Consider the following 54,810-nt stretch of genomic DNA (forward strand, 5'->3'; position numbering starts at 1 on the left):
ATTGCGTCGCAACTCGTGTTGCTCCTCCACGAGCGACGAGGACACTCGCGCGCTCGGTACGCACTGATCGTTGAGACCGCCGAAGATCCCGAACTCGCTGACCTTCTTTCCGGGAGCTTGTTCTCCTACGAGAGAGCAGTCACCCTGTTCCGAGCCCTCGGCGTGCATGAACCACAGCAAGCCGCAGCAGACCTGATTGCTGTCCTCGAAGGACTCCTTTTTGACCGCCTGTACGGACGTCGGCGGCAATCCGAAACGACGACGCTCAAAGGACTCCAAGCCGAACTGGAACGCCCGATCCAGCTACTGCTCTCCAGCTTTGTATATGACGGCCAGCGCCACTCAGCGGGCACGTCACCGTCATCGCAGAAGTTCCGTTCATAATGTGCCCGGTCAAGGTTCCCCTTGCGGGGACGCTAATGCCGCATTGGAGACTTTCGCAATAGTCCTCTAGTTTGGCCGTACTCCGGTAATAGGCGTTCTGCCTAGCGTTGTTGGCGACCCCAGATAGACTCCGTTGATGAATAACCTCGAGCAGCGCAAACCCTCCATCATTTTGCGTATGGACTGGGCCATTGTCTGCTGCCTGCTGCTCGGCGCCTTGGTCGTTGTGGCGTCCTGGACTGGCTGGATATTTGTCGTTGGCTCGTACATAGTCCGTGCTTGGATGCTCAGCAGCGCATTGTTTGTGGCGGCCCTGATACTCCTGCGTCTGCGGGCCAAAGCCCGGGGTGGTTCGGGCGGTTGGCTGCGGTCCTTGGTGCTGGCCCTGCTACTCGCTGTCGTCGGGGCAGGTAGCGCCATAGGCATGGCGGTGGACATGGTTATGGATACTGAGAACTTCGTCTTGAGTCCGTATGGTCCCGACGGCTGCCGAGTGGTCGCACGAGAATCCTCTTTCCTCATGAGTGGTAGTGGAGAGGCCTACGCCGTTAATGCCTTCGGGATCGGACGGCGGGTGGGCCAGTGGAGCGTTGACGATGGGGGCCGGCCAATTGAAGCCGGCAGTTATGCGATGAAATGGGCTTCAGATGGTGGTGTTCTGCGCGTTTTCGGCGCATACAAATCAGATCTATTAGAGGGGCCACCAATCAGCTGCCACTGAACGGTAGGAGGCTCCGGTTCGATGTACCACTCTGAAAACAGCCCAATAATGGTGCGGTAGGTTTCTGATCTTCATGTCTTGAATTCATTTGCACCATACGAGCGTTGAGGCAGCAGCTCGATACGTCCCGCATACCGTTCCCCTCCGGACAGGCGAGGGCTGTGCAGACGACTGCTGAAATTTGTGCAGACGGGTACTGAGAATGACAGCAACATTAGACTCAGTTCATGCCAATTGATAAAAACGCCAGCGGGGCACAGCTTCGTGAATATCTGAACGATGCCCGCGAAGCAATCTTGTGGAAATGTGAGGGCTTGAGTGATGCCCAAGCACGTTCTCCCTTGACTCCAACAGGCACCCATGTCATGGGCCTACTGCTCCATCTGGCCGTCACCGAATCCGAATATTTCATTGAATGTCTTGGACGGGAAATTGAGGACCCCGTTATCCGGGGCATCATCGAAGCCGAGGACGCTCAGGCAGACTTTCTCCCGCCGCCAAATATGACGCTTGTCGATGCGGTAAAGATCTATCGGGAGACAACCGTCGCAGCCGATGCAGTGCTCGACGAATTGGAACTGGATTCCCCTGCCGTGGTGCCGTGGTGGATAAAGCATCGGCACACCACGGTGGAACGCCTCCTGGTGCATATGATCGCCGAGTCTCACCGTCATGCCGGACACTTGGATATCGTGCGCGAGCAGTTAGACGGCTTCATCGGTTTGCGCCCATCCGCGCCGAACATTCCCGACCTCACGCCCGATCAGTGGAAAGAGCAGCGTCTGCGGATGAAAGAGCTAGCCGACAGGGCATAGCCAAAGCATCAGCCGTCCCGGTGAAGGTTCGGCTTGCGGGCACCAGGGGGGTGACATTCAGCGTTGCGAAAAAGCCGCCATTTATCGCTGCGATCCACACCGAACGCGGGAGCGACCGTCATCCTTCAGTTCAACACGTCGATGAAGGTCATATACTCGAACTACTACCGTTGATGAAAGGCGAGCGTATGTCCGAGTGGGTGCGCATAGAGGCCAGATCAAAACGCACCGACGTGTGACTCACCGTCTGCGGACAAGGTAAGCCGAAGATCACCGGAGAACCCTGGTACATGCCCGACGGTGTCACCAGTGTCTACCCGTTCATCGAGGACTGGCGTCCTGAAGAACTTCCCTTCCCGGTATGGCTTGCTCCCTACAACGGAGGCAAGAAGTACGGTGACCTGCTGTGGACCGGTGGGAACGCGTTGAAGATTGCCTCCACTCGTTTCATCGAGGCACTTCGCGCAGCTGAGGTCACCGGTTACCGAACCTTCGAGGTCGAGGTTCGAGACCACGCCGGCTCGCCTGTCGAGGGATACACCGGCTTCGCGACCGATCCGTCCCCGGGGTCTGACATCCAGAACCTCTACGGCCAGCCATATCAGAACTATGCTTTCATCGCCACACAGCGTGTCGTCGAGGCATTGCACGATCACGGAGCTGACCAGCTGGAGATCAGCCCCTACATCCCCGACTGACGTCGAAGCCCTCGCGCAGAGAACGAATCGCGCGACCGCAACCTGGTGTCGGAACACACCAGTCTCAGGCGCCGCAGCCACAAGAGTACGAGACTATCGAATCCATTAGAGAGTTGTGCCGATCGGCGCCAAATTAGCGATGCTGGATCTTGAAAGATTTGCTGTCACAACGAATAGTTTTCGGGTCCAGTAGTCGGTTCGAAACAATTCTGGCGAAGGTTGTCCCGCTAGAGGTTCCCCTGCGGTATGGGAGGGCGGTGCTGCCGGCTTCTGAAATTGTGTGGACTGCCCTTCTGAAAAATCAGACGAGCGAAGAAGCCTTCTAACATTTGTGCACTTAGCTTCGGAAAATGACAGGTACTCATCGGCGCGGTTGAACGCGTTTATGATCAGGAAAGAAACCGTGTTCAAGGCCCCAGAGGATGGCGTTGGAGCGGTCAGTTACCCCGATGCGGCGGTAGCAACTGCGGATGAAGGTCTTGACGGTGTTGATTGACAACCGAGCCCTGTCGGCGATCTCGGCATTATTCAAACCTTGAGTAATCAGTGCCAACACCTCGGCCTCCCTTTGAGTGAGGCCTTCTTCGCGGCCTGGCCAATCGCCCAGGCTGGATTTCGCTTGGCCACTGGGTCCGGGAAAAACCTTGCCTTCTCCCCGGTGGATATCGTGGAGCGCACTGACCAGTCGGGCTGCGGGCAAGCCCTTAGATAGATATCCGCTGGCCCCGTTCGCCAGTGCCGCCTGGACCCGTGTTTCATCGAGATCCCAGGAATAGACAATGACTTTGCCAGCCAGCGGATTGCTCGCCAGTTCGTGGACGTCCGCACCGTCTCCGGGGGTCGCGGCAAAAGTATCGTAGAGCGTGAGATGAACAGGTGTATCCACATTACGGTTGAGGTCCAGTTCGACTACCTCCACCGTGTCCCCATAAGAACGAAGCATCATCTCCAGCCCTCGAAGCACAATTTCATAGTCATCCACCAGGGCGATGCGAAGGCTTTCCATTCCCCCACTGTAAGGCACTTGTGGGCAGACAAGTCCACCCCTAGGGGTGAAGAAGTCAACCCCCTCTGCGAAATAGGCTTCGGGAATGGAAGCAACCCAAACCATGAATCTCACCACGCCGGAGGACGGCGATCTCTCCCACGCGACCGTTCGGGAACTGATCGTGCAGCTGGCTTTGGTCGAAGACGAGCACAGAACGGCCACGAGCCCCTCATACATCGCAGCGCTCGCCCGACGCGAGCAAACCATCGTGGTGGCGCTGCACGGGCATGGACTCGGGTTCAAAAGCCCTGGCATTTTACATATGTCGGAGACGGCGACCACCGTTTGCTCCGCTGATGACGCGGAGGTCAAGGAGTGCAGGTGACAGCGATGCAACCGGCCCGTCCGGGTCAGGCTGAGCTTGCCCCTGCTCGATCATCGGCTGACTTGCCGTCAAGGGCCACGAAGGTGGTGGTCATCGAAGCCGGTATTGAGATTCACGGATACATGGTGGCCCGCCAGGGGAACCGCGTTCGGGTGGTGTGGGCTGTAGCTTCCGGCAGGCACCGTCACAGGGCCTTTCCTGACGAGACGGTTTTCCGTCCGGGTAACACTTGCCGCTGGGACGGATACCTCATCTCTGATGATCAGCTCGCCGCGATCCGTCAGGCAGTCCGCTGACCGTGACTAACGGGCCCGCCCTCATGTATACCCGAATTCAAAGCCCGGGACTTCGTAAAATGAATCTGGCTTCAAGCACAGAAAAGACCCGAACTTCTCCACGGTTCCGTGACTCGAATCCCGGCACTGCGTTGCAGGAGTCAGCACCCGGGCCTTCGTCTATCAGCATTTCTCACCCGCTAGGTCCCGGACAGTTAGAACCCGGAATGAGTACCGATCAGTTAGTGCTTCAGTTCATGGGTCTCGCCGACGCCCTCTCGCGCCGCTATCGCGCCCCGGGGTGTGAGGCCGAAGACCTCCAGCAGGTAGCCAGACTCGGTCTCGTTAAGGCCGCCAGCAGGTACCGCGAGGCAGGGAATCATGGGTTCGTGGCCTTTGCCGTGCCAACCATCACCGGCGAGCTGAAGCGACATCTCAGGGATCATTCCTGGGCGGTGCGGCCACCGAGGACAACCCAGGAGGCCAGGCTGAAGATCAAGCACATACGCCCCGAACTGACGCAGCGCCTGGGCCGTGACCCATCGACAGCCGACCTGAGTACGGCCGCCGGCATATCAGTGAAGGAAACGACCCTCGCCTTGCTCGCCGAGATGGCCATGGTTGCCCAGCACGTCGAACAAAATGACCCTTCATCGAGCAACGAGGGCCGAGTGCACGAGGTCGTTCTGGCGGTGGATGAGCCCGCCTACGAACGCATAGAGCAAGAGCTGACCGTGGAAGCGGCTCTCAGGGACGCTAGCACGGAAGACCGCCGGCTGCTGCATCTGCGCTTCGTCCTTGAGTTGTCACAGGGGCAGATCGCCCAAGAACTCGGTGTCAGCCAAATGCAGATTTCCCGACACCTCAGGCAGTTGCTTGGCAGGCTCGGGCGGCGGCTAACCGAGCCTCCGGTAATGTAGGCGACTACGCTGGATACAAATTATCGTGATCCCGGCCCGTGTCCTTCGTAGAGGACATTGGCCGGGCCGTGTTTCACGATTGCGATGGTGCGGGGCGCAGCTGCAGGTCGTGAGAGTTCATTGCGAACTCGTCGTTTGCTGCCGTGCCGGCCTGTCGGCTTTCCTAGGCGCGGCGGCGCACGACGGCGCCGTAAACGCCCAGGACCACCAGTGAGCCCACGATGGCAACGAGCCATGTTTGAAGGCTCCAGAAGTTCTCAAGCCCGACGCCGAAGATCGCCCCACCGATCCATCCACCAAGCAGGGCGCCCACGACTCCCAGAAGCATAGTGATCAGGATGCCACCACGTTGACGGCCGGGCAGGATGGCTTTCGCGATTGCACCGACGATGAGTCCTAGTATCAGGAACGCGATAAAACTCATGAACTAACTCCTTTTTGGTTCGCCTTCTAAGGGCGAGTGGGGGCGGGCCGAATCCGGGCCCGCCCAGATGTCCCCGCGGGGCTCAGTGTTCGGTGACGTCTTTGGCAGCATCCTTGACGTGCTCACCGGCCTGCTTGATGCCCGCCTTGGCTTGGTCGACCTGGCCCTCGGCTTCAAGATCGCGATCGTTCGTGGCTGCACCGATGTGCTCCTTGGCCTTGCCCTTGAGTTCTTCGGCCTTGTTCTCAAACTTATCTGCGACACCCATGGTTGTCTCCTTCAAGGAACGAAAGTGTATTGGGCCCAAGGACCCTCACTAAGTTCTGCTAACGGGCTACGCGGCAGGGGCGCCTCGAGCCTCAAACACTACAATTCCCCGAAATAGGATCTTCAAACATCTACGACTGAAAAACCTGCTTTTCACCGTCCACGTGACAACAGAGGCCGACCTCGAACCCAAGGGCGTCATCCCCTTTGAAAAGAGCAACCCATCGCCGAAACGAAATGAGGAGTTTGTTCTCGCAGCCCACGTTGGGGCCCGGCACGCCACGACCATCGTGAAGGACGGAAAATGCCAGGACGGCCATGAGTTGAGCCGGAGGCTGGGCATTTTCGATTTGGAGGCGCAGTATTGGGCTAGCGGCGCCGGCGAGAGCAGATACGGCAAGTCACGGATTGGTGCCTGACGGTGCCAGCAAGCTTCTGGGTAGGTGGGGCTAAGCTGTGATCATGGATCAAGCGCTGCCCACTCCTGCCGTTGAGGCAGCCAAAAAAACCGTCCTGAGGACCGCCATCGCGGTGACAGCCCTTCAAGGCTCGGTGATAACCGGCCTTGTTCTGTGGGATGCGATCAAACGCCGGTCCCGGTCTAAACGAACCGGGTTCCCCCATCCAGGCACTTTTCACAGCAGTATCGCCGAGTCAAATATCAAGCTGTACACCTACGGCGCTGACCTATATGCCGACATGCTCGAGTCGATCCGCGGTGCCAAGAAACAGATTTTTATCGAAACCTTCATCTGGAAAAACGATGAAGCCGGTCTCCAGTTCAAGGACGCACTGAACGAAGCTGCAGAGCGAGGAGTGGAGGTCTACATTATCTATGACGTCTTTGCCAACCTCGTGGTACCTGGCGCGTTTTTCAAGTTCCATCCCTCCGTCCACGTCTATCGATTCCCCATGTTTCGACCCTCCCTTCTGCTAGGCACCATCCGCTCCACAAGTTTGGATCACCGCAAGCTACTCATTGTCGACGACGAAACAGGTTTTGTGGGCGGCTACAACATTGGCTCCCTCTACGCCACCGAATGGCGCGATACCCATCTTCGGGTCACCGGGACCTCCGTATGGGATATCCGCAACGCTTTCGTCTCGGTATGGAACCGCCAATTTCCCGGCCGAAACCCGAAAATTCCCCACACGACACCCGGGACCTGGGAGTCCAGGATTCGAGCGACCAACAATATTCCGGCCAGCCTGGTCTACCCGATCCGGGGAATCTACCTCGACGCGATCGGCCGGGCCGAGAAACATATTTACATCACGATGGCCTATTTCATTCCCGACCAGCAGATCCTCAGGGCCCTACTCGAAGCCAGCGAACGCGGAGTAGATGTTCGAGTGATCCTGCCCCGCGATTCCAACCATGTCCTTTCCGACTGGCTATCGCGCGGCTTCTACAAGTCCTTGTTAGACTCTGGTGTCCGGATCCTGCTCTACCGTAATGCCATGATTCACGCGAAAACCGCCACCATCGACGGCCAATGGTCAACCATCGGCACAGCAAATATCGACCGCCTGAGTTTGACCGGCAACTACGAAACCAATCTCGAAATCCACGACGAGGCCTTCGCCACCAACATGGAGGACGTCTTCGACTTCGACAGTCGCAACAGCCACGAACTCACGCTGGAGGAATGGAGCACCCGTCCCTGGATAGCACGATTCAGTGAATCCGTCATCATCCCACTGCGCCCATTCCTCTAGCACCCAACACACCGATGTGGGACTGGGGGCTGGGGCCGGGCTTTCCGAGGATCCCGTCACCGGGTCCGCCCACTGCCAGCTCGCCCCGCTCTGGGCCGAACGCCTCGGTAAGCAGGAGATGATGGCGCGTCAGGCATCGGCCCGCGGCGGAACGGTGCCCATCGAGTTTGCGGGTGAACGCACAATATTGACGGGGCGTTGTATTCGCTTCATGGAAGGCACTGCGCTCCTTCCTGGCTGAGGCAATTCCCGGGGCCGGTTTTCCTCACTGCCGGTCAACGTCCCTGCCATCGATGCCGAGTGCTGAGCCCACATTTAATGGCAGGGATCTTGAATCTTCCGTCCCAGCCAGGGTTCCCGCTGCGGACATCCCGGTCGATCTCGTTGCCGTCAATGCTTTGAGTGATCCAACCGGCCGTTGCAGGACCGGCTTACGGGACTGTCTATGGCAGAGTGAGCGTCATGACTTTAGATGATGAGCTAGACCGAATTTTCGCCGCCAGAGACCGGAACAACATGCAGCCAACCATAGATTCGTTGCTTCCTCTCTATATGTCCAATCCCGAGAATGCACGAGTGCTATACGAGGTAGGAGGGGCGTACGACACCGATGGCCAGGAAGAAGTGGCCCGGGGATTCTATGAGCGTGCTCTCGCTGCGGGATTAGAAGGCGATCTGCTGCGCCGTTGCTATGTTCAGTACGGTTCAACGTTGCGGAACGTGGGCGAATACGAGAAGTCCCTCGAGGTCTTCGCAATGGCTCGCAACACATTTCCAGAGTCGCCTGCCCTGGGCGCTTTTGAAGCAATTACTCTCCACGCCGCAGGCCAACTAGATGCGGCCGCTGCAGCCCTGCTGGACCTGCTAGTGGACTTCGTTCGCACACCAGACATCGATAGGTACAAACCAGCGATCAGTGGGAACGCTGCCTATATCCGTTCACTGGAAAGAAACGCATCAGACGTCTCCGCCTAGTCCCGCAAGGCGTTGGCAAACGGACAGCCTCTCGCGGCTGGACCCGATCGTGCAGGACCAGATCATAGATACTCTTGCCCTATGGTCTACAACACACACCGGCGCGTAATTGCGGCTCCCGTCAACGAAGTCGGAATACTCATTGACTCGCTGGCGAGCAAGAATGATCGATTGTGGCCCAGGAGCGAATGGCCAGCAATGCGCCTAGATCGGCCGCTCAACATTGGGGCAGCAGGAGGGCATGGGCCGGTGCGTTATTTCGTGACCGCGTACGAACCCGGACGAAGGCTCGAATTTCAATTCACCGGCCCCTCAGGCTTCACCGGCCACCACTCCTTCACTGCCAGCAGCCTTTCGGAAAATTCAACGTTGCTTCGACACGAGCTTTCCCTGTCGCCAAGCGGAGTGGCGAAGCTAACTTGGCCACTATTCTTCCGACCCATGCATGATGCGCTTATCGAAGAAAGCCTGGATCTCGCAGAAAACCAGTTCAGCTCCTCAACCGGCGCTGCACACCAGCGGTCACTGTGGACGAAGATCCTTCGGGCACCGTTCTCGGCATGCATGACCCACAGGCAAAGCGCCCGGTGAAGGTTCCCGCTGCGGACATCCCGGTCGATCTCGTTGCCGTCAATGCTTTGAGTGATCCAACCGGCCGTTGCAGGACCGGCTTCTGGGACGCTCCGGCAACGTTTATGGGGAACACCCATTCGGGGCATTGGTCGATTGACTACTGCCCCGAAATTCCTCTTTGGTGTGCTGTCTAGAGTGCCAATTTGAACCCCACGTGAGATGGGGAAAAGCCGAGGCGTTCATAGAAGCGATGCGCATCTTCTCTGGCTTTGTCGCTGGTCAACTGGACCAAGGCAACATCACGCCGACGGCCCTCCTCGACGGCCCATTTCATCATCTCTGAGCCGAGTCCGTTGCCACGCAGCCGCTCGTCTACCCGGACTGCCTCCACGGTCAGTCGAGTCGCGCCTGATCGCGCGAGGCCCGGAATGACGGTCAACTGCATGGTTGCCACGACGGCATCCGTCTCGTCGAGCACAACGACCAGCAACTGCGCGGGGTCTGCGTCGATCGCCCGAAAGGCATCCAGATACGGAACGCGATGCTCAGGTGCCGCCGAATTCTCTGCTTGCCGAATAGGGTCGTTGGATAAAAGCTCGACAAGTGCGTTGAGGTCTTCTTCAACAGCCCTGCGTAGATAGAACTTCTTTTCTGACAAGGTGAAGGTTTCTAAAGTCATGGATTCATCCTTACATGTCAGCGAGAGTACTGATGGACCAGAATGTGGCGCCTACTTTCGAACGCGTCCGTAGAGCGTTCCCCCTGCTGACAAGAGCCCCGATCTCGCCGCCGTCGTTACTAAGGGCGATTCAGCAGCCCGGAGCCGGACCGCCTTACGGGCAGCCAGTCGAACGAAAGATCTCGCCACTAGTTACTTGGGTACGCCTTGGACCAGACGGGGACAAGCTGCTTGACGTCAGGGGGCCCAAGGAGCAAAGGGGTGACCTCGTCTTCGTAGTCGCTGTAGGCGGCAGTAGTCAGGAAAGCTGCGGAAGCGGCGGCATCGCGGTACAACTGGAAGGCGCACACGACGTCTGGGGCGGCGGGGTCGACGCAGTAGAAGTAGGCGTCGTGGCCGTCGTTAGCCTGAACGGCCGGGGCCATGTGCCGTTGCCAGATGGCACGAACGGCATCGCGTTGACCAGGCTTGGTCCGGTGCGTGATAAATACGGCGATCTGAGACATGGTGGCCCTTTCAAATGGATCGAAACGAAGCGTTTCGGTTCACAGCCTACACGAATCGTTTCGTTTCGTTAGACTTGTGTTGTGACCGATCCAAACCGCAAGAAGCCGACCCCTCCGTCTCGGCGTTCATCACGCACGCAGGAGGCGGTTTTGAAGGCAGCGATCGAGTTATTCGAACAATCTGGATACTCACGCATGACCATCGATGCGATCGCCGACCGGGCTGGCGCTAGTAAAGCGACCATCTACCGGTGGTGGCCGGGCAAGGGAGCAATCCTGCTGGAAGCGTTCTTGTCGGTGGTCGAAGGTGACCTTGCTTTTCCTGACAGTGGAACCCTGCGCGATGACCTTGTTACACAGGTGTCCGCTCTCGCGCACGTACTCGGACAAACCAGTCTGGGGCAAATGGCTGTCGCGCTCTTGGGCGAGGCCCAGCATGACACTCAGCTGGCGGCAGCCTTCCGGTCAGGTTGGCTTGAGCCGCGGCGGACTGTGGGGCGCGAGGTCCTCATCCGCGCCATTGAGCGTGGTGAACTGCGCGCTGATCTCGACCTCGAAGGCGTGCTCGACGGCTTGTACGGACCCGTGTACCTGCGGTTGTTGTTCGGGCACGGGTCTCTGGACAGGTCTGCTGTCGAGGCGTTGGTTGATCAGGTTCTGCAGGGAATCGCGCAGCAGGACCAGCGCTGACTTGACGTGTTCGACAGCTCACAGGCCCCCGCAAATCAGCTGGCGAGTCAGGGCCGCTGGGCGATCCTCACCGATAGCGGGTGAAATACCTGATCCCGTAAAGCGTTCCAGTTACGGCGCAGCCGTTTCGAGGTTCAGCGCCGGAACCAGGTCTGTCAGGCAGCGCAGAGTCTGCGGCTGATCGGTGGCCTCACGGTTGAGATGAATGGCCTGTAGCCCGGCGGATCGTGCCCCTTCAATGTCCACGCGGTAATTGTCACCGACATAGAGGACCTGACTTGGTGGCAGCTGCAGGCTCTCGCACGGCAGGATGAATGCTGATGCTTCCGGTTTGGCATGGCCCATTTGTTCAGAACTGAAGAATAGGTCAAGGAGAGGTTCGAGACCGATCCTGCTGATTTTCATTGCCTGTTGCTCGTGATTTCCATTGGTGACAACGCCGATCGTCATGCCGCAACCTCGCAGAGACTTCAGGGTCGGTACCGCGTCTGAAAATGCCGTCCAGGCATTCTCATAATTACGCAGATAGACAGCGAACGTTTCGTCAAGAGCGGCGGCTCCAACGGAATTTTGCTGACCTATCAGGGGAAGAAAGTGGCGGAGTCGTTCTCGGCGCTGTTCCTGAAAGTCGAGCTCACCTGATAGGAAACGGTCATAACTGGCTTGTTCAATCTCAAACCATGAATTCGAAAGCTCGGGTGTCAGTTCCACCCCAAAGTTCCCAACGAAAGCCGCCACGCCATCACGAGCGGAGGTCCGGTGATCGAACAGGGTGTTGTCCAGGTCAAATAGTATGGCTCGAATATCCACGCTCCCAGACTAACCGCCGTTGCCCTCCACCTCGGAGAGTTGGCATCTGACGCCACTCGGAGCCTGCCTGTCCCACGCAAGGTTCCACTGCGGGCAGGTAGCGGTCAGTGCAGTATTGCTTCGTTCAGGCTTCTCGGTCCTCGTCGGGGTTTCGGAAGGGTCGAAGTTGCGTGCCGGTGGAGTTCGTGGCGAATGAGTAGCGGCCCAGCATGTTGACGTGTTCCGAGACCAGAGGGGAAAGTCGCTGCATGTCTTCATCCGCAACATCGGTTCCACGGTGGCGGAGCTCGGTGAGTGCGGCGTCCAGATAGCGGGTGTTCCACAGAACGACCGCGTTCAGGACCAGACCGAGTGCTCCGAGTTGGTCTTCCTGGCCTTCCCGGTAGGACTGGCGAATCTGTCCCCTCCTGCCGTGAACAACAAGCCTGGCTAGGGCGTGCCGGGATTCCTGCAGCGTCAGCTGTGTGTGAATTTGCCGGCGGTATCCCTCATCAACATCGATGAAGTCCAGCAGATGCTCGGTCTTGGCTATCCTGCCGTACTCCGCCAACGCTCGTCCGAGCAGGGTTGGTGTCCCGCCGCCCTGGGTGACCCGCATGATTTCAGAGGCACGCACGGTCCCTGCAGTCAGGGATCCGGCAAGGCGGAGCATGTCCGGCCAGTTGGCGGTGATGAGATCCATGTTGATTCGGTTGCGGCCGGCCACCGCGTTCAGCTCCCCGTAGTCCGCTGTGGTGTCGATGCGCCAGAACCGCCGGTCCGGCAACCCTGCCAGCCGGGGCGAGAACCTGTATCCGAGCAGGGTGAAGAGCCCGAAAATCTGGTCCGAGTAGGAGGCCGTGTCGGTGGCTACCATCTCGGGACGTTGGCCCCCGTCGAGATCGAGCAGACCATCGAGAATGTGCAGTGAATCGCGGACCGTTCCCGGGACCACGACGGCACCCAGTCCGGAGACTTGGTCGTTGAGATAGTTCAGCCAGGTCAGGCCGCGGCCCTGGCCAAAGTAGCGGGGATTCGCCCCTGCGTAGACGGTGGACACCGGCACCACGAACCGCATCCCGTCTACGGACGCCAGCAGGCCGGTTTCCCAGCGCTGTGCGAGTCCAAGACCGGACTGGGCCTGGATCAGCCGGGCGTTGGCCGCGCGAAGCGTATCGGCGCGCACGTAGTTCTGATCGACGTGTGTCAGGCGTCCACGAGTCAGTGCGGGGTGGCCGTCCTTGACTACCGGTGTCAGCCCGACGTTGCACGCCTCGGCCACCAGGATGGCGGCGACGGAGACATCGAGCTGACCCATCCTCGCGGAGGCCTCCGACACGTGGCTGAATTCCGAGAGGAACCCCGTCCAGGAATGCACTTCCAGCAGCACATCGGGCAGGTCCACCCGCGGCAGCATCCCAGAGATCAATCCCCGCAGCTGTGTCAAGGACTCCGGTACCGTTTTGGCCTCCAAAGGAGAGAGATGGACCTTGCCGGCTTCGTCAATGCGTACCGCAGGATGATCGGCCAGTTGGCCTGCCGCAGCCAGATATCGGGCGTCCAAGCTGTGGCGGACACCATTGAGGTGGTCCGCGGGCTCTTCTGGCAACTGGAGTGCCCTCAATGTCTCGTTCTTGGTTGCCTGCCAGGCCGGGTCTGTCAGCAACCGCGACCTGGGATCTCCCCAGCGACGCCCTCCCACAACGAAGATGTCCCTGCGCCGTAGCGCTTTATGGACGGCATCCATCACCGCCACCGTGTAGGCCTTGCGATTGATGTCTTCCGAAGCTGTGACGAGGCGTTGCCATGCCGGCGAGAGCACGGACAGATCAACCTCGCCTGGATCCTTTTTACGGCCATCCAAAATCTCCGGCAGGGATGTCAATGCCGCCAGGGTTGGCGCCCCGCCCGCGGTGGCCCCAAAGGGTGCCGCCGCGGCCAACGCCGGCAGGAAAGACCGTACGGTGCTGAACCTGCGCAGCATCTCTGCCGCGGTGTCCCCCCTCGGTGCCTTCTGGATTCACCAATTCGTTCACCACGTCCACCGCGGCGCGTAGCTCGGGCAGGGAAACTTGATCGGCCAGCGCCGAGGCGGCCTCTGCGCTGGAAAATTCCGCATTTCCCAGAACCTCGACCAGCGTTTTAGCTGCCTTTGCTAGCTGCAGCGAGGCCCTCGACAGGCGCGGCAGGGACTTCAACCGGGCGGCAGTGGATTCCCTGGCAGCCTTGCGGAGAACGCGTTCAGTGACAATGGCATCCAGGGCATCACACAAATCATCGGCAACCTCCGAGGTCAAGGCGCGCACGGCACAAAGCAGTGTCGCACCCCGGCGCTGGCCCGATAGTCCTCGAAGCGATGAGGCCTTACCCGCCAAACCGTAGCGGGCCAGGGCATTCATCCTGCCCTCGGGGATCGTCTCCACCTCAACGGTCCCCGCGCCCAAAGCGCGCAGGTGTGCCAGTCGGTCCAGCTGCCGCAGCAACTCCGGCACCGATACCCTCGAGGGTCCGGTCCGCAGCTTTTCCCACGCAGTCAGCCTTGACCCCTCCCCAACGCGAGGCAGGCCTTCCAATTCCAGGATCAAAGCAGGTCCGGCCGCATCAACCAGCATGGAATGGAGGCGGTCATTTGATCCGGCACGGACCTCTGAAACCAGTCGGGTCAACGTGGAGACCCCGGGGAGCAGGACCTTGCGCTCACGCAGCCAGAGCACCGCCCGTTCAAACAAACGAACCGGTCCCTCAGCCGACGTCCACGCCCGGGCCGAAAGAAACAGTCTTAGCTCTTCACTCTTGGCCGGATCAGCGAATTCCACGTACCCGTACACGGCGGAAATCTCCGCAGCGTGCTCGTAACCGGTCTGTCCCCGTTGTGTGTACAGCTTGAGAACGGAAGCATCCACAATGCCTAGCTGCCCGGCCAGGGACTCCACCACCGGCCACGGGACGGCCAGCGGATCCGTCAGGAACCGCCCCACCACTCGCACTGTGATCAGCTGGACAGCGAATCCCAGACGATTGTGCTTTCCCTTGCGGCAACCAACCACCGATAAATCGGCATCGTCCAACCAACAGAAACGTTCCAGGTCCTCCGCCGATATCTCATCGGGGAATCTGCCGAACCCCACGGCCTGCTCATCACTTAGAAAATCGACCGCCATGCCACCCATTCAACAGGCAGCAGACCCCTTAGCGTGAATTTCCGTACCGATCTTCCCCGGACCCCGTATTGGCCCCTGAGGCGGTGTGCGAAAAGTATAAGACGTGCATCGAGTACAACGGCTAGCCTCAGATTTCGCCGGCGCAGCAGACCAATGACTGCGAATAGCACCACACCAAGGGCTTCGGTTAGTCCACTCGAGGCGCGAACTACAGCTCGGCGCTGTTGAGCAATGCGAGAACAGCCAAAGCCATCTCAGCAATTGATTCCGCTTCACTCGACTGTGAGGTGTCCACGATGGGGCAGCCGTTGGCGGCGGCCAGCTCCTTGTACCGAGCAATGTAGTAGCGATGTGCAGCCACAGATTCGTCCGGCTCATCACGCTGCGCCAGCCTGGCTAGCGTGGTGGGAAGATCTGCCCAGCACAAGATGGTGGGTATCCACAGGGTCCAGCGCTCATGAAAAACCCTGTCGTCCACAAGGGACGCCACCGTCAGCCAGGACCTGTCCAAAATGACGGGCCCGGAGTCTTCCGCAGACCGGACGGCTTGTTCCAGGGCTAAGGCACCAATACGGAGCACTTCTTTTGTGTCCCCCGACTGGCTGGCGCGGGTCAGGTCCTGCCCGCGGCTCCCGCCAAAGGGCCGCAGGTAGGACATGCCCAGCCGCGCAGCGACGTTCTTGGCAATGGTGGTCTTGCCGGTGCCATCGTGACCGTCGATGCCAATCGCGCCCCGAGTGGCCGGGACCGGCCTGTCCGTTACTCCCATGGATGCAACGCAACAGTGTGCGACTCGTCATCGACTTCCAGGTAGAAGTGCCGTGCCTTGCCTCCTTCAAGTACCTTCAATGCCTCGCCACGTACCTCCATTTGGCCGCTGGGCGAAACCCGGAATCCGCCGTCGACCGTCGCCGGGGCGAGCAGGACAGCGTTCCCCTTGACGGCCACTGTTACACGGGAGCCGGTCTTGGGCTTCATCCCCAGGGCCTTGCGTGCAGACACAGGCAACGTGATGACACCCCCGGGCGACACCTTGGTCCGGGTGTTCTTGATGGTCAACGTACTCATGATGGAATCTCCTTTGCGACTTGCTGGTGGCTGCTGGCTGTTGGTTCGAACAGCATGGTGTGCAGGCGGGCATAGCGTTCCAGGATCACGTCCGGATCGCCGCCGCTGCGCCATTGATCCTTGTCTAGCGCGTCGGCATCGTCGGCCGCATGGGTTCTGACCCGCATGCAGTCAGGGCTGATTTCCCCGTAGATGGTTCCGCTACTTTGGTCTATGAAGAAGCAAATATCGATCAGCTTCAGTCCGCCGGCCGTGAAAAAGTCCTCCAACCAACTAAACGTCTCCCGTGCCAGGCGCTTAGCCCGCTGGACGTCGCTGGTCCACAGCGCCGCATAGTCGTCGGGCAGCGGCTCGTCGGCAAGGCGGTTGCCCTGGCGATCCGTGAGCGGATGCCGCCAATCAAAGCAAACAAGTGGTTCGGCAAACCGGTCCCAGCGCTGCAGCGCAGCTCCGGCCACGGTGGGATGCTCCTCGGTAAAAAGGTACCGGTGGATGGGAGAACCAATGTGGTAGCGCTTGACCCGGGTTTCAAGGTTGCACACCTCCACGCGACGCTCGGCAAGCAGCGGGCCGACAGGCGATTCCACCAAGGAAAGAAAAGCCGAGGAGAGCTGGTAGGCGCCCGGTGACAATGCCATGGACCGGAAGATTTCGGCCGAGAACCGTGCCCGGATCTCCTCGGTGCCCTCGACCACTCCGTATCTGTTGTTCGTGAACGAATACAACGTGGGCAGCAGCCTCGCCAGGGCGATCTTGGGTGTCAGGAGGCGGATTTCCTTGCTGTCGCCCACCACCAGCACCGGTAGCGTGGAGAAGTCGAACTGGATCTGCTGCAGGATCTGGTCCATGAACGAATACCGTTGGTGGTTGAGGTCTACCTCCAGTGCTTCACCACTGGGCCCACTCAGCGTCACCCGATTCGGGGTGGCGGACAGCAGCTGCACCTCCAGCTTCAGGTCAAGGCATTGGTCAAGGATGAGGCTGGCCGCCGGGCTCCTGCGAAGTGTGGATGTGGGCATGGGAGATCTCCTTTTCTCAGGTCACGCTTGCGGGCGGACAACATTGAAACGCTCGTTCAGAGCCTGCAGCGCAGCACCCGTTGCGACAGCGGATTCGGCCAGCGCCCGCCCCGGGTCGCCATCCTTGGCCAGGCGCTGCATCTCAAGGGTGCGGAAGCCGCAGAGTGACTCCAGCCATTCATGGACTTCGTCCTTGGTGAGACGTTGATTCATGGCGCCAAACGTTCCCTTGGCGATGTTGGCCGGAATCTTAACAAAGTACTCAAAGAGGTTGTGGAGGTCGTCGCCGGGACTTGACTGATTCGCCAGCGCCGGGCCAATCATTCCCAGCTGCTGGCGTTGGCGCACCATGCCGAAGCTGAGGTTGCGCATCATCAAATCGGCCGTGGATTTGGCGGGCAGGCGGGTCTCGCCGTAGATGCAGAGGCCGTAGTCGGCAAGGTTGTCGCCCGAGAGGCACTGCATGCGCCACAGTTCCTCGGCCGAGTAAATGCCGACATTGAGTTCCTTGCCGGCAAAGGTGGGAGAGGTGCCATGGAGTCTGCGCAGAACGGCTTCCGGTTCTTTCACCACCAGGACCAGGTCATAGTCGGCAAAGTTCTCACTATTGACGCTGGAGCCATACACCACCACGCATTCAAGGCCCGATCCGATCAGCTCCTTCAAGTCATCGAGGAACGCGAAGCGCGGTCGAAGCTCTGCGGGGATGTTGCCCTGGGCCAGCTGAACCTCGGTGACGGAGCTGGGTCCCTCCAGCAGGTTGATGACCTCCTCGAAACAGCGGCGGATGGCCAGCAGCCTGTCCAGTTCGGCCAATTCGGAACTGTGGGCCATGGACTGCACCTCATCCATGAGGGCTTGACCCGGCAAGCCCGGAATCAGGCCCATCGTGGCGTATTTGCCTGCCTGCCACAGGCGGTCATATTTGCTTGCCAGGGTTCCGGCGCTATAGCGCGATTGGACTATGGCGGCGGACAGTAACCGACGCCAGAAACATCACCGACTCCACCCACAGCCGCTGCAGGGCAGCTTCACTACCGGTCCCCTGCGTTGGCACCAGCGCATCCCCTGCGGTCACGCCGGAGCGGACGGCTGCGTGATAAAAACGCGGGTGAAAAACCGATGACCATTGCAGTGAAAACGGTGAGATGACGCGGGGACTGTCAAAATGCTGACGTGCTGCCCAGCGGTAGATGTCAACAAGTTCGGTCCCGGAGACGTCACGGTCAACGTAGATGTACGAGACACGAAACGGAGTTCCCCGCCACGTTGCTGGCCGGTCGACGGCGATCACCTCACGGACCGCGCGTGGAACCACCCCCGCAACCCCAGCAGACATCACAGCCCCCTGCCCCAGGTGGCGTATCGTTCCCCCGCGACTCGTGGCCACCTCGCCATTGTTACCCCAAGTTTCCGTCCAGTGAAAGATGAAGTCAATTGTCCAAACGGACAATAACACTGGACGTCGTGCCGCCGCGGTTCCGGTTTTGTGACAGGCGTTTGAGCGCCGCACCTTAGGTGAGGATTAGGCGGCCGCCAGCTTCCGGCGTCGTACCGCCTTGAGCCGGTTGACCAGCAGGCCGTGGCGCGGGCTAAACAGGTAGACCAGCGTGAAGGCCGCGCCCTGAGTTAGGACCACCATGCCTCCGGAGGCGGCGTCGAGGTAGTAGCTGGCATAGAGGCCCACGACGGCGCAGACAGCGGAGATGGTGGGTGCCAGGATCAGCATCCGGCCGAAACGGTCGGTGAGCAGATAGGCCGTGGCCCCCGGAATGATCAGCATGGCCACCACCAGCACCACGCCCACCGCCTGCAGCGCCACCACCGAGGTCAGCGCCAGCAGCCCCAACAGGAACGCCCCGAGCATGCGCGGATTCAGGCCGATCGCGTGGGCGTGGGTGGGATCGAAGGCGTACAGGGTGAAGTCGCGGCGTTTGATGATCAGGATGGCCAGCGTGATGGCGCCGAGCACGAGGACTTGAATGAGGTCGGAGTGGCTCAGGCCCAGCAGGTTGCCGAAGATGATGTGGCTGAGGTCTGTCTGGCTGGGGGTGACGGAGATCAGTACCAGCCCCAAGGCAAAGAGCGTGGTGAAAACAATGCCAATGGCAGCATCCTCCTTGATCCGGCTGGTGTCCCGCACGGCCCCGATCAAGGCCACGGCCAAGAAGCCGAAGAGCACTGCACCCACGGCGAAAGGTGCGCCCACTATGTAGGCGAGGGCAACCCCGGGCAAGACGGCGTGCGAGACGGCGTCGCCCATGAGCGACCAGCCGATAAGTACGAGCCAACAGGACAAGACGGCACAGACAACGGCGGCAATCACCGTCACCGCCAGCGCCCGCTGCATGAAGACGTAGTCGAAGGGTTCCAACAGGAAATCAAAGATGGTCATGGCGTACTCTCGCTTCGGGTGGTGACATCCAGGCCAAAGGCAAGCGCCAGGTTCTCAGGCTGCAGCACGTCAAGGGGCGTGCCATGCATCAGGACCTTGTGCATGAGCAGCACTGCCTCATCGGCCAGGTTCGGCAGTGCATGAAGGTCGTGGGTGGAGACGAGGATGGTGGCGCCGGCGCCGGCCAATTCCCGCAAGAGCTCACAGATGGTCGCCTCGGAACGTTTGTCGACACCGGCGAAGGGCTCGTCCAGCAACAAGGTGGTTGCCTCCTGGGCAATGCCGCGGGCCACGAAAGCGCGCTTCTTCTGCCCGCCCGAAAGCTGGCCAATCTGACGGTGCGCGTACTTGGAGAGCTCAACACGGTCCAAGGCTTCGGCCACGGCCAGCTTGTCAGCCTTGCGCGGCTGGCGGCTCAGTCCCATATGCCCGTACCGCCCCATCATGACCACGTCTTGCACCGAGAGCGGGAACTGCCAGTCAACATCTTCGCTTTGTGGAACATAGCTGACGACGCCGGAGCGGCGCGCCTTTGCTGGTGATACACCGTCGATGGTGACAGTGCCGGCGTCGGGCTTCACCAAACCCATGATGGCCTTGAACAAGGTTGATTTGCCTGAACCGTTCATGCCCACCAGGCCGCAGATCCGCCCCTTCTCAAGGCTGAGTGTGGCCTGGTCAAGCGCCAGCACGTCCCCGTAGTGGACGGTTACGGACTTAACTTCAATGGCGATGCTCATGATGTGCCTCCTGACGGGGTTCCAGCTGGCGCGCCGGTGAGGGCGCTGGTGATGACCTTGGCGTCGTGGCGAATCAAATCCAGGTATGTGGGTACGGGGCCTTCGGGTTCGGAGAGTGAATCAACGTAGAGTGTGCCGCCAAAGCTGGCATCGGTAGCCTCCACGACCTGCTCCATGGGGGCTGCGGACACGGTTGATTCGCAGAAGACTGCGGGAACTTTGTTGTTGCGGACAAATTCAATGACGCCGGAGATCTGCTGGGGCGTGGCCTGCTGTTCGGCATTGACGGCCCAAATGTATTTTTCCGTGAGCCCGGCGTCACGGGCCAGATAGGAGAAGGCTCCTTCGCAGCTGACGAGGGCACGTTGGTTCGCTGGCAGGACCGCAAGATCTGCCACCAGATCATCCTGAACCCCTTGCAATTGTGCGTTGTAGGCGGCGCCGTTGCTGGTGTAGACCGCGGCGTTGGCCGGATCCAGTTTCGCGAAAGCGGCCACCATATTGTTCACGTAGATTTGCACGTTCGCCGGTGACATCCATGCGTGCGGGTTCGGCTTGTCCTTGTACGCATCCTCGGCGATGCTGATGGACTCCACGCCGTCGCTGACCACTGCGTGCGGTGCCTCCACGTCCTGCACAAATTGCGCAAACCAGGCTTCCAGCCCCATGCCATTGTCAAGGATCAAGTCTGCTTTGCTGGCCTTGCGAATGTCCGCCGGGGTGGGTTCGTAGCCGTGAATCTCCGCCCCGACCTTGGTAATGGATTCCACCCGCAGCTTGTCCCCGGCCACGTTCCGAGCAACGTCAGCCAAGACCGTGAAGGTGGTCAGTACTACCGGACGGTCGTCCCCTGCTGCATTGCTGGAGCTGCCGTCAGCACCGCAGGCCGTGAGTGAGAGAGCCAGCACGGCGGCACCGACCGCCAGAACACGACGGAAGGGTGATGGGAGCGCGGAAGAATATGTTGCCATGCCACGACTTTAGTTTAGGTGCGCCGAACTTTCAAATGTCGGGCGACCATAATATATGGCATTAGTTCCGGCATGGGGTGCAATCATGCCCCTAGGTGGCGAGGGGCGATCCCGGGGAGAACACCAGAGCGGCGAAGCGCTCCCCTATCACCTGGTGCGTTGCCTCATCGGGGTGCAGGGCGTCAGCGAGCGGCAGTTCGTTCTCATCTTGCGCGCCATAGAGTTCCAACCCGTCCAAATAGAAGATATTCGCATCGTCGACAGCCCGCCGGCGGACAATTCGTTCCAGCTCGTGGCGAATCACCTGGAGCGTGAGCTTCCCGGCAGCAATCTCGGCCGGGTCACCGGTTGCACAGAACCGAACATCGCCAGATGACAAGGCGTCCAGATCAAAGGCCCCCGGACCAGGCGTTATTTCATGAATGGCGCAATGCATGGCCGACACCAGCAAAAGTGGGGTGGTGGGGTGGCCGTCACGGATGGTGTCCAGGAAGCCATGAACTGCCGGCCCAAAAGCACGCAGCCGCATCACGTCAAGGTTTACCAGGTTGATACCGATTTTCACGCTGATAAGATCGGCGGGAGTATCGCGCATGGCGCGCGCAGTGAATTGATCCAGGAGTGCGCTTCCACGCAACGCCATGTTGTTCAGTTCAACACCACCCTGGCGGGCAGCAACCGCAGGCCAAATTGCCGTGGGCCGGGTGGCATTGGAGCCATGGCTGATAGAACTGCCGAAGTGCAACCACACCGGGCGCTCTGTTGCCGGTGCCGGCTCCACCGAGGCATCCGTGCGCAGCGCCACGATTTCTGTCTTCTCATTGTGCGGCAGCCACAGTTCAATGGTGTTGGTTCCGGCCGGCAGTCCGGTGAACCGGCTGGTGCAAACCGGTCCCCCATCCTGGCTGGTGGCGCCCGTAGCCATGTCGATGGTGGTGGTGATGCCGCCACTAGTGGCAGGGCCGGCCAGCACTTCACCGTTCACAACTAGTTCAATCACATCGTCTGGCTGCTCCGGCGCACCCGAGTAGGCAATTCTTGAACGGACCGTGTCCAGCTCCACCGTGCTGGCGCTGCTGCGAAAGGCCAGCCGCACACCCGACGGCTGGGATTCAGCCATCACCAACTGGGGGTCATAGTTGGCCTGGGCCAGTGCCTTGGCAGGGAGCCGATGTGGCAACGTGCCCTGACCGCTTTGTTCCAGCTCCACAGCACCTTTGAAACGGCCGAAGGTGCCGGAACCGAAGACTGATATCATGTTGGCCAGCGTGGCGTTTCAAGACCCAGAAAATCGCCAAAACCAACGACACATACATCATCCAACAACGCGATCACCAATACCTACAATCGAGCGGATATCACTCGTCAGAAGCGGAGGCACCACTGTGATGCCGGAAGAAACCTCTCGCTAGTAAGGTAAGCCCACCGAGAAGTATCAAGATGGCGCTGAAATGCGTAACCCATCCCCACACTGTCTCCATTCCAAAAATAGGCTGCATCGACTCTTGATTGCGGAGGACGATCCATGTCAAGAATACCCCCACCAGCATCGCCCCTGAGAAAATGTTGAATATCCTCCAAATGCGGTTCTGCGTACTGCCCATACTGCTTTCTCCTCTCACTAGTTTCAGTCTGACGGGCCACTTTATCAGTCCTCAGCCCGCTTGTGAGTTCGAAAAGTATTGCGTATGAAGGTTCTTCGTAAGTATGTACGGTTGGTGGGTTTGATTCGGTACGGCGGTGGCAGTCGGCGCTGACCAGATTGCACAACCGGATGTTCTGGAAGTCCCTAAACCCGCGAGCAATCCTGCGGGTGGTTTCAATCGATTTGGCACGGTGTGGCGGTAGGTGAGAGACGTCAGTGTCTCTTTGAATGGTTGTCGACCAAGAAAAATCTTCAAAAGAAACCTTCAAAATAGGTGATCCGAGTTTGGAAAGAATGCCAATCGCAATTGAAATCAACAATATTTCTCCCAGCATTATCTTCGAATCAGTTGGCAGCGAATCTTCCGCTTCCTAAATCTGTAACCTTTGTGGTCAATGGATATGCGAGTAGCGGACAACCGTCGGTGAATGACCCTGCTTGGCCCTTGTACGTCATACTGGTCGCCTGATTCACTGGCAGATGGAAGTCGCGTGGGCGGATTTTAGCTTCACCACTTCTTTTGGTGACATGACCTGCACGGGTGGCCCGTGGGGAATCCAACTGCCAATCGAACTCAGATCTCGCTACATGACGAAAACTATTCGGACGTGCAATTTGCCAGACGTCGCAGGTGCTGACAGTTATTTGCGAACTACAGGCAGCGTCCGCTGGGCGCCACCAATTCAGGTGCCCGGCGCCTAGGAAAGGAGATCCCTTGAAGTCCGGGGTCGCGCTGATACTCCCATCGAAAGGCCCGCATGAAGGCACCGAGAAGTAAAGCGACTTCAAGCCGCCGTTCCGAGGGTGCGTTGACGCGGCTCCCATGACAGGCCCTGCGCTAGGCTCAGTCCATGGATTGGTTCTGGAACGCCTTGCTCTTAGCTGGATTCGCCGGCATCGTCGTCGCCTCGTTGATCATGTTCCAAAGACATCTCACCAAACCTGGCGGGCGCACCGGGACCGGCGGTGCAGCCGGAATCGGCCTCATGGAAAGCCTATTCGCGCCGTCGAGCTATGAGGCTCGGATTGAGCTGGAACGGCAAGGTCAGCAGCAAGCTCCGGCGCCCGTACCTGGGGATCCTATGCGCGGCCTTCACGTCGCCGTGGACGACGACGGTCTGCCCTGCCGCGTCGTCATTTGCTCAAACAATCCCCGAGTCTAGGGTTTGGTCCGATTACAACTGACGCGCGGGCCCAGCCTTGCCGCGCCGGGCGGGATGAAGAAGGCCCTCACATCTTTTTATGCCCCGTCCCGGGGTTCGAACAAGCTCGTCACGGTAGTTCTGGGCACCCTCAAACACACTGTTAGGCCGGTGCTGGCGGTGCCTGGACGCCGATTAATTGCATCAACGCCGTCTCCGCCGAAGACGCACAAACATGGGTGGTAGCGGCAGAAGTCGCGGAAACCCCTTCACCGCGTTCTCCTCCCGGAAGGATGGCGAACAGATCACTGGGCGTCTGGTCGTGCGCCGCATCCTCGAGCTGAACCCCAAACCACCCATCCCGGAGCGAGCTCAGGAACCAGGAAGCGGAACATCATCGGCAGCGAGGCCGGCCCGGGATTGCCCTAACACCAGGTCAACGAAAGACAGCCACTCTCCGCTCTGCTAAGCAAATTGGCGGATGGAGGCTAAGACGCGCCCTCAACGGGGACCCTGCAGACGCCTTGGCTAGACCCCCGGGATGGAAACCGTTTCTGCTTTGGAGGGTGCTTTCTGCGGTGCCACTGAGTTCCAGTCGCTGAAAGTTATGACTCCTGGGTCCTCGCCCGCGGAGTCCTGCGGTTGCATCTGAAGCATGAACGGATCGCCCTCGGCGGCGATCCACAGGATACCCTTTTTCCCCGTGTATTTGAAGGCTTTAGCGCCGTTGAGATCGACGACGGACTTGTCAGAGATGGTGCCAAGGTCGGATTCTTTCAAGGTTTCACCGCCGAAGGACTCCAGCAGTGAGGAAATACTGTAGTTGCCGAATTTGCTGGCGTCAGTCACGGTGATCCATTTTTCACCGACCAGCGAGTCAACCACATCCGCGGTTTCCTGGCCCACGTTCTGGGTGAAGAATTCCTTGTCGGCCTTCAAATAAGTAGCGCCATTGGCGGTCAGCAGCGTGCTGGTGGCGCCCTTCTTGGTTACCTCGGCCAGTGAGTTGGATCCGTCGCGGCTACCGGACATTTTGATTTTCACGGTTGTGGTGCCGCGGGTCATTTCGCCGACTATGGCGACGGAAGTGGCACTCTTGATGGTTTGGTTGACCTTGGGGAAGAGTTCCTTGGCACTGGGAACAGTCAAGGGAGCGGCGGAGGTTGGGGCAGCCTGAGAGGTTGCGGATCCCGCATCTTGAGGGGACGTGGACGCTTCCTGAGCGCCGCCGCATCCAGCTAAGGCCACTAGCAGTCCGGCAGTCAGTGGAAGGAGGAGAGCCTTGTTTTTAGGGGTATTCATAGAAGTGTCCTGTTGTGGTGCGTCAAAGTTGCGAGTGTGGGCATCAATCGCCGAGACAGGTGCTCTGCAGCGGGTCGACGCATTTCATACTCTATCGTATTGACTAATTCGATTTTGACCATTTGTTGGTTCCCCGGGGTCCGACCGCAGGGCCGTGAAACAAGTGCACGCCGATTCGAAGGACAGTACCCGGGGCCTCCTGCCCTTCGGTAGCTTTGCCGCGAACTCTGCTTGGCTAGACACTATGGACTGGATGTGGCTACAACGTGGGCGAACCCGGGGAGCTGCTGACGTCGCACAGCTGCACAGGACCCGTCAGCTCGTCGAGTGCATGGTTGAGCTGATCGATCCGTTGCTGTGCGGCGGCTCGGAGTCTGGTGCCGATGACGGCCCAGTCCGCCGGGGAAGGCTCTGAAGGAAGACCATCCAGCAGTTCCGCAATTTCGAGCACGGACATTCCCACGCGTTGCGCTACCCGAATCACCTTGATCCGGCAGGCATCCTCTTCGCTGAAGCGGCGTTGGTTCCCGGCTGTTCGCTCACCGGTGATCAGACCATGCTTGTCGTAGAAGCGGACGGCTGACGCATTCACGTTGCTGGCATGGGCCAAGTCCGAGACTGTCATGGATCTTGTGTGCATTATTCCGTTCAACCTCTCACCTTGACTTCAACCTTTGTTCAAGTTCTAGCATCGGAACATGACCGAACGCAACCAGCTTGAAACTATCCATGAGCGCCGCGAGCCCCGTACAGGGGGTTCGGTGGCGCTAATTCTCGCGAGCATGCTCACTGTTATGGCGGGAGCCACGATCTCCCCTGCGTTGCCAAACATGGCGGACTATTTCTCCGACGTTGAGAATTCCGGTTTCCTGGTCAAGCTTGTTGTTGCCGTCACAGCACTGTCGATAGCAATTTCCGCACCCGTGCTGGGCTGGCTAAACGACCGGATCAGCCGCTCGGTTGTCCTCAAAGTGTCTGTGGTCGTTTACGCGATAGCGGGTTCGGCAGGGTTGTGGATTGACAATCTGCCAGCGCTTCTCGTCTCACGTGCAATCCTCGGCGTCGCCGTGGCTGGCGCCATGACGGCGTCAACGGCGTTGATCTCCGAATGGTTCACCGGTGAGCGACGGTCCAGGATGTTTGGCCTTCAGGCCGCTGCAAGCGGGCTCGGCGGGGCCGTGTTCCTGTCCCTGGGTGGGGCGCTGGCCGCTGTCAGCTGGAATGCGTCTTTTGCCGTCTACCTCTTGTCATTACCGGTCGCCATCCTTGTCGCCTGGAACGTCACAGACCCTCCCCCGGTGTCAAAAACCGGCGGTGATCATCAAACGGCGACGAGCCCCCAGACAACGGGACAAATATGGGGAATCGTGGTCCTCGCGTTCGTGATCCAGATTGTCTTTTATGTTGTACCGACCCAACTGCCCTTCCTCCTGGGCGAAATGGGTGGTAGTTCCTCGACCACAGGACTTGTGATCGGGTGGATGGTCCTGGTTCAGGCACTCGCCAGCTTGAGTTACCGACGGATGTCCCGACTCGGCTTCCGTACCGTCGCAATTCTCAGCATGGCGTTGATGTCCGCCGGCATGCTGACAGTCAGCACCTCCGATGGAATTGCCCAAGTCTTGGCGGGCCTAACGATCTCAGCCCTCGGCGTCGGCCTCGTCATGCCAACCCTGAATTCGTGGATATCGGTCACCACCTCGCCTGCGCACCGGGCGCGCGCCATCGGCGCGTTGGTCTCCGCCATGTTCCTGGGGCAGTTTGCCTCACCCTTCATCGCGGAATTGGTCATTCGAGGTGACGACACTGATCAGGCCTTCCTTGCCGCAGCGCTGCTGTCCCTGGTGTCGGCCATCGCCGTCCTGGCCATGTCCGCCACCACAATGCGAGATTCGGTCTCACGGACGAACGCCAAGAAATCGTGATGCCCAATGACCACCACACCAATTCGCTGACTTACCGCCACACTTCTACTCAAAGGAACCCAATGAAAATCGGAATCATCGTAGGCAGCACCCGTCCGGGACGTCGATCCATAGTGGTCGCTGAATGGATGAAATCCATTGCAGACCAGCGTCAAGGACATGAGTTCGTCCTGCTGGACTTGTTGGACTACAACCTCCCCCACCTAGACGAAACGATGCCCGCAGCCATGGGAAAACAATACGGGCACGATCACACGCGCGCATGGTCCGAATCGGTTGCCTCCTGTGACGGCTTCATCATCGTCACCCCCGAATACAACCACTCCATTCCGGGCGTCCTGAAGGATGCCCTGGACTACTTGTTTGGCGAGTGGCACAACAAGGCTGTCGGCTTCGTCGGATACGGGCTACTGGGTGGCGCCCGGGCGGTTGAACATCTAAGGAGCATAGCGGCAGAATTGATGCTCGCCGATGTCCGGGCACAGGTCGCATTATCTCTCTTCGCCGATTTCCTCGACATGGAGACACTTGCTCCTGGCGGACACCATGTCGGCACGGCGAATAAAATGCTTGACCAGCTCTTGGGCTGGAGCGGTGCCTTGGGCCTGCTCCGTGACTGCGTGACGGATGCGCCGTCGTTCGCGGAAGCTTAGAGAACGCAGGCGCCGGAGGGGTGTGTTCTAAAGCCCGACAACCGTGTCGATCTGTACCTTCGCACCCAAAGGTAGTGCCGCCACCTGAACCGTAGTACGAACCGGGAACGGCTGATGGAAGTGTTTGGCGTAGGCGGCGTTGATCACCGCGAAGTCCGTGTAGTCCGTCAGGTAGATTGTGGTCCGCAGGACGTCAGAGACCGCCAAATTGAGCTCCTCCAGCAGCGTCTTCAGGTTGCTGATCATGGCCTCACACTGTTCCGCCGCATCGTCCGAAACAAGGGCTCCATCATCGGTTCGCTGACCGATGATGCCGGCGGTATAGCCGGTATTGCCATGCCGCACGAAGTGGGAGAACGGTGCCGTTGACTGGTGCAAGCGCGGACTGAAATGGTGTTCTGACATAAATGCTCGTGCTCCTTTCGATGGAGGGTTGCGCCCACCTCTGAGTTCCGCCGGGATGCACAACTGAACGTGAACCCTGCGTACCGAGAAGCGGTTTGATGGATGCAGGCTAACGGGTCAGCGGACGATCTTGAAGTTGAAGTCGGCCGTGCCGAGCACACCCCAGAGTCGCAGCCAGACAGGCAGGAGCATCTCGGCACCGCGGGCGGTCGTGATGTCGCCGAGGTCGATCACGTCTTGGTGGCCGAAGTCCTTCAGAAGCTCGACGACGATTCCCTTGGCGCCGTCGTCGTTCCCGGAAACGAAGACAGTACTGGTCTCAGCAAGCAGGTTCGGATTGACCATGAGGGCGGCGTTGAGGGTGTTCAGGGACTTTACGACGCGGGCCGCGGGAAAGGCGCGCTGGATCTGCTCAGCGAGGGAATCGGTGCCCTTGACGAGCAGAGTCGGCGGCATGCCGTTGCCGAAATCAAGGGGGTTGGCGACATCGAGGATGACCTTGCCCTCGAGGTTTTGCGCGCCAGCATGGGCCAGAACGTCCAGGGACGCTGCGCCGTTGGTGGCGTTGACGATGAGCTCGGCACCAGCGGCGGCGTCAGCGAAGCGAGCCAGGGCGATGCCCGGGTTCCCGGCAGCCCACACGGAGAACGGCGCGGTTCCCATGGCGTCGGCCTCCGTACGGGCCAAGGTGGCCTCGGGATCGCGGGTGCCGATAGTGACGGTATGGCCCAGTTCGGCCATCCTTGCTGCGATCGTGCGCCCGACGGTGCCGGTTCCAAGGATTGCTGTCTTCATGGGCATTTCTCCTGATTCAGAGCGGCTTCAATTGACTGAACTGTCAGCGGTCATGGCATACGCGAACCACTAGTGCCGCACATCGGAGCCAACTGATCGCTCCTACAGTTTGTGACGGATTGATCCGTCTGTCCAACTACATTTAGCCAGCATTGGCCGGGACCCTCAAGACTGCTGTTTCCAGGGCCGCCCTGTTGGCGGCACGCGTGACGTCAGTCGGGGGTGCCCGGACGATTGTCCTTCACCGCGGCGGGAGTCTTCCCCTGAGGAGCTCGCCGGAGATGGCTTCGTGCATGTTCGACGGCGTCCTCAAGCGTGTCAAAGAGGTGATTCTCATGCCGCAGTGATGAGATGACACCGATTTTCGTTGCCAGATGCATGTGCTGCGGGCGGATTCCCTTGACAAGTACTGTGATTCCGCGCCGTTCCAGTCCTTGTATGAGCTCGGTGATGACTTGCGCGCCGGTCGCGTCGAGGATTTGGAGCTGTGACATGCGTAGAATCACGACGGTGACATCTTCGATCTTGCCAACACGGGCAAGAACGCGTTCGGCTACCCCGAAGAATATTGCGCCGTCGAGGCGGAACACGGCGATATGTTCGTCCCCGGGTGCTTCTGGCAGGGGAAGCTCTTCCCGATGCACACCGGCGGAGGCTGCCAGTGCCCGCAGTGAGAAGAACGCGGCGACCGCAATGCCGATACCTACCGCGTAAATCAGGTCGACGCTGACAGTGATTAGAGCAGTAACGACGAAGACTATGGCATCTGATCTGGTGGAACCGACGATCGTTTTCACAGTGGCAATCGAGATCATCCTGGCCGCCGTGACCATCAGGACACCCGATAGTGCAGCCAGCGGTATGCTGCCGACGACCCCGCTCGCAGCGTAGATAACAACGAGCAGGACCAGTGAATGAACGATTGCTGACAAGCGGGTCCGTCCCCCGGCGCGAATGTTCACGGCTGTGCGTGCGATGGCCCCGGTCGCTGGCATGCCGCCGAAGAAGCCCGAGGCCACCGAGGCGAGGCCCTGCCCGACGAGTTCACGGTCGGCGTCATAGGGGCCAGTATCTGAAATTGATGCGGCAACCCGAGCGGACAGTAGCGACTCAATGGCGGCCAGGGCAGCAATGGTCAGGGCCGGCCCCAGGAGCGTGAGCAGAATTTCCCAGTCCGCCGAAGGCAGCCGGGGCGCGGGCAAGGAGTCAGGTAGAGCACCAATGGTCTCGATGGGAAGCCGGGTAAGACCGACGCCCACAGTGACGATGATGATTGCAATGAGCGAACCGGGGATGGCCTTATGGATGCGCGGCGCGAGGACCATCACGGCGATCACCACGGCAACAACCAGCACAGGAATCCAGAGAACTGTCCCATCTACTGTTTGGAGGGCCTCGACGGCAGCGATGAACGCGTTACTGCTTGGCCCGGCAGGGACACCAAAGGCCGACGGGACCTGCTGGAGGAAAATGATCATGGCGATGCCCAACGTGAAGCCCTCGATCACGGGCCACGGAATGTACATGATGGTCCGGCCTAAGCGCAGTAGTCCAGCCGCCACCACAATAATGCCGGCCATCACACAAACCACCGCCAACACACCAAGTCCATGAGTTGCCACGACAGGTCCCAGAACCACCACCATGGCCCCTGTCGGCCCAGACACCTGGATGTTGGAACCGCCGAAGACTGCAGCAATAACGCCGGCGATGATGGCTGTAATCAACCCACTCTCGGCACCAGCACCGGAACTCACCCCGAATGCTAGGGCCAGCGGAAGCGCGACGATGCCGACGGTCACACCGGCAATCAAGTCCTGCCGCCACGTTTTGGGGACTTCGCGGTAGTCACGCCAGCTGGGCAGCAGTTTGGTCAGGGAATGGACAGAGGCAGGGACGCGTGTCATTTACATACATCTACGACGAGGTCTGGCAAGCCGGCACTCGTGGCAATCTGCTCGTGCGTGGTTTGCAAAATCTCCCCCAACAAGACGCGTGCCACGCGAAGAAGGTCCGCGACCTGCGGATAAGCCAGCCGATAGAAAACCTGACTTCCCCTCCGCTCAGCAACCACAAGGTTATGCCGCCGCAGCACCGACAAGTGCTGAGAAAGATGAGATGCCTCGAGACCGGTACTCGCCAGTAAATCGGTCACCGAGGCCTCTGCCCCCCTCGTCAGGACCTCCAACACCCTGACCCGAATCGGATGTGACAGTCCCTTAAAAAGGTTTGCTTTCACCTCGTATAGTGGCAGCTGCGCGTCCAAGTAGCGTTCCATAGCTTTGCCCTCCCATGGTTTGATGATTCCATCATATCATGATGTTGTAAGATGATGGAATCACTCATCCACTGAATGGACCACAACCCATGAAGAATGCCGTCTACTTTCTGATCGCAATAGCCCTGTTTGTCGGAGGGTTTTTGCTCTTCGGTGCCGCAACGGCCGGCCCGCAATGGCGAGACCTCATCTTTGCCGGCGGTTTGATCAGTGTGACGCTCGCGTTCGTGCTCCCGTTTGTTGTCTTCCCCAGGATGGACCCGTAGATAAGGACTCGCCGAACACGGCAAGCGGAACAGTGTGGGCACACCAGAGAATTCCGGCGCAAGAGCTTCCGGACTCAGTAACTAGGGCCGCACAAGGGGCGCTGACTGATAGGCCTCATGCAGCAGCCGGACAAAGTGGGGGTTCGAGGTCAATACTTTTTCCCCTAGCTGGGATACAGGGATGGCCGGTGACCACGAGTTCATCACTACTGCGCTGAGATTCCCCGTGTCAACTAAATGGATGTCTTGGGAACGTTGTGGCACTCCCATCTGCTCCAACCGGCGTTGTACAGTGCCCATCATCGTTCCCTTGAGCTTGTCGCCCGTGGGCCAGACTACGGATTTCCCGTCCCAGAAGGCCAGGTTCCAGATCGAGGCCTCCGTAATTCGCCCGTCGCGGTCAACGAAGGCGGCGTCGTCGAAACCGGACCGGACGGCTTGCCTGAGGTAGAAGGTCTTGGCGCCCTCGCCGACGTGCTTGATGCCAGCCATGAAACGCTCATGGTCGACAAGAGCAAGAGACAGTGGCCCCGCCGGTCCCGATGATGGTGGAGCGATCCGGATCAGCGTGTGCAGAGAAGGTGAGGGCCCGGCGTCGGAAAACTCACCCGCCGCGCTGAACACGGTGATGGTCACCGAGCAATCGACGGGGAGCCTGTCTAGTGCGGCGCGGAGATGAGAGCGGACTTCGGCTTCGACGAGGTCCACCCCGAAGAGGACGCGTGAGGCTGCCGTGAGTCGGCCAAGGTGAAGATCAAGGCCGCGGATTCCTCCGTCACGGACCTGCATGGCGGTGAAGTGCGCGAAACCGGCGAAGGCCAGCCCCGCAAGGTCATTGGGTGCGACGGGTGCGCCGTCGATGAGTGCCAGTGAGTAGTCTAGATTCATGAGACCAACGCTAAACAATGACATCAGTGTTAAGGTCAACTCAGAATTCTCGGCACTTCATATTGGGGAGCTGGCTGAGCTCACCGGGGCCAGCTCGCGATCGCTTCGCTACTACGAAGAACAAGGCCTTATCGAGGCTTCCCGGGCATCGAACGGCTACCGGCAGTACGGGCATGAAGCCGTAGCTGTCGTTGCCCAGGTGCGTCTATTGATCGCCGCCGGCCTTGACACTAAAACGATCCGCGCACTGCTTCCGTGTACGCGCGGCGAACAACCCGAGGTTGAGCTCTGCGACGAGGTGAATGCAATCCTGCTGGCCGAAGTGCAGCGGCTCGATGACCAGATCTCCCGCATCAACGGGCAACGTGAGCAACTACTAAAGCTGATCAACAGCTGACCATTGAACCCATGGCGACTGGCACAGAAGGCATACCGCGCTCCCCCACTGATGAACGCTGCGGATGTCGCCTCGAGGGCCACCTACCAGGACGGCGATGAAGGGAATTCCTTTCACCCATTGTCAGGAGCGTAGAGAAAACCACACGTTCACGAGCGCGCATTCTTTCCAGTGACGGTACGCACACGGACGAACGCCGGTCTCAACACCCTTCGGCGTTGAGACCGGCGTCGACTATGGGATCCCTGACACCGACAGATCCGCATTGACGGATGCAGTTATGCGGCGGGGCAAGTTGCCGCGGCGACTGTGGCTGCTCGGTTTGACGGCTTTGCCCGGCGCTTGTCCAGTGCGTCCGGGATGAGCGTGAGGAGGGCGGCCAGGGCGAAGAGGGCGCCGATCCAGAGCGGTGCCAGCAGCCCAAGCCCGGAGTCTACGACGATGCTGCCAAGGGAGGTTCCGACGAGGATGCCTCCGGTAACTACTGTGGGCAGCATCGACATGATCGCCGGGTGCTGGCCGGCAGCCGCAATAGTGCGGGCGGCGTGAGCGGCGTTCAGCGACACACCGCTGACGCCGATGGCGATCAACGCCAGGATCACAACGGGTAACGACGTCGGTGCCGCCCAGAATGCGAGCAGACCGGCAGCGAGCACGACGAGTCCGACGGTGAGTACCCGCGCCGGACCGCTGGACGTCAAGCGACCAACAGCCCAGTTGCCCACCACTGATGCTACGCCGTAGAGGGCGAGCAGCCACGGCACCACATTGACTTCGACGCCGGTGACACGTTCGAGGATGGTGGGGAAGAACGCGAAGCCAAGGAGCGTCCCGCCGATGGAAAGTCCGGCCGTAGCGAGAGTCAACCAGAGCCTACGATTCGCGAGGGGCCGCAGCATTTCCCGAATAGGGAGCGTTGGTGTGCCGACGATGGATGGGACGAACATGAGGATCGCGGCGGCGGCCGCCAGTACCGCGATGGTGTCAATGTGGAAGGCCCACTGCCAGGTGACGGCTTGGCCAGCGAAAGTCGCCAGCGGCAGGCCGAGGGCGGTTCCGATCGTCACGCCGGCGAAGATCGTGGCGGTTGCCCGAGGTTGGGCCTCGCCGGGAACCAGACGTGTTGCAGTGCCGAGCGCGATCGCGAAGTAGGCCGACATGATGGCTCCTGTGACCACACGCATGGCGAGCATTACCGTCCAGGGTGACAGGACGCCTATCAACTGCGCGATAGCGAAGGTCACGAGCAGCCCGGCAAGCACAATGCGGGGCCCGAAGCGGGAAAGCGGCATGCCTAACAGCCACGGCCCCACCACCTGGCCGGCGGCGAATCCCGAGATTAGAAGCGCCGCAGCACCGATGGAGACGCCGACGCCGTCGGCAATGCTTGGCAGCAGACCAGCAGCCATAAACTCACTCGTTACCATCGCGAAGATACCGCCAGCAATGAGCCAGATAGTCACCGGAACAGGCTCCCTAGGAGTTGACTTTTGGGTGGCCTCGATCCGTAGATCAGTTGTTGCAGGCATAGTTTTTCCTTCAAGTAGATAAATAGTTAGGTGGTCGCGATTAGCCCTCGGGTACGGCAACCTCGAGTAGGCCCTGCGCATTCCCTTGACCGTAAGAGGTCAGATCCGACTGTGCGGCGAAAGGCCAGAGTTGTGGCTCGGAACTGAGGCAGATTCCCGTGCTGCCGCCCCATCGCATCTGTCCATCCAGCAACGCCCTGCTCGTGGGTTCAGGGCCCGGTTCTTCCGCCGTAGGTGGCGATTTTGTAGTCTGTAGCGGCGAGGGACAGGGTCAGTTGGTGAATTTGGCGCCTGATGTTTCCTCGCTGTTCGTGGAGCATGGCGAGCCGTTCAGGTACTGTGTGCCCTCCGGCATCAACGAGGGTGACATAGTGCTGAAGATCTCTCATGGGCATACCGGAGAGGCGCATACGGCTCAGGAACACCAGTCTGCGCACGTTTTCGGGGCTGTAGCTGCGGTAACCGTTGTAGCCACGGTCGGGCTGGAGCAGTCCGGCGCGCTCGTAGTAGCGCAATGTATGCGCCGACAGGTCGAGCAACGTGGCGACCTGTCCGATAGTCATCGATACTGTGACCTCACCGGCCTCGGCTAGCCGACGGCTGACCTCGACCGACATCAGTTCTTCGCCCTCTGCCAGCGCGGTGAGTGCCTTGCTCATCAGATCGTCGGCGGACATGGTCACTGTGGGCAGCTCGGCTGGCGTCGAGGGTGGAGCTCCCCCCGGAAACCGGCTAGTGCCCGCCAAGACCGCTTGGCGATGGCCCGGCTGGATCCTCTCATGCCTCCGGTCATGATCCACGCGTTTGTCCCATGTATGTTCATGCCACCGACATTACGGGTTCGAGCGCACTCGAACGCAACCACGGCGGCCACTCAAGCACCGGACCGATTCCGGCGCCGGCACCCCTACCGCTTCCCGTTGAAGAAGTAGTGTTGCGGAGCCGGTACTGTCCACACGGGTCAGTATCACGGCCCGGCTCATCGGCTGCGGTCGATCATTGTCACAGTCAATGTTCCGCTTTTGCCGTGGTAACGGCCAACTGTTTGTAGAATCGAACGATGGTGACAAGAGCAATTGCGGTTGACGTTCAGACGTGGTGTGGTTGGGCTCTTGGCCGTGGCACCATCGTTGCCGTCGAGGCGGTTGCTGGCGGGCAGATGTCCGACCTATTCCGCTATGACTCTGATGATTTGGGATTGCTGGCCGTCAAGGTCCGGGCGGATTCCGTCGCAAGGATCGAGCGGTGCCTGCAAAGTCAGAGCTTCGCAGCGGGTGCCGGGTTTCCGTGTGCCAGACCCGTGACGGGCGCGTATTCCCTTGGCCAGGGGTGGGTGGTCAATGCCGAAACGTGGCGTCCAGACGGTGAAATGCAGACCGGTGGCGGACTGGTCTTCGCCGGACGGTCCGCTGAACTCCTGGCGAATCTGGTGGGAGTCCTTGGTTCTGAGTCCCCGAGGGGGTTCGGCTTGCCGCCACCGTGGATGCACTGGAATCCCCCGAACGGTGAGTTGTGGCCACCCAATCCAACTGTTGATGCCATGGACCACGGCACCGTGCCCGCGCGCGTACATGCCATTGCCCGTACCGTCTCGAAACGACTGGCCAATTTGACCTTGCCCGTAGTTGTTGGCCACGGTGACTGGGAGAGTCAGAACCTACGATGGGACGGCGCGGGTCCGTGGGCCGTCCATGACTGGGACAGCCTCGTCGCGCTCCCTGAAGCGGCCATTGTTGGTGCGGCCTCCGGCGCCTTTGCCAGTACCACCATCCCGACATTGGCCAGCGTCGCGGACTCCGACGAATTCATCAACTCCTACGAACAATCACGCGGGAGACTCTTTTCCAGCGATGAGCGTGAAGTTGCCTGGGCGGCGAGCCTTTGGCCCGCGCTTCACAACGCCCGCGGCGAAAGTCTTTTTCATTCCCCGCCAGTGGCCCTGAACGCCCTGACCAAACAGGCCGCCGAACGACTGCACCGCGCGGCTATCCGCTAGCGGTTCGGCCAACGGGTTGGCGAGGAAGCCGCCGACAGAGGACCCGCGACCGCTATGGCTGGCGCTGGATCTGACGCTGACATTTCCGGCCGCTGCCATGGGATCTTGTCCAACATCAACCTCAAGCATTCGAAGGTGGCAGTACTCGAGGTCGCACACTACAGATCCAGGTTAAACGAGTGGACAGGGACGACCACTCGACAAGAATCAGGGCAGCAACTGCGCCGGTCCGCGACCCGTAATCGTGTCCCGCACATTGCACCTGTGTCTCATTTGGATGGCTTGAACGACATGCAGAACACGCCCGTGTGTCGCTGCTGCCTAGTGCCCTCTCGGACGGTGACTGCACAACACATGACCAACGCCGTCTGCCTTGCAATTGCGCGTGCACCAGGGGCGGGCAGCTATGTCGCCATCGACGCGGGGCCGTGTGGGATTTTGTCTGCTCGCCCTTTGAGCGATGAGAGTCAAGGACGGGTTCCGGTGCCGAGACTTGCCAGCCGCGGGAGGGAAACCATAGGATAAGTGCATGCACATGCAAATAAGTAACCAGGATGACCCGACGTCGGCCGGAGACATTAGCGCTGTCTGGTCCCAGGTTGCTGCGTTTGCCACGGCAATGGACGCCAGCCTCGGTAAATGGCTGACGAGCACCCGTGGGATCGGACTCACCGACTACCGCGCGCTGGCGCAGCTCAGCCAAGCCTCCGCCAAGGAGTTGCGCGTCAACGAGCTGGCCCAGCGGATCGGCCTGAACCAGAGCTCAGTCACGCGTCTGGTAAGTCGCCTCGAAGAAAAGGACTTGGTCGACCGTGACACCTGCCCTGACGACGGGCGTGGAGTCTATGCGGTCATCACCGCACGCGGGGAAACGTTGTTCCGAGACCTACGCGGCACCTACAACGCGCGGGTGCGGGAGCTACTGGGCAACATGGACAAGCACTTTCCGGAGCTCGAGCCACACCAGCTCGCCGGAGCCTTGCGCAAGATCAGCGACCTCGCCTCACCCTAGGGCTCCGCGTCCTCGAAAACAGACAAAACCGTACATTATTACCTGCATGTACATACAGCAATCTCCGTGAAGGGAGATATTCAATTGAATGCCAGAGTCGAAATCCTGCCTTTTGAGTTGCCTCCAAAACCGACGGCGTGACCGCGCGTGAACCACGGTCGTGAGCCCCGCGGGCTGCGGAATCAACCAAACCTGTTATCGCGGCACCGGGTTCCCGTCGATCTGGATCAAGAACCCTTCCCCGCGATCTGCGGACCTCAAATAGGCGCGTCAACGCACCGTCCGACCCGGATACACCTACGAAAGAGAAACAATCATGAGCTGGATCTACTTGGGAATCGCCGTGGTCTTCGAAATTGCTGTTGCTCTCGCAGCGAGCAAGGCACAAGGCTTCACCCGCTTGTGGTGGACCGTCACCACACTCGCTAGCGGCGCAATCGCCACCTTCTTCCTCAGCTTAGCGCTGCTGACCTTCGAAGTCGGAGTGGGATACGCACTTTGGGTCTCGGTGGCAGGTGTCGGAATCACCATTCTGGGCGCCATGCTCTTCGGCCAGCGTTTGAGCTGGCGCCAGGGAGTCGGCATCGGAATCATCATCGCCGGTGTCGTCGGCCTCCAACTGGGGGGCGCCGCGTGAGGCACCACCTACTGCCCGCGCACCAGACCCAGCACTCTTCCTGCCACCCTTCACGAAAGAACTGAGCAATGAGCACAACACTCGTCACCAATCAGAGCAGCACCGGAGCATGGCTCGTCCTTCTCTTGGCGGGAGTATTTGAAGTCGGCTATGCACTCAGCGTCGGCGGCAGCCAGGGATTCAGCGTCCTGGGCTGGTCGGTCTCCGCCTTGGTGTTCTTCCTGCTAACCCTGTTCTGCCTCAGCGTTGCCCTCAAAAGAATTGAGGTGGGGATCGGCTACGCCGTGTGGGCTGGTATTGGCTCAGTCGGCGCCGCCATCCTGGGCCCTGTCTTCTTCGAGGAAACCCTCTCCCCGGCGCGCGCATTCTGGTTGGCCGTGATCATCGCCGGAGTGATTTGGCTGAAACTGGCTGACGGCCCGAAGTCCAACACAAACGATCAGACGGCGCTGGTCGTGGCCACGCGGCAGTGACCGAATAGCATTCCCCCGGTCCCGTCTTGGCACTGGATGCCCGCGTTGCCTTGGCGCTGGCGGGACGGTGGTCATGACCGCCCCTGGGGGCATCCCTGCGCCTTCGTGGAACTTACGTGTTGGGCTGCCAAACGCCGTCGACCGTATGTGTTGCTCCCGGACGCACCTCAACGGCGCCCCACCCGATGGATGGTGCCTGTTTGCCCCAGTCAAGGGCGGCGTCCAGATTCTCGACGTCGATCACGAACGTCCCGCCCAACGGTACCTTCGTGTCGGCGAAGGGCCCGTTCTGAACCTGCAGTACGCCGTCGAGCATGCTCAGGGTGGTGCTACTCCCGGATGGTTGGAGCACCTCGGCGCTGATCAAGACTCCGGCCCGCTGAAGTGCGTCGGCATAGTTGGTGAAGGCTCGCTGACCATCGGCCATGGCTTCGGCGCCGATCGATGCGGCGCCGCCCTCTGGGTAGTGCAGTATGAGTGTGTATCGCATGGTTCAGTCTCCTCCTTTCTCACGGCGCCGTCTAGGGACGGGGCATTTCGTCCTGATGTCGATGCACCGCTGGCCCACTATGAGGGTCCGGCGCCGGTGAAGCGTCAGGTGGTTGCACTGGCCACGATGGCGGCAAGCCCCAAGGCCAGGACTAGCGAATGACCGGCCACATTCAGCCGGAGCTGGGCGCGGTCTGTGGTTCTGCCGCGAAAAGCATGCCCTATCAGAACGAGGCCAAGTTGCCATGAGAGGGAAGCCACGGCAACTCCAAGCACAAACGCCAGAGAGGCGCTGAACGAGCCAAGCGCTCCGCCCAGGCCACCCGTCAACGCAACAAAATAGACAAGCGTTGCCGGGTTAACAGCCGTGAGGCCGGCGAAGAGGAGAAATTTGCGACTTCTGGCAGCTGACGGCGGAACGGCTTGAAGCATAGCGCCACGGCCACGTGCGAAGGTTTTGAACACGCCAATTCCGCCCAAGGCAATGAGCGCCAGCCCGCCTGCCACCATGGGGAGATTCCCCCACGAGTCGACCACAGGAGCCACGACTGCCCCCACTGCCACGGCCACTGCGCAGTAACCATCCGTCTCAAGCTCTAAGCAACGCGAGGCAACTAATTAGTACAGCAAAGTGAATTAGCTAGCTTGTTCCCTGTGGCCCTTTGCGATCCTCCTTCTCGCCCACGAAGTGGTCAATGTGGTTCTGATCATTGTTTCGGCTCTCACCGTGGTAAGACTGATTCGGGTATGGATCATGCTGCCTGTCCTGATTGCGGTGCTGGCGGTATTCCCGCTTCTACGCGCTCACAACCGCTGGGGATACTCATCGCTAGCACCGCCGACGGTTATCCCTATAGTCCATGACACGGCCACTCGAAGGATGAGGCCCCGCTTGCGTTCCGAATACGGACCGGCCGATAGTGCCTGGAACTGCTCATGTCGGGTGAATTGATTCGGGGATGTTAGGACTGACCCCAACTTGGTACTCGTTAGGCTGGCAGGCATGAATCAGATCCATAGCGTGCCGTCAGCTTTCAGCCACAGTGCTGTTCTGCACGAAGATGTTCGACCTGCGTGGTCTTCGGAGGTGGTTTCATGGCTGTTGGGGTCACCTGTGCCCGGCGACCGGCTGGATGTCTTGGATCTGGGGGCCGGCACAGGCCTAGGAACCCGGACGATCGCAACCCTAGGACACGCCGTCACCGCTGTCGATACTGCCGAAGAGATGCTGTCCGTGCTCCGGAAGGTCCGTGAGGAACTCCCGCCCGGCGTCGCGGCTCGCATCGCCGCTGCTAGCGGTTCGGCAGAGCACATCCCTCTAGGAAACGAGAGTGTCGACGCCATTGCTTGCCTCCAAGCCTGGCATTGGGTAGACCCCGAACGGGCAATCGCTGAATGTGATCGTGTACTTAGGCAAGACGGCATGATGGGACTGGCCTGGCACACCTGGGACCGTACCAGCGAGTGGGTGAAGGCCCTCACCGCCATCGTTGAGCCGGACGGTATTCTCTCCGACCAAACCCGAACCGTACCCGGAGAGTTTGGCGGACGAGGCACCTTTGAACGTAAGGATTTCGCCTTCAATTACGAACTGTCGGTCGACCAACTCGTTCGGCTTGCCAGCTCGTGGGCCTTCGTCGCGCAACGATCCGACCAACGCGGAGTCTTGGCGCAAGTCCGTAGCCTGGGGGAACAAGCAGAGTCATCTGACACAGGCCTTGTTGGATTTCCCCACATCACGGTCGGCTTCCGCCTTCAACGGCAAGGAAGAGGTGCCATGAGGTAGGCGGCGCGACTTTTGACAATGATGGCTTGGTAACGCCGAAAACGTGTCCTATAGAAGGTTCGGCTACCGGAAACGACAAATTCCGCTCGGTCATGATCTGTCGAAGTGGGATGCTAGTTCTGTGGATTTGAAAACAAACACCAATGTGCCAGTAGTTGCCATTCGTCCTTACCATCTCGCGGATGCTGCAGATACCTTGGCGATCTTCCTTGCCGCGGTGACCGAAACAGCTGCCGCCGATTACTCGTCGGAGCAGATTCAGGCGTGGGCACGGCCAGAAGCGCGCGAACTATCCACCTGGCACGCCGCGATGCACGAGCGGAACAGTTACGTGGCAACCGTCGATGGAGAGCCAGCGGGCTTCACCGACGTCGACCCGCAAGGGTATATAGACATGATGTTCGTGGCCCCACGCTACCTACGACTCGGGGTAGCACGGCAACTGCTCGGCCACGTGGAAGCCCACGCGCGCGCAGATCGCCTGACAGAGCTGACCGCCGATGTCAGTATCACGGCCCGTCCCTTCTTCGAGCGCTACGGATTCGTCGTCGAGGCAGAACAACACCCTGTGAAGGTCGGCATGCAGCTAACCAACTATGCAATGAAGAAGACTCTTTTCGGCAACTGATCCGCACCGGCAACCAGACTTCTCCCAGCGGCAGGAGGCCCGTTCAAGGTTCCCCTCATGGCGCGGGCGGTGCCCATCCGAAATAGTTGTGTATCGGATTCTCGGATCGTACAGTTCGCTAACGGCTCGCATGAAGCTTCCTGCCGGTAACAGGCGATCACTGATACTGGTCATGAGCGCTTGTGTCATGAACCTCGTCGCTCAAGCCCAGATACTCACCACGCCGGGAACACACGTTCCGTTATGGTTTCTCCTGATCGCTACGGCGCTCTTGTTTGCCTCAGCGGACTTCACCTATGCTCGCCATGGCAACGACCCTGGTCCTCCGTCAAATTGCTCACAGGGAGAAGCTCAGCCACGACGTCGTTGATCTGCCCCGAAGTCGCCAGGACACGTAGCAGTGTCCACAGCGGATCCCCTCATAAAAAGTCCCGCCGTAGGCGCCGAACGAGCCAATGCGCGATTGGGTGGGGCCGGCATGGATAGCGCGGATCCGATTCTCGAAGTCTTGGAGAACGGCATACTTCCGCGATCTTGTGCTTCACCGAGTGACGGGATACGCGCATGCGAACCACGATTCAAACTTCTTCGACGTCGAGACCGGCGAAGACTACTGGATCTCGGGTCCAAAGCGAAACCGCACCGATGGCCGATACAGCAACGAGCAGCCATCTATTGACGCTGACACACTGGACGACTATCAGGCCTTTCTCGCTGGAGGACCTTTGCCTGGCAAAGAAAATGGTTGAGCACGGCTCCTCCTTGTTCCGGCAAATGTTCCGTCTTGCGGGACGAGAGTCCTACGGGCGTCAAGAACACTGCAAGGCAGCTCAAATCAGGACCAGTGTTACAGTCTGAACCAGAACCATCCTCAATAGACGATCGTCTTTCTGTATCGGAATCGATAGGTTGGCCATGAATTCTCCTCAACAACGGAAGCTCGGGCTTTTCCAGGAATACATACTTTGGTCCTAGGCGTGACGTTGTTCGTGATTCCTGCGTGGCTTCCAACAGAGTTTCGCGACCAATGGCAGTGGATCATCGTCATCCTCCAAGGCCTGATTGCGGTGGCAATGGTGGCTTACCTCGCATGGTTCGTGCGGAAGCAGCGGGATGACTACTGGCGTGAGAGAGGCAAGGACCCCAGACATCCCGAGTTGTAGGGTTCGACCTGCATTCTGTTGAGACGTGACTCGACATATGTTCCCAGCTAGGGTTCTCATCGGACCGGCGGATTGCTACTTGGGCGGAATACTGACGGCTAGTGTGGGTGCATGAACGGCTACCGGCGTCCCACGTTCCCACGTGAAATCTACCTTGATGAGCAGGGGCCGACCGATCAACTACGGCAGTCGATGGGGCGAAGCATGGCCACCTGAAGTGGCCGCTTCCCGTGTCAGGAACCTGCAGCGATTCGCAACTGTGCAGGCGGTCGCCACCTTCGGCGGTGTTCGGATTGGGTGCCCATTAACACTGGTGAACGCGCCGAAAGCTTCTCGCGAAAGAATGTTCTAAGAGCGGGAATAGTTACGGCTCCGAGAGCGCTACTAACTAGTGGGCCGACCAGCATGTGCACATATTCGCCTTGCGGTGTCCCGGCAGTCCACCTTTTCATCGTCAGGATCAGGAACCATCCATGTCACAACCCCACACAACTGCGCCCGAACGGCTGTCAGCACGGGACCGCACCACTATTACAGTGCTGTTGGTTTCGGCGTTCGTTGTGATTTTGAACGAAACCATCATGAACGTGGCCCTGCCGCGTTTGATGCACGAGTTCGATGTCTCAGCTTCCGCCATCCAATGGTTGGCAACTGCGTTCATGCTCACCATGGCAGTGGTGATCCCGGCAACGGGTTATCTGCTCACCCGCTTCCCCATCAGGACGGTTTTCATCCTGGCCATGGGGCTGTTTTCCGCCGGAACGCTCCTGGCCGGGCTGGCACCGGGCTTTGAAGTTCTGCTGGTGGCCCGCGTCATCCAGGCTTCGGGTACGGCCATCATGATGCCGTTGTTGATGACCACCATTTTGGACCTCGTCCCTTCGCACCGCCGCGGCGCCGTGATGGGCAACGTGTCCATTGTGATCTCCGTGGCCCCGGCCATTGGCCCTACACTCTCCGGGATCATCTTGCACTCGCTGTCTTGGCGCTTCATGTTCCTGTTTGTGCTGCCCATTGCAGTCCTTGCGCTGATCCTGGGCTCACGCCTGCTGCCCACCGCATCCGAGCGAGTTGCCTCCAAGCTCTCCATCCCCTCCGTGCTTATCTCCATTCCGGCGTTCGGCGGTTTGGTGTACGGGCTCAGCGGCATTGGTTCGGTCGATGCACCCACCCAGCAGCTGGCCATTGCGGCTCTTGTTGTGTCACTGGTTTCGTTGCTTGGCTTTGTGCTTCTTCAGCTCCGTCTCCAGCGGAACGACGGCGCGTTGCTGGACATGCGTCCGTTCAGCTACCGCCAGTTCACCCTTGCGCTGGCGTTGATGGTCATGGCCATGGTTGCCCTGTTTGGTGTGATCATCCTGCTGCCCATGTACCTGCAAAACGTGCGCGGCCTGGAGGTCCTGAACACAGGACTGCTGATGCTTCCGGGCGGGCTGCTGATGGGCCTGTTGGCGCCCTTCGTGGGAAAGCTGTTCGACAAGGTTGGTGCCAGGCCGCTGCTGATTCCCGGTGGCCTGCTCCTGTCGGCCGTCCTGTTCGGCTACACCCGGCTGGATGAAAACACCCCGCTGCTCATCATCGTGGGCTTGCATCTGCTGATGTCTATTGCGCTGGCGTTCATTTTCACTCCCGCGTTCACAGCAGGGCTAAACCCTTTGCCGCATTCGCTGCACTCCCACGGTTCCGCCATGCTCTCCACCCTTCAGCAATTGGGTGGCGCAGCGGGCACAGCCTTGCTGATTGGTGTCATGACGGCCGGAACCTTGTCAGCGGCCGAGGCCGGTAATGACGCAATTGCTGCCCAATCCAGCGGCTTCAGCAGCGGCTTCATGGTGGCAGCGTTCGTTTCCCTTGGAATCGCCGTGATTGCAGCCTTCATGGCACCCGCCAAGCAAGCCAAAGCCGAAGCTGCCCTGGACAACCACGAACAGGTCAGCCAGGACGTGCACTAGCTGTTGGCGGCCCAACGTGAAGGTCTGGGTGCGTCACTGGACAGATAATGCCCTCAAGATGCTGTCTTGAAGGCATTATCTGTCCAGTGACGGTGACGCGGTGACGCGGGAGAAGTTAGGGGATGATGCCCACGCGCACGTGGCCGCCGGTGGTCGCTTCGGCGATCGCGGCGTCCAGTTCGGTCAGCCGGAAGCTGGTGCCGACCAGTTCGGCGAAGGGGTAGGCGCAGTGCCGTTGCTCCAAATAGGCGACGGCGTCGATGAGGTGCTGTGGCGTGTAGTTGTGGACACCCCGAACTGTCTTCAGGCCCCGAACCAGAGCTTCCGGGTCAAGCGGAACGCGGCCTGCGGGGTGCACGCTGCCCACCAGAACCGCGACGCCGCCGATGTCCAGGCAGTCGATGGCCTGGGCCACGGCTGCCGAGGATCCGGACGCCTCGATGGCAACCTCCAGACCGTCGTTGAGGCCCAGACGATTCCGCACAGCTTCGAGTGAATCGGGCAGCGCAGCCGGGCTCATCGGATCAACGGTTTCAACGGCACCGAATCGCCGGGCGTTGGCGCGCCGGGACGAGTCAGGGTCTGAGACGATGACGCGCGCTCCCCTGTCCGTCGCTGCAGCGGCAACGGTGAGACCCACCAAACCAGCGCCCGTGACAAGCAGGGTGGCCCCGTCCAGATCCACAATGGCAGCCGCGGCGTCGATGGCGGCTACGGCCGTTGCCGACGCACAGGACAGCGGTGCCGCAATCTCACGCGGCATGGACTCTGCCATGGGAACAATGGTGGTACCGGCTCGCAGATGAACGTGAGTGGCGAAGCCACCGCTGAGTTCCCAGCCGTGGCGCACTTGTTCGTGGCCGTACTTGGCCAGTTGACGGCACTTTTGCGGGATTCCCTTGAGGCAGCGGTCGCAGTTGCCGCAGCTAACCATGATGGACCAGATGACGCGGTCTCCGATGGCCAGCGGCTGGCCGTCGGCGCGGAGGGCGCCCTCCCCCACGGCAACGACTTTGCCCACTTGCTCGTGTCCCAGGACCAGGGGCACGGGGGCGCTGCGGCGGCCATGCACGGTGTGAAGATCGGAGCCGCAAACTGTTGCGAACTCGACCTCAATGAGGGCATCCCCCGGAGCCAAATAGACCTCAGGCACTGCCATGAGCTGGTGATTGGCGCCATGCTTGATCCACGCCATGGCCGTGGGTGGTGGCATCAGGGTCACCCGTGAGCCCTGACAGATGGGCGTTGTAGTGGGGGTCATCGGAACACCCGGCGCATCCACATGGCCAAACCTTCAACTACCAACACAGTGACCAGAATCATGATGACGATGGCCGTGACCACGCCGTACTTGGAGCCCTGGCCGGCGTTGAGCAGGTAGTAGCCAATGCCGCCGCCGCCCACGATGCCCAGGATGGTTGCGGCACGGACGTTGGTGTCCAGCAGATAGAAGGTGTGGCCAATCAAGGACCGTACGCCTTGCGGGAACGTCGCACCGGCGAAGACCTGCAGGCGTGTGGCTCCTGTTGCTGTGAGTGCGCGCTCGGGACCGGGGTCGACCTCTTCGAAGGAGTCGGCGACCAGCTTGCCCAGCAATCCCACACCGCAGATGGCCAAGGCGAGTGTTCCGGCCTGGCTGCCCATACCCGTGACAACAATCAGCACGATCGCCAGGATGACTTCGGGGATGCCGCGGATGACCACCAGGATGAAGCGGCTGCCACTGCGGATGAAACCGTTCGGCGCCACATTGCGGGCGGCCAGTGAGCCAATCACCACGGAGGCCAGCAACGTCAGGAAGGTTGCTGCCAAGGCGATCGCGACGGTCTTCCACATGGCATCCAACATGGTGGTGTATTCGTAGCTGCCGAAGCTCGGTGGCCAGAACTGCACGGCGATCGCGGGAACCTTGCCCCAGAAGGTGATGAAGTCGCGCCACTGGATATCGCTGATGACAACGCTGCCTATCACCACCAGAACTGTCGTGACCCCCCAAACTGCATTGCGTCGTCGAGCATTAGTCCACGGGCGCACCAGCGCCTGCGCCGGCCCGGCGAAACTCACGGCGCTGACCGTGGTCTCGCGCGCCGATTTCTTGCCGAAGCGGCGGACCAGGCGATCGCCCATGCCGCGGCCTGTGGGTGCGTGGCCCAGCATGACCGAGCGCACCGAGCTGGAGATGATCTCCATGAGAACGCAGAGTGCAAAGATGATGACCGCGTAACCCATGCCGAGCGAGTAGTCCATGCCCTTGAAGGCGTAGGACATTTCCCGGCCCAGGCCAATGATGCCCACGTAGCCGAGAATGACCGAGCCGCGCAGGTTGATGTCGTTGCGGTGCAGCACCGTGGCCACCCACGACGGCAGGACCTGCGGCAGGATGCCCGAGACCAACTCCTGCGTTTTGGTGCCGCCGGCGGCGCGGATGGCCAGGCGCGGACCTTCGTCCACCTGTTCGATGGCGTCGGCGAACATCTTGGAGATCATGCCGACCGAGTGGATGCCGATGGCCAAGATACCCGGCAGTGCACCAAGGGAAAACATGAGGACAAAGACCATGGCCAGGACGACGTCGGGCACGGCTCGGGTGAGCACGCCCACGAACCGGCCAACCCAGCGCCAGGCCGGGCCGGGGGTGGTGTTGGCTGCCGAGAGGATGGCCACGGGTACCGAAAGGACGGCTGCCAGGAGCGTGCCGCACAGGACAAGGCCCACTGTGAGCGCCGTCAGGTGGAGCAACTCCCCCGCCGGCGGGAACGTCACGCCGCCAACGCGGATGAAGAAACGTTCGGCGTTGTCCATGCTTTCGAGCATCTTGGGGATCGAGATGTCGATGGAGATGAGGGCCTGGGTTGCTAGTACAAGCAGGACTACTAAGGTGATCGAGGCGCTGATGCGCTCCGGTGAAAGTTTGCGTCGAGGGGCGCGGGCGGCGACTCCGCCAACCGGCCCGGGGGTAAGTGCTGCGGCGGTCATGGTGTGTCCCGCCCCGCTCCGGCACTTGCTGAGGCCCGTGCCAAGTCGCGGGCAATACGCTCGCGGTGGCCGGGTGTGTCAAGTTCCTCGGCGATGGCCCGGAACTCGCTGGTGACGGTCGCAACCTGGCCGTAGATGCCCATGGCTTCTTCGCGGGTCAGGTCTTCGGTCAACGTGTTCAGGACAACCTTGCCGTGGCGCAGGCCCACAATCCTGTCCGCCCATGAGAGGGCCAGATCAACCTGGTGCAAGCTGCACACCACCGTGAGACCCTTGCTGCGGGCGATGTCGCGGATCAAGTTCATCACCTGGTCGCTGGACTCGGGGTCAAGGGAGGCTACCGGCTCATCGGCCAGCAGGATTTCCGGTTCCTGCATGAGGGCCCGGGCAATGGCAACGCGTTGTTGCTGCCCGCCGGAGAGAGTGTCTGCACGCTGGTAAGCCAGCAGCAGCAGGCCCACAGTTTCAAGGTGTTCCAGGGCCGTGAGGCGGCGGGCCTTGCCGTAGCCAATCAAGCCCAGGCGTGGTCCGCGGACCGCCGCAAGCGAGCCGGTCAACACATTCTCCAGCACGGTGAGGGAGGGCACCAACTCAAATTGCTGGAAGATGAAGCCGACGCGGCTGCGCAAGCGGCGGAGCGAACTTCCGGTCAGGCTGGACAGTTCCTCGCCGAGGACCTGGACCTGGCCGGACGTGGGGACTTCCAAGCCGTTCAAGTGTCGCAGCAAGGTGGACTTGCCGGATCCTGAGCGGCCGAGCAAAACCACGAGCTCTCCGCGGCCTGCCTCGAAGCCGACGCCGTCGAGCGCCTTGTTCTCACCGAAGTGCTTGGTGAGAGAAGCAACTTTTACTGTCCTGTCGCGTTCAATGCCGGCAGTGGCAGATGACGGCAAGCTTTGGGGATGGCCCATGGTTTTACTCCTAGTTTCCGGTGCTTACTTTGCCTGGCACTGCGTGGCGTTGGTGGTCTTGCAGATGTCGCGGATGGTGTCGTAGTAGGCATCCGTGACGGGCTTGGTTTCGTGGAACACGCTGCGGAATGCTTCCGAATCGGCGTTCTTTATACCGGCCGCAATGATCTGGTCGATGGAGACTTCCTTCAACGTGCTGGTCAACTTCGCCTGGACGTCCTTGGGCAGAACCGAGGAAACAACAATGGGGGCACCGGGTACCTTGGTCTCGCCAATGACTGTGACCTTGTCGCTCTTGACTACTTCGCTGTCCTCGGCGAAGCCAGCTTCACACTCAACGCCTTCGGCAGTCTTCTGCACGCTGACATCGTGTTTGCCGGCGAAGACGGGTGTGATGTCCTTCTTGGGGTCAATGTCTGCCTTGAGCAGGTTGTAGCTGGGGAACAGGTAGCCGGAGGTGGAGGAAGGATCCACGAAGCAAACCTTCTTGCCCTTCATGCCGGCGATGTCCTTGATGTCGCTGCCCTTGGGGACGATTGCCTGGGAGAAGTAGCCCGGCTCGGCGCCTTTCTCGGTGACGATCGAGGATACGGGGGTGAGCTTGGCGCCCTGGTTTAATGCTGTGACGTAGGTGAAGCCTGAGAAGGAGGCGACGTCGATCTTGCCGGCGTTGGCGGCTTCGATGAGTGCGGCGTAGTCGGTTGACTCGTGGTACTCAACCTTCTTGCCGGTCTGCTTTTCGATGTAATCCATCAAGGGGGTGTAGTTGGTCTCGGTATCCACCGAGTCGGGGACAACACCAAAAACAAGAGTGTTTGCGTCAACGGCAAACTTTTCGGCCGAGGCTCCTGCGTTAGCATCGGAGTTGGCTGAGTCGGCGGGAGCCGAGCAGGAAGCCAACGATCCGGTAAGGAGCGCCATGCTCAACAAGACTGTGGAGACAGAGCGGCGTGTGAGATTCATTGTGTGATGTTGCCTTTCAAGTCTGCTTGCCGCAGGGATTTTCCCTGAGCGGACTCTTGAAGGTTACGGATCACTTGCCAACGGCTGACAAACTGGCGGATACCCATTCGTGAACATTTGTTTGAGTGGCGTTCATGTACAGACAAGTTGAAACGGCGTTGCCACATGGCACGACGCACCAACCCGCACCCCGGGACAAGGGATGCGGGGCAGGTTGTTCATACAGGTGTGCGGGTGCTGAATGGGCGCCTACTTCAATGGGTTTGAGTCTCCAGCTTCGGCCCGTGAGGCAGTCACCTCGGCTCCGACTTCCGTCTCGCGTTGCGGTGTCCCCTCGGCTTCATCGAAAGCCAGTTCTGGTGTGGGCCGTCGGAATCCTCGGGTGATCCACAGGAGATAGACGACGCCGAGCAAGGTCCATACAACGCCTACCGTCATGGCCAGCGGATCCAGATTGGCCCAGAGGTAGGCATTGATCAGGAACCCAACGCCCGGCGCCACGATCCAGCCGATCGTTGACCGATCGGACCGCAGGCCCTTGCGCCAGAGCTGGAACGCGATGACAGATAAGTTCACGAAGGCGAAGGCCGTGAACGCGCCGAAGTTAATCAGCGACGTCGCTGAGTTGAGATCCAGCATCAGTGCCGTCATGGCGATCAACGCGATGGCGAGAATGTTCAAAATTGGTGTCCCAAACCGCGGATGTATGTAGCCGAAGAATCGCTTGAACAGGATCCCGTCCCTGCCCATGGCATACAGCAAGCGGGAGGCGCTTGTCTGTGAGGCGAGACCGGAGGCCAGTACTGAGAAGACCGCTCCGACCAGGAAGATTGTTTGGAAGGCAATGCCGCCAATGAACAGGGCAATGTGCGCGGATGCGCTCTCCGTTTCCGTGGTGATGCGTTCCAGGGACGCCAAGTTCGGGACCAGGATCTGCATGACGTAGGTAACCGTGACGAAGAAAAGGGCGCCGAGTGCTGCCACCCACATGATCGCACGTGGCATGTTCTTCTCGGCGTCGACGGTCTCCTCGGAAACGGTCGTGACAGCGTCGAAGCCCAGAAAGGCTAGGGCCAGCACCGACGCGCCGCCGATCAAACTTGCCGTGTCCATATCCATCGCATAGAAGGGGGCAAGAGAGAACTGCAGGGCGTTGTCCGAGAGGATTGCCCTAATGGCGAGGCCTACGAAGACGACGGCGACGACGGCCTGAAAGACGACCATGATCATGTTGGCGGAAGCGCTGATCTTCACGCCCACAATGTTCAGCACAGTCACGAGCAGGATGAGGCCCACGATCCAAACCCAGCCCGGGACGTCGGGGAACTGGGCGGAGAGGTAGATCTTAGCCAACAGGGCATTGATCATCGGCAGGAACATGTAGTCCAGCAGCGACGCCCAACCAACAAGGAATCCCACGCCCGGATTAATAGTCTTGCGGGTGTAGGTGTACGCCGAGCCGGCCGAGGGGTAGATCCGCACCATCTTGGCATAGCTAAAGGCGGTGAAAATTACCGCGATCGTGACGATGATGTATGACGCCGGGACATGCCCGTTGGTCGCTTCGGTGACGATACCAAAGGTATCGAACACCGCAAAGGGTGACATGTAGGCAAGGCCGATGAAGACTACATGGCGCAGCTTCAGCCGGCGCTGCAGTGTTCCTGGTTGCGGTGACATCTTGTCGCCTTTCTGATGTATGTGGTCGCCGAATGGTTTACCGCGCGAAGTTAGTGGACGCAGCGGGTAACGCGGGTTGTTGTTGGGTGATGCAGTGGATTCCACCGCCACGGGCAAAAAGTGGACGGGCGTCTACGGTGACGACCCGGCGGTTCGGATAGCAGGCGCGGAGGATTTCCACCGCTGCTTGGTCCGCAACGTCGCCGAAACTGCACGCTATGACACCCCCGTTGACCACAAGGTGGTTAACGTAGCTGTAGTCGACGAATCCTTCCTCGTCCCGCAGGATTGAGGGTGCGGGAAGTTCCACGATGCGCCAAGGATTCCCGTCCGAGTCCCTGGTGCCGGAGAGGTGATCAATGATTTCCGCACAGATCGTGTAGTCCGGGTGTTCCGGGTTCGTTTGCCGGTGGACCAGCAAGACGCCGGGGGAAGGAATGGTCGCGACAATGTCGACGTGGCCGCGGGTGCCGAAGGTGTCAGAGTCGCGGGTGAGACCGCGCGGCAGCCAGATCACATTGTTGGCTCCGAGGGTCCGAGCCAGCTCTGCCTCGACGTCAGCTTTGCTCACTCCGGGGTTGCGGAACGGATCAAGCTGAACCGTCTCCGTGACCAGCACGGTGCCCCGGCCGTCCACATGGATGCCGCCGCCCTCGTTGACCAGTTTCGAAGGTACCGGCATGGCTCCGGCGCCGGCCGTCACTGCTACTCCGATCTTGGTGTCTTTATCCCACGCGGCCCAGTCCTGCTGGCCCCAGCCATTGAAGACCCAGTCGACGGCGCCGAGCCGGTTGCCGCCGTCGTCGATGACGAAGGTTGGCCCGATGTCCCGCATCCAGGCGTCGTTCAGCGGCGCCTCAACGATGTGAATATCTGCCGAGAGGTATTCCCGGGCAACCGCAGCTGCGCTCGGGTCAACCACCATCGTGACCGGCTCAAACACGGCCGCCGCGTGAGCCACCGCGGCCCACGTTGAGCGTGCCTCATGGGCTTGAGCTGCCGTCTCACCCAGCGTGTAGCCGTCAACAGGGAACGCCATCCAGATGCGTTCCTGCGATGCGGTCTCCGCCGGCATCCGCCAACTCATGCTCGCCCCTGCTGCGCAAATTGGCTCTCATGGCTGCCGTGCGGCCGCAAAATGTTCACAGATTCACTCAAACGGGCGTACGTGTCGGGACGCCGGGTGGCAAGGAAGGGAAACAGATCCAGCCAGTCTTTGCGCTGGTCAAGGTCCAGGTCTGCCACCAGGACGGCGGACTCGTTGCGCGGTGCCTGGACGAGGATCCGTCCGTACGGGTCGGAGATAAACGACGAGCCATAGAAAGTCACTGCCCCTTCGTCGCCGTAGCGGTTCGGTGCCACCATGAAGAGTCCATTGGCGATCCCGTTGCCGACGATGACCTGCTGCCACAGCGGCTGCGTGTCAAAGTCGGGATGGGCTGGTTCTGAGCCGATTGCTGTCGGGTAGACGAGCAGTTCCGCCCCGCCCAGGGAGTAGAGGCGGGCCACTTCGGGAAACCACTCATCCCAGCAGGTGGGCATCCCCAGCCGGACGCCGTCGAGGTCCTTGAGGCTGTAGACCGGGTAGGGCTCCTCGTTGTCGCCGCCGCGAAAATACTTGTCCTCGTAATATCCCTCGGTGACCGGGATGTGCAGTTTCCGGGTTCGGCCGACAAGCTCCCCGGTGGGGGAAACCAGGATGGCGGTATTGAATCCCAGCCCGTCGCCGGCATCGGCCTTTTCATAGAGCGAGACATGCACGTGGACGCCGTTCGCCTGTGCGGCTTCCGCTGCGAAGGCAAAGGTGGGTCCAGTAGCCAGATCCTCCGCGGTGGCACCGGGCGCCGACGTCGGAATGGTATCTGCCGGGTAGCGGGACAAGGTGAGCTCCGGAAGGAACACAATCGCGGCGCCGTGCCCGGCGGCGCGGGCAATTCCATCGCCCAGCTCGGCGCGCAGCGCAGCGGCGTCAGCTTGCCATCGGTGTTGCACCATGCCCACACGCAACGGGAGGCGATGGGATTCATCGACGCGGGCGAACGAGGTCGGCGGAACAAGTGCGGTTATTTCGATCATGCTGACGCTCCTGCGGGATTGGCGGAAATGAGATGTGGATCACGTAAAACGAATGGCATTCGTTTAGTATGGGGCCAATGGCGGCAGGATGCAAGGTCCCGGCTCGGGAATTGGTAGATTCAACGGTAAGAACCCGAGTGGCAACCAGCTGCCATCTACTCGGCACCTACCCAAGGAGAGCCATGGCCCGCCCGTTGACGCCGCTGTTATCCGTGGATCGAATCGCCAAGGGCGCCTTGGAACTGGTCGACCACAGCGGGGAGTTCACCATCCCCGCGTTGGCCGCAAAGCTGGGAGTCCGGCCGTCCTCGCTCTACAATCACGTTTCTGGGCGGACAGAAATCGTCGAACTCATGCGCGGATTAGCCTCCGATCACATTCGCTTGCCCCACCACGATTCCGACTGGTACGCAACCATCAGCGAGACCTGCCGGCAGTACCGCAACAGCTATGCCCGCCACCCCCGGCTCATTCCGCTGCTGACCGCGTACCCGGTCTCTCACCCCGCCACCACACGGATGTACAACCTCCTCGCTGAGGTACTCACGTTGGCTGGATTTGATCCGGCAGAAGTACTGAAAGCCATAACCACCCTGGACAGCTTCGTGCTCGGCTCGGCGCTGGACGTCGCCGCGCCGGAAGTGGTGTGGACGCCGGGCGACCAGGCCGAACCTGCCTTGGCGGCCGCCCTCGCGACGCCACCACAGGGCACGCAACAGCGGGCAGATGAAGCCTTCGAATATGGGCTGCAGATTGTCATGAACGGACTGGCCCAGCAACTGGCCGCGATTCAACAGTCTCGTTAGGCGCGTGGTGTTATGAGGTCCACAAACTTCATGATTGTCCGGACGAAACTGGGGCCCATCCGCTGCCAGTCCGCTTGACGGTTCATTCGCTGTGGCCATGGCATGGCCACCAGTTGCACACGAAGGGCCTGTGGCCATGGGATCCAATTTCTGGATTCCATGGCCACAGGCCCTTGGCGACTCTGCCGTGATGCTCTAGCTGAAGGTCTTGCCCAACAGGTCTACCAGCTGGGTTGAGCTGTAGTAGTCCAGGCGGAAGGACGTGGGCCCCATGGCGTGGACCGAGCCGGACTTGACCGAAGGCAGGTTGGCCAGCACCTTTTCGCTTTCAAAGGTCTTCACCAGCGATTCGTCGGCACTGAGCAGGAACACCGTGTTGCCGGCGGCCGCCTTCGTCAGGTTTTCAAAGGAGACAAACGCGAAGTCCTGGCGGGCCTGCTCGCTGGTGTCCAGGCCTTCGGGGATGTCGGCGATCGTGAAGCCCAGGGATTCGAGCACCTTGGCGTGGCTGCCGGTCTTTTGGGCGACGCCATTATCCTGGCCTGCGCCGTTGAAGCTGACGATATTGGATTCGCCGGCCGGCAGTTTGATCTTGGCAGCTACCTCCTTGACGTGCACGTCGTACTTGGCGACGGCCGCACCGGCTGCGTTCTCCTGGCCCGTTGCCTTGCCCAACTCCAGGGCCAGGTCCTGCCAGGACTTATCGCCATAGTTCACCACGATGGTCGGGGCAATGGCACTGAGTTCCTTGTAGTGGTCAGCTGCACTGTCAGCACCCGAGGTGGATACAACAATTAGATCGGGGGCAGCCGCCACCACAGCCTCGAGATCAAACTCGAGGCTGGGGTACAGCACGCCAACGTTACGCTCGGTGG

60 protein-coding genes and 2 pseudogenes (1 of these 62 only partly in view) are annotated in these 54,810 nt (G+C 60.2%); 27 read left to right on the forward strand and 35 right to left on the reverse strand.

The window, feature by feature from the left end:
* From ACX80E_RS06180 to ACX80E_RS06195, 4 genes are all read left to right on the forward strand, one after another.
* Positions 1-384: hypothetical protein (locus tag ACX80E_RS06180; RefSeq protein ID WP_459301030.1), on the forward strand; the 384-nt coding region annotated here is incomplete at its 5' end.
* 136 nt (positions 385-520) lie between these two features.
* Positions 521-1,105, forward strand: a complete 585-nt coding sequence (locus ACX80E_RS06185) for a hypothetical protein (protein ID WP_459301031.1) — start codon at positions 521-523, stop codon at positions 1,103-1,105.
* A 227-nt stretch (positions 1,106-1,332) separates the two neighbouring features.
* Positions 1,333-1,920 carry a DinB family protein gene (locus ACX80E_RS06190; RefSeq protein ID WP_459301032.1) on the forward strand — a complete coding sequence of 196 codons (588 nt, stop codon included), beginning with the start codon at positions 1,333-1,335 and terminating at the stop codon, positions 1,918-1,920.
* Positions 1,921-2,210: 290 nt separating this feature from the next.
* A complete protein-coding gene (locus tag ACX80E_RS06195; RefSeq protein WP_459301033.1) occupies positions 2,211-2,618 on the forward strand; it encodes a hypothetical protein in 408 nt (135 codons plus the stop codon).
* Between the two features lie 361 nt (positions 2,619-2,979).
* Here the strand turns inward: ACX80E_RS06195 and ACX80E_RS06200 are convergent, their stop codons facing one another.
* The gene (locus ACX80E_RS06200) at positions 2,980-3,624 is read right to left on the reverse strand and encodes a response regulator transcription factor (protein ID WP_459301034.1); all 645 of its coding nucleotides are present in this window, start codon (positions 3,622-3,624) and stop codon (positions 2,980-2,982) included.
* A gap of 85 nt (positions 3,625-3,709) precedes the next feature.
* On the opposite strand from ACX80E_RS06200, the gene ACX80E_RS06205 reads away from it, so the two are divergent.
* From ACX80E_RS06205 to ACX80E_RS06215, 3 genes are all read left to right on the forward strand, one after another.
* Complete coding sequence (locus ACX80E_RS06205) at positions 3,710-3,991, forward strand: hypothetical protein (protein ID WP_459301035.1); 282 nt, start codon at positions 3,710-3,712, stop codon at positions 3,989-3,991.
* Positions 3,988-4,287 (forward strand): hypothetical protein, encoded by a 300-nt coding sequence (locus ACX80E_RS06210; RefSeq protein WP_459301036.1) that lies wholly within the window; start codon positions 3,988-3,990, stop codon positions 4,285-4,287. Before ACX80E_RS06205 ends, ACX80E_RS06210 begins: the two co-directional genes overlap by 4 nt.
* Before the next feature lie 206 nt (positions 4,288-4,493).
* On the forward strand, positions 4,494-5,186 hold the full coding sequence (locus ACX80E_RS06215) for a sigma-70 family RNA polymerase sigma factor (protein WP_459301037.1): 693 nt from the start codon (positions 4,494-4,496) through the stop codon (positions 5,184-5,186).
* Between the two features lie 163 nt (positions 5,187-5,349).
* On the opposite strand, the gene ACX80E_RS06220 is transcribed toward ACX80E_RS06215, so the two are convergent.
* Both ACX80E_RS06220 and ACX80E_RS06225 read right to left on the reverse strand, forming a co-directional pair.
* Positions 5,350-5,610 carry a GlsB/YeaQ/YmgE family stress response membrane protein gene (locus tag ACX80E_RS06220; RefSeq protein ID WP_103467564.1) on the reverse strand — a complete coding sequence of 87 codons (261 nt, stop codon included), beginning with the start codon at positions 5,608-5,610 and terminating at the stop codon, positions 5,350-5,352.
* Between the two features lie 82 nt (positions 5,611-5,692).
* On the reverse strand, positions 5,693-5,878 hold the full coding sequence (locus tag ACX80E_RS06225) for a CsbD family protein (RefSeq protein ID WP_459301038.1): 186 nt from the start codon (positions 5,876-5,878) through the stop codon (positions 5,693-5,695).
* 163 nt (positions 5,879-6,041) lie between these two features.
* Here ACX80E_RS06225 and ACX80E_RS06230 point away from each other — a divergent pair, with 163 nt between their 5' ends.
* The 4 genes from ACX80E_RS06230 to ACX80E_RS06245 all read left to right on the forward strand — a co-directional run bounded on the left by ACX80E_RS06230 (position 6,042) and on the right by ACX80E_RS06245 (position 8,571).
* Positions 6,042-6,296: a hypothetical protein gene (locus tag ACX80E_RS06230; protein WP_459301039.1), complete on the forward strand. Its 255-nt coding sequence runs from the start codon at positions 6,042-6,044 to the stop codon at positions 6,294-6,296.
* 43 nt (positions 6,297-6,339) lie between these two features.
* The gene (locus ACX80E_RS06235; RefSeq protein ID WP_459301040.1) at positions 6,340-7,596 is read left to right on the forward strand and encodes a phospholipase D-like domain-containing protein; all 1,257 of its coding nucleotides are present in this window, start codon (positions 6,340-6,342) and stop codon (positions 7,594-7,596) included.
* 16 nt (positions 7,597-7,612) lie between these two features.
* Entirely contained in the window at positions 7,613-7,837 is a 225-nt protein-coding gene (locus ACX80E_RS06240; protein ID WP_459301041.1) for a PhzF family phenazine biosynthesis protein, read from the forward strand.
* Between the two features lie 221 nt (positions 7,838-8,058).
* The gene (locus tag ACX80E_RS06245; protein ID WP_459301042.1) at positions 8,059-8,571 is read left to right on the forward strand and encodes a tetratricopeptide repeat protein; all 513 of its coding nucleotides are present in this window, start codon (positions 8,059-8,061) and stop codon (positions 8,569-8,571) included.
* A gap of 763 nt (positions 8,572-9,334) precedes the next feature.
* Here ACX80E_RS06245 and ACX80E_RS06250 read toward each other — a convergent pair.
* A complete protein-coding gene (locus tag ACX80E_RS06250; RefSeq protein WP_459301043.1) occupies positions 9,335-9,823 on the reverse strand; it encodes a GNAT family N-acetyltransferase in 489 nt (162 codons plus the stop codon).
* A 188-nt stretch (positions 9,824-10,011) separates the two neighbouring features.
* Positions 10,012-10,329 (reverse strand): putative quinol monooxygenase, encoded by a 318-nt coding sequence (locus tag ACX80E_RS06255; protein WP_459301044.1) that lies wholly within the window; start codon positions 10,327-10,329, stop codon positions 10,012-10,014.
* Between the two features lie 81 nt (positions 10,330-10,410).
* Here ACX80E_RS06255 and ACX80E_RS06260 point away from each other — a divergent pair, with 81 nt between their 5' ends.
* Positions 10,411-11,019: a TetR/AcrR family transcriptional regulator gene (locus ACX80E_RS06260; protein WP_459301045.1), complete on the forward strand. Its 609-nt coding sequence runs from the start codon at positions 10,411-10,413 to the stop codon at positions 11,017-11,019.
* A gap of 111 nt (positions 11,020-11,130) precedes the next feature.
* Here the strand turns inward: ACX80E_RS06260 and ACX80E_RS06265 are convergent, their stop codons facing one another.
* The 11 genes and pseudogenes from ACX80E_RS06265 to ACX80E_RS06315 all read right to left on the reverse strand — a co-directional run bounded on the left by ACX80E_RS06265 (position 11,131) and on the right by ACX80E_RS06315 (position 22,420).
* Positions 11,131-11,829: an HAD family hydrolase gene (locus ACX80E_RS06265; RefSeq protein ID WP_459301046.1), complete on the reverse strand. Its 699-nt coding sequence runs from the start codon at positions 11,827-11,829 to the stop codon at positions 11,131-11,133.
* A gap of 124 nt (positions 11,830-11,953) precedes the next feature.
* Positions 11,954-14,969 (reverse strand): annotated as a pseudogene (locus tag ACX80E_RS06270) (Tn3 family transposase).
* Positions 14,970-15,177: 208 nt separating this feature from the next.
* Entirely contained in the window at positions 15,178-15,738 is a 561-nt protein-coding gene (locus tag ACX80E_RS06275) for an AAA family ATPase (RefSeq protein WP_459301047.1), read from the reverse strand.
* Positions 15,729-16,037 (reverse strand): AbrB/MazE/SpoVT family DNA-binding domain-containing protein, encoded by a 309-nt coding sequence (locus ACX80E_RS06280; protein ID WP_459301048.1) that lies wholly within the window; start codon positions 16,035-16,037, stop codon positions 15,729-15,731. The genes ACX80E_RS06275 and ACX80E_RS06280 overlap by 10 nt, the downstream gene beginning before the upstream one ends.
* Complete coding sequence (locus tag ACX80E_RS06285; RefSeq protein ID WP_459301049.1) at positions 16,034-17,056, reverse strand: phosphoribosylaminoimidazolesuccinocarboxamide synthase; 1,023 nt, start codon at positions 17,054-17,056, stop codon at positions 16,034-16,036. Before ACX80E_RS06285 ends, ACX80E_RS06280 begins: the two co-directional genes overlap by 4 nt.
* A gap of 21 nt (positions 17,057-17,077) precedes the next feature.
* A complete protein-coding gene (locus tag ACX80E_RS06290; RefSeq protein WP_459301050.1) occupies positions 17,078-17,890 on the reverse strand; it encodes a hypothetical protein in 813 nt (270 codons plus the stop codon).
* A 112-nt stretch (positions 17,891-18,002) separates the two neighbouring features.
* Positions 18,003-18,395, reverse strand: a complete 393-nt coding sequence (locus ACX80E_RS06295; protein ID WP_459301051.1) for a hypothetical protein — start codon at positions 18,393-18,395, stop codon at positions 18,003-18,005.
* A 186-nt stretch (positions 18,396-18,581) separates the two neighbouring features.
* Positions 18,582-19,451: a metal ABC transporter permease gene (locus ACX80E_RS06300; protein WP_459301052.1), complete on the reverse strand. Its 870-nt coding sequence runs from the start codon at positions 19,449-19,451 to the stop codon at positions 18,582-18,584.
* Positions 19,448-20,191, reverse strand: coding sequence for a metal ABC transporter ATP-binding protein (locus ACX80E_RS06305; protein ID WP_459301053.1), 744 nt, complete (start codon positions 20,189-20,191; stop codon positions 19,448-19,450). Before ACX80E_RS06305 ends, ACX80E_RS06300 begins: the two co-directional genes overlap by 4 nt.
* On the reverse strand, positions 20,188-21,162 hold the full coding sequence (locus tag ACX80E_RS06310) for a metal ABC transporter substrate-binding protein (RefSeq protein WP_459301054.1): 975 nt from the start codon (positions 21,160-21,162) through the stop codon (positions 20,188-20,190). Before ACX80E_RS06310 ends, ACX80E_RS06305 begins: the two co-directional genes overlap by 4 nt.
* A gap of 91 nt (positions 21,163-21,253) precedes the next feature.
* Positions 21,254-22,420, reverse strand: coding sequence for an SGNH/GDSL hydrolase family protein (locus ACX80E_RS06315; RefSeq protein ID WP_459301055.1), 1,167 nt, complete (start codon positions 22,418-22,420; stop codon positions 21,254-21,256).
* Positions 22,421-23,658: 1,238 nt separating this feature from the next.
* Here ACX80E_RS06315 and ACX80E_RS06320 point away from each other — a divergent pair.
* Complete coding sequence (locus ACX80E_RS06320) at positions 23,659-23,970, forward strand: hypothetical protein (protein ID WP_459301056.1); 312 nt, start codon at positions 23,659-23,661, stop codon at positions 23,968-23,970.
* A gap of 152 nt (positions 23,971-24,122) precedes the next feature.
* Positions 24,123-24,301 (forward strand): annotated as a pseudogene (locus tag ACX80E_RS06325) (IS1380 family transposase); the annotation flags it as partial.
* A gap of 176 nt (positions 24,302-24,477) precedes the next feature.
* Here the strand turns inward: ACX80E_RS06325 and ACX80E_RS06330 are convergent.
* Together ACX80E_RS06330 and ACX80E_RS06335 are read right to left on the reverse strand one after the other, a co-directional pair.
* Positions 24,478-25,251 carry a hypothetical protein gene (locus ACX80E_RS06330; RefSeq protein WP_459301057.1) on the reverse strand — a complete coding sequence of 258 codons (774 nt, stop codon included), beginning with the start codon at positions 25,249-25,251 and terminating at the stop codon, positions 24,478-24,480.
* 259 nt (positions 25,252-25,510) lie between these two features.
* Positions 25,511-25,876 (reverse strand): MerR family transcriptional regulator, encoded by a 366-nt coding sequence (locus ACX80E_RS06335; RefSeq protein WP_459301058.1) that lies wholly within the window; start codon positions 25,874-25,876, stop codon positions 25,511-25,513.
* Between the two features lie 73 nt (positions 25,877-25,949).
* On the opposite strand from ACX80E_RS06335, the gene ACX80E_RS06340 reads away from it, so the two are divergent.
* Both ACX80E_RS06340 and ACX80E_RS06345 read left to right on the forward strand, forming a co-directional pair.
* Positions 25,950-27,176 (forward strand): MFS transporter, encoded by a 1,227-nt coding sequence (locus ACX80E_RS06340; RefSeq protein ID WP_459301059.1) that lies wholly within the window; start codon positions 25,950-25,952, stop codon positions 27,174-27,176.
* Between the two features lie 62 nt (positions 27,177-27,238).
* The gene (locus tag ACX80E_RS06345; RefSeq protein WP_459301060.1) at positions 27,239-27,829 is read left to right on the forward strand and encodes an NADPH-dependent FMN reductase; all 591 of its coding nucleotides are present in this window, start codon (positions 27,239-27,241) and stop codon (positions 27,827-27,829) included.
* Positions 27,830-27,856: 27 nt separating this feature from the next.
* On the opposite strand, the gene ACX80E_RS06350 is transcribed toward ACX80E_RS06345, so the two are convergent.
* The 4 genes from ACX80E_RS06350 to ACX80E_RS06365 all read right to left on the reverse strand — a co-directional run bounded on the left by ACX80E_RS06350 (position 27,857) and on the right by ACX80E_RS06365 (position 31,307).
* Positions 27,857-28,234 carry a RidA family protein gene (locus ACX80E_RS06350; RefSeq protein WP_459301061.1) on the reverse strand — a complete coding sequence of 126 codons (378 nt, stop codon included), beginning with the start codon at positions 28,232-28,234 and terminating at the stop codon, positions 27,857-27,859.
* A gap of 117 nt (positions 28,235-28,351) precedes the next feature.
* Entirely contained in the window at positions 28,352-29,029 is a 678-nt protein-coding gene (locus ACX80E_RS06355) for an NADPH-dependent F420 reductase (RefSeq protein ID WP_459301062.1), read from the reverse strand.
* A gap of 212 nt (positions 29,030-29,241) precedes the next feature.
* The gene (locus ACX80E_RS06360) at positions 29,242-30,936 is read right to left on the reverse strand and encodes a SulP family inorganic anion transporter (protein WP_459301063.1); all 1,695 of its coding nucleotides are present in this window, start codon (positions 30,934-30,936) and stop codon (positions 29,242-29,244) included.
* Positions 30,933-31,307: an ArsR/SmtB family transcription factor gene (locus ACX80E_RS06365; protein ID WP_459301064.1), complete on the reverse strand. Its 375-nt coding sequence runs from the start codon at positions 31,305-31,307 to the stop codon at positions 30,933-30,935. The genes ACX80E_RS06360 and ACX80E_RS06365 overlap by 4 nt, the downstream gene beginning before the upstream one ends.
* 89 nt (positions 31,308-31,396) lie before the next feature.
* Here ACX80E_RS06365 and ACX80E_RS06370 point away from each other — a divergent pair, with 89 nt between their 5' ends.
* On the forward strand, positions 31,397-31,573 hold the full coding sequence (locus ACX80E_RS06370; protein WP_459301065.1) for a hypothetical protein: 177 nt from the start codon (positions 31,397-31,399) through the stop codon (positions 31,571-31,573).
* Positions 31,574-31,654: 81 nt separating this feature from the next.
* On the opposite strand, the gene ACX80E_RS06375 is transcribed toward ACX80E_RS06370, so the two are convergent.
* On the reverse strand, positions 31,655-32,461 hold the full coding sequence (locus ACX80E_RS06375) for an aminotransferase class IV family protein (RefSeq protein WP_459301066.1): 807 nt from the start codon (positions 32,459-32,461) through the stop codon (positions 31,655-31,657).
* Between ACX80E_RS06375 and ACX80E_RS06380 the strand changes: the two genes are divergently transcribed.
* A complete protein-coding gene (locus ACX80E_RS06380; RefSeq protein WP_459301067.1) occupies positions 32,460-32,858 on the forward strand; it encodes a MerR family transcriptional regulator in 399 nt (132 codons plus the stop codon). The two genes, ACX80E_RS06375 and ACX80E_RS06380, sit on opposite strands and share 2 nt — an antisense overlap.
* Before the next feature lie 278 nt (positions 32,859-33,136).
* Here ACX80E_RS06380 and ACX80E_RS06385 read toward each other — a convergent pair whose 3' ends face one another.
* Complete coding sequence (locus tag ACX80E_RS06385; RefSeq protein ID WP_459301068.1) at positions 33,137-34,387, reverse strand: MFS transporter; 1,251 nt, start codon at positions 34,385-34,387, stop codon at positions 33,137-33,139.
* A gap of 209 nt (positions 34,388-34,596) precedes the next feature.
* Positions 34,597-35,064 carry a MerR family transcriptional regulator gene (locus ACX80E_RS06390; protein ID WP_459301069.1) on the reverse strand — a complete coding sequence of 156 codons (468 nt, stop codon included), beginning with the start codon at positions 35,062-35,064 and terminating at the stop codon, positions 34,597-34,599.
* Between the two features lie 383 nt (positions 35,065-35,447).
* Here ACX80E_RS06390 and ACX80E_RS06395 point away from each other — a divergent pair, with 383 nt between their 5' ends.
* From ACX80E_RS06395 to ACX80E_RS06410, 4 genes are all read left to right on the forward strand, one after another.
* Positions 35,448-36,383 (forward strand): phosphotransferase, encoded by a 936-nt coding sequence (locus ACX80E_RS06395; protein WP_459301070.1) that lies wholly within the window; start codon positions 35,448-35,450, stop codon positions 36,381-36,383.
* A gap of 529 nt (positions 36,384-36,912) precedes the next feature.
* On the forward strand, positions 36,913-37,395 hold the full coding sequence (locus tag ACX80E_RS06400; protein WP_459301071.1) for a MarR family winged helix-turn-helix transcriptional regulator: 483 nt from the start codon (positions 36,913-36,915) through the stop codon (positions 37,393-37,395).
* A gap of 316 nt (positions 37,396-37,711) precedes the next feature.
* Entirely contained in the window at positions 37,712-38,032 is a 321-nt protein-coding gene (locus tag ACX80E_RS06405) for a DMT family transporter (protein WP_459301072.1), read from the forward strand.
* Positions 38,033-38,100: 68 nt separating this feature from the next.
* Positions 38,101-38,505 (forward strand): DMT family transporter, encoded by a 405-nt coding sequence (locus ACX80E_RS06410; RefSeq protein WP_459301073.1) that lies wholly within the window; start codon positions 38,101-38,103, stop codon positions 38,503-38,505.
* 112 nt (positions 38,506-38,617) lie between these two features.
* Here ACX80E_RS06410 and ACX80E_RS06415 read toward each other — a convergent pair whose 3' ends face one another.
* Both ACX80E_RS06415 and ACX80E_RS06420 read right to left on the reverse strand, forming a co-directional pair.
* Positions 38,618-38,995, reverse strand: coding sequence for a YciI family protein (locus tag ACX80E_RS06415; protein ID WP_459301074.1), 378 nt, complete (start codon positions 38,993-38,995; stop codon positions 38,618-38,620).
* 104 nt (positions 38,996-39,099) lie between these two features.
* Positions 39,100-39,540: a hypothetical protein gene (locus ACX80E_RS06420; protein WP_459301075.1), complete on the reverse strand. Its 441-nt coding sequence runs from the start codon at positions 39,538-39,540 to the stop codon at positions 39,100-39,102.
* A gap of 457 nt (positions 39,541-39,997) precedes the next feature.
* Here ACX80E_RS06420 and ACX80E_RS06425 point away from each other — a divergent pair, with 457 nt between their 5' ends.
* The 4 genes from ACX80E_RS06425 (at position 39,998) to ACX80E_RS06440 (ending at position 44,523) form a co-directional block, all read left to right on the forward strand.
* On the forward strand, positions 39,998-40,780 hold the full coding sequence (locus ACX80E_RS06425) for a class I SAM-dependent methyltransferase (protein ID WP_459301076.1): 783 nt from the start codon (positions 39,998-40,000) through the stop codon (positions 40,778-40,780).
* Positions 40,781-40,901: 121 nt separating this feature from the next.
* Positions 40,902-41,408, forward strand: a complete 507-nt coding sequence (locus ACX80E_RS06430; RefSeq protein ID WP_459301077.1) for a GNAT family N-acetyltransferase — start codon at positions 40,902-40,904, stop codon at positions 41,406-41,408.
* 1,320 nt (positions 41,409-42,728) lie between these two features.
* Positions 42,729-42,923: a DUF6226 family protein gene (locus ACX80E_RS06435; protein ID WP_459301078.1), complete on the forward strand. Its 195-nt coding sequence runs from the start codon at positions 42,729-42,731 to the stop codon at positions 42,921-42,923.
* A gap of 121 nt (positions 42,924-43,044) precedes the next feature.
* The gene (locus tag ACX80E_RS06440) at positions 43,045-44,523 is read left to right on the forward strand and encodes an MDR family MFS transporter (RefSeq protein WP_459301079.1); all 1,479 of its coding nucleotides are present in this window, start codon (positions 43,045-43,047) and stop codon (positions 44,521-44,523) included.
* A 115-nt stretch (positions 44,524-44,638) separates the two neighbouring features.
* On the opposite strand, the gene ACX80E_RS06445 is transcribed toward ACX80E_RS06440, so the two are convergent.
* The 7 genes from ACX80E_RS06445 to ACX80E_RS06475 all read right to left on the reverse strand — a co-directional run bounded on the left by ACX80E_RS06445 (position 44,639) and on the right by ACX80E_RS06475 (position 53,129).
* Entirely contained in the window at positions 44,639-45,784 is a 1,146-nt protein-coding gene (locus tag ACX80E_RS06445) for a zinc-binding dehydrogenase (protein WP_459301080.1), read from the reverse strand.
* The gene (phnE, locus tag ACX80E_RS06450; protein ID WP_459301081.1) at positions 45,781-47,499 is read right to left on the reverse strand and encodes a phosphonate ABC transporter, permease protein PhnE; all 1,719 of its coding nucleotides are present in this window, start codon (positions 47,497-47,499) and stop codon (positions 45,781-45,783) included. The genes ACX80E_RS06445 and phnE overlap by 4 nt, the downstream gene beginning before the upstream one ends.
* On the reverse strand, positions 47,496-48,410 hold the full coding sequence (phnC, locus tag ACX80E_RS06455) for a phosphonate ABC transporter ATP-binding protein (RefSeq protein WP_459301082.1): 915 nt from the start codon (positions 48,408-48,410) through the stop codon (positions 47,496-47,498). Before phnC ends, phnE begins: the two co-directional genes overlap by 4 nt.
* 24 nt (positions 48,411-48,434) lie before the next feature.
* Positions 48,435-49,373 (reverse strand): phosphate/phosphite/phosphonate ABC transporter substrate-binding protein, encoded by a 939-nt coding sequence (locus ACX80E_RS06460; protein ID WP_459301083.1) that lies wholly within the window; start codon positions 49,371-49,373, stop codon positions 48,435-48,437.
* A gap of 249 nt (positions 49,374-49,622) precedes the next feature.
* Positions 49,623-51,053 (reverse strand): APC family permease, encoded by a 1,431-nt coding sequence (locus ACX80E_RS06465; protein WP_459301084.1) that lies wholly within the window; start codon positions 51,051-51,053, stop codon positions 49,623-49,625.
* 37 nt (positions 51,054-51,090) lie between these two features.
* Positions 51,091-52,140: an agmatine deiminase family protein gene (locus tag ACX80E_RS06470; protein WP_459301085.1), complete on the reverse strand. Its 1,050-nt coding sequence runs from the start codon at positions 52,138-52,140 to the stop codon at positions 51,091-51,093.
* On the reverse strand, positions 52,137-53,129 hold the full coding sequence (locus ACX80E_RS06475) for a nitrilase-related carbon-nitrogen hydrolase (RefSeq protein WP_459301086.1): 993 nt from the start codon (positions 53,127-53,129) through the stop codon (positions 52,137-52,139). Before ACX80E_RS06475 ends, ACX80E_RS06470 begins: the two co-directional genes overlap by 4 nt.
* A 182-nt stretch (positions 53,130-53,311) precedes the next feature.
* Between ACX80E_RS06475 and ACX80E_RS06480 the strand changes: the two genes are divergently transcribed.
* A complete protein-coding gene (locus tag ACX80E_RS06480) occupies positions 53,312-53,935 on the forward strand; it encodes a TetR/AcrR family transcriptional regulator C-terminal domain-containing protein (protein WP_459301087.1) in 624 nt (207 codons plus the stop codon).
* Positions 53,936-54,130: 195 nt separating this feature from the next.
* On the opposite strand, the gene fepB is transcribed toward ACX80E_RS06480, so the two are convergent.
* A protein-coding gene (fepB, locus tag ACX80E_RS06485) for a Fe2+-enterobactin ABC transporter substrate-binding protein (protein ID WP_459301088.1) crosses the window boundary here: on the reverse strand, positions 54,131-54,810 show its 3' portion. The gene runs 325 nt beyond the window's last position; only the last 680 of its 1,005 coding nucleotides appear in the window; the start codon falls outside the window, past its right edge; the stop codon is at positions 54,131-54,133.

The sequence above is a fragment of the Arthrobacter sp. TMN-49 genome, from assembly GCF_054511095.1.

Coding starts and splice junctions, on each gene's coding strand:
- ACX80E_RS06275 (WP_459301047.1), bottom strand. CDS start 15,738: ATGGGAGTAACGGACAGGCCGGTCCCGGCCACTCGGGGCGCGATTGGC.
- ACX80E_RS06305 (WP_459301053.1), bottom strand. CDS start 20,191: ATGAGCATCGCCATTGAAGTTAAGTCCGTAACCGTCCACTACGGGGAC.
- ACX80E_RS06205 (WP_459301035.1), top strand. CDS start 3,710: ATGGAAGCAACCCAAACCATGAATCTCACCACGCCGGAGGACGGCGAT.
- ACX80E_RS06310 (WP_459301054.1), bottom strand. CDS start 21,162: ATGGCAACATATTCTTCCGCGCTCCCATCACCCTTCCGTCGTGTTCTG.
- phnE (WP_459301081.1), bottom strand. CDS start 47,499: ATGACCGCCGCAGCACTTACCCCCGGGCCGGTTGGCGGAGTCGCCGCC.
- ACX80E_RS06335 (WP_459301058.1), bottom strand. CDS start 25,876: ATGACAGTCTCGGACTTGGCCCATGCCAGCAACGTGAATGCGTCAGCC.
- ACX80E_RS06235 (WP_459301040.1), top strand. CDS start 6,340: ATGGATCAAGCGCTGCCCACTCCTGCCGTTGAGGCAGCCAAAAAAACC.
- ACX80E_RS06345 (WP_459301060.1), top strand. CDS start 27,239: ATGAAAATCGGAATCATCGTAGGCAGCACCCGTCCGGGACGTCGATCC.
- ACX80E_RS06470 (WP_459301085.1), bottom strand. CDS start 52,140: ATGAGTTGGCGGATGCCGGCGGAGACCGCATCGCAGGAACGCATCTGG.
- ACX80E_RS06425 (WP_459301076.1), top strand. CDS start 39,998: ATGAATCAGATCCATAGCGTGCCGTCAGCTTTCAGCCACAGTGCTGTT.
- ACX80E_RS06480 (WP_459301087.1), top strand. CDS start 53,312: ATGGCCCGCCCGTTGACGCCGCTGTTATCCGTGGATCGAATCGCCAAG.
- ACX80E_RS06365 (WP_459301064.1), bottom strand. CDS start 31,307: ATGGAACGCTACTTGGACGCGCAGCTGCCACTATACGAGGTGAAAGCA.
- ACX80E_RS06195 (WP_459301033.1), top strand. CDS start 2,211: ATGCCCGACGGTGTCACCAGTGTCTACCCGTTCATCGAGGACTGGCGT.
- ACX80E_RS06250 (WP_459301043.1), bottom strand. CDS start 9,823: ATGACTTTAGAAACCTTCACCTTGTCAGAAAAGAAGTTCTATCTACGC.
- ACX80E_RS06280 (WP_459301048.1), bottom strand. CDS start 16,037: ATGAGTACGTTGACCATCAAGAACACCCGGACCAAGGTGTCGCCCGGG.
- ACX80E_RS06370 (WP_459301065.1), top strand. CDS start 31,397: ATGAAGAATGCCGTCTACTTTCTGATCGCAATAGCCCTGTTTGTCGGA.
- ACX80E_RS06300 (WP_459301052.1), bottom strand. CDS start 19,451: ATGACCATCTTTGATTTCCTGTTGGAACCCTTCGACTACGTCTTCATG.
- ACX80E_RS06440 (WP_459301079.1), top strand. CDS start 43,045: ATGTCACAACCCCACACAACTGCGCCCGAACGGCTGTCAGCACGGGAC.
- ACX80E_RS06400 (WP_459301071.1), top strand. CDS start 36,913: ATGCACATGCAAATAAGTAACCAGGATGACCCGACGTCGGCCGGAGAC.
- ACX80E_RS06380 (WP_459301067.1), top strand. CDS start 32,460: ATGAGACCAACGCTAAACAATGACATCAGTGTTAAGGTCAACTCAGAA.
- ACX80E_RS06290 (WP_459301050.1), bottom strand. CDS start 17,890: ATGGCCCACAGTTCCGAATTGGCCGAACTGGACAGGCTGCTGGCCATC.
- ACX80E_RS06390 (WP_459301069.1), bottom strand. CDS start 35,064: ATGTCCGCCGACGATCTGATGAGCAAGGCACTCACCGCGCTGGCAGAG.
- ACX80E_RS06285 (WP_459301049.1), bottom strand. CDS start 17,056: ATGCCCACATCCACACTTCGCAGGAGCCCGGCGGCCAGCCTCATCCTT.
- ACX80E_RS06190 (WP_459301032.1), top strand. CDS start 1,333: ATGCCAATTGATAAAAACGCCAGCGGGGCACAGCTTCGTGAATATCTG.
- ACX80E_RS06395 (WP_459301070.1), top strand. CDS start 35,448: ATGGTGACAAGAGCAATTGCGGTTGACGTTCAGACGTGGTGTGGTTGG.
- ACX80E_RS06385 (WP_459301068.1), bottom strand. CDS start 34,387: ATGCCTGCAACAACTGATCTACGGATCGAGGCCACCCAAAAGTCAACT.
- ACX80E_RS06330 (WP_459301057.1), bottom strand. CDS start 25,251: ATGAATACCCCTAAAAACAAGGCTCTCCTCCTTCCACTGACTGCCGGA.
- ACX80E_RS06445 (WP_459301080.1), bottom strand. CDS start 45,784: ATGACCCCCACTACAACGCCCATCTGTCAGGGCTCACGGGTGACCCTG.
- ACX80E_RS06255 (WP_459301044.1), bottom strand. CDS start 10,329: ATGTCTCAGATCGCCGTATTTATCACGCACCGGACCAAGCCTGGTCAA.
- ACX80E_RS06185 (WP_459301031.1), top strand. CDS start 521: ATGAATAACCTCGAGCAGCGCAAACCCTCCATCATTTTGCGTATGGAC.
- ACX80E_RS06375 (WP_459301066.1), bottom strand. CDS start 32,461: ATGAATCTAGACTACTCACTGGCACTCATCGACGGCGCACCCGTCGCA.
- ACX80E_RS06360 (WP_459301063.1), bottom strand. CDS start 30,936: ATGACACGCGTCCCTGCCTCTGTCCATTCCCTGACCAAACTGCTGCCC.
- ACX80E_RS06350 (WP_459301061.1), bottom strand. CDS start 28,234: ATGTCAGAACACCATTTCAGTCCGCGCTTGCACCAGTCAACGGCACCG.
- ACX80E_RS06245 (WP_459301042.1), top strand. CDS start 8,059: ATGACTTTAGATGATGAGCTAGACCGAATTTTCGCCGCCAGAGACCGG.
- phnC (WP_459301082.1), bottom strand. CDS start 48,410: ATGGGCCATCCCCAAAGCTTGCCGTCATCTGCCACTGCCGGCATTGAA.
- ACX80E_RS06200 (WP_459301034.1), bottom strand. CDS start 3,624: ATGGAAAGCCTTCGCATCGCCCTGGTGGATGACTATGAAATTGTGCTT.
- ACX80E_RS06220 (WP_103467564.1), bottom strand. CDS start 5,610: ATGAGTTTTATCGCGTTCCTGATACTAGGACTCATCGTCGGTGCAATC.
- ACX80E_RS06295 (WP_459301051.1), bottom strand. CDS start 18,395: ATGTCTGCTGGGGTTGCGGGGGTGGTTCCACGCGCGGTCCGTGAGGTG.
- ACX80E_RS06355 (WP_459301062.1), bottom strand. CDS start 29,029: ATGAAGACAGCAATCCTTGGAACCGGCACCGTCGGGCGCACGATCGCA.
- ACX80E_RS06405 (WP_459301072.1), top strand. CDS start 37,712: ATGAGCTGGATCTACTTGGGAATCGCCGTGGTCTTCGAAATTGCTGTT.
- ACX80E_RS06465 (WP_459301084.1), bottom strand. CDS start 51,053: ATGTCACCGCAACCAGGAACACTGCAGCGCCGGCTGAAGCTGCGCCAT.
- ACX80E_RS06320 (WP_459301056.1), top strand. CDS start 23,659: ATGGATTGGTTCTGGAACGCCTTGCTCTTAGCTGGATTCGCCGGCATC.
- ACX80E_RS06460 (WP_459301083.1), bottom strand. CDS start 49,373: ATGAATCTCACACGCCGCTCTGTCTCCACAGTCTTGTTGAGCATGGCG.
- ACX80E_RS06315 (WP_459301055.1), bottom strand. CDS start 22,420: ATGATATCAGTCTTCGGTTCCGGCACCTTCGGCCGTTTCAAAGGTGCT.
- ACX80E_RS06415 (WP_459301074.1), bottom strand. CDS start 38,995: ATGCGATACACACTCATACTGCACTACCCAGAGGGCGGCGCCGCATCG.
- ACX80E_RS06475 (WP_459301086.1), bottom strand. CDS start 53,129: ATGATCGAAATAACCGCACTTGTTCCGCCGACCTCGTTCGCCCGCGTC.
- ACX80E_RS06215 (WP_459301037.1), top strand. CDS start 4,494: ATGAGTACCGATCAGTTAGTGCTTCAGTTCATGGGTCTCGCCGACGCC.
- ACX80E_RS06340 (WP_459301059.1), top strand. CDS start 25,950: ATGACCGAACGCAACCAGCTTGAAACTATCCATGAGCGCCGCGAGCCC.
- ACX80E_RS06435 (WP_459301078.1), top strand. CDS start 42,729: ATGAGCAGGGGCCGACCGATCAACTACGGCAGTCGATGGGGCGAAGCA.
- ACX80E_RS06410 (WP_459301073.1), top strand. CDS start 38,101: ATGAGCACAACACTCGTCACCAATCAGAGCAGCACCGGAGCATGGCTC.
- ACX80E_RS06225 (WP_459301038.1), bottom strand. CDS start 5,878: ATGGGTGTCGCAGATAAGTTTGAGAACAAGGCCGAAGAACTCAAGGGC.